The sequence below is a fragment of the Nocardia nepalensis genome (assembly GCF_048910785.1).
Taxonomy (GTDB): Bacteria; Actinomycetota; Actinomycetes; order Mycobacteriales; family Mycobacteriaceae; genus Nocardia; species Nocardia nepalensis.
The window spans coordinates 228785-286455 of record NZ_JBKBET010000022.1 but is presented as its reverse complement, the minus strand read 5'-3'; the positions used below and the strand labels follow the sequence as shown (position 1 = coordinate 286455).

The window sequence follows — 57671 nt, the reverse complement described above, 5'->3', positions numbered from 1 at the left end:
CGCGCCTTCGAGATCTCGCTGATTCTGTACGCGGAGCACAGTTTCAACGCGTCGACGTTCGCGGCGCGGGTGGTGACCTCCACCCGGTCGGATATGTACAGCGCGATCACCGCCGCGATCGGCGCGCTCAAGGGTCCGCTGCACGGTGGTGCCAATGAGGCCGTCATGCACACCATGCTGGAGATAGGCGAGCCGGAATTGGCCGCGGAGTGGTTGCGCGCCAAACTATCCGGCAAACAGAAGGTGATGGGGTTCGGGCATCGGGTGTACAACAACGGCGACTCCCGGGTGCCGACGATGCGCGAAGCCCTGAGGCAAGTCGCCGAGGTGACCGGCGGTCAGCACTGGCTGCGCATGTATACCGCACTGGAGCAGGCCATGGCCGACGCCACCGGCATCAAGCCCAACCTCGACTTTCCCGCAGGTCCCGCCTACTACCTGATGGGTTTCGACATCGAAATGTTCACCCCGATCTTCGTGATGAGTCGCATCACCGGGTGGACCGCGCACATCATCGAGCAGTCCGGCGACAATGCGCTCATCCGTCCGCTTTCGGAGTACGTCGGGGTGCCGCCGCGAGAATTGCTGGTGTCGGGCTCGGCCCGTTGACTCCCGGATGATCTCGTCGAAGCACTCCTCAACCAAGCGATTGTTTGGTGTAATCGGTGAGATCGAATCGACCGATGTGCCCCGGCGCATCGGCGCAAGGAAGCGAGCGAACCGAATGCCGAGCCCCGACGATATCGTCACCGCCATGTGCCGCAGCTGGGCCGATCCCGACCCGGACCAGATCAGCGCCTTCTTCGCCGAAGACGCCGTCTACCACAACATTCCGATGGAGCCCATCCACGGCCGCGCCGCCATCCGCGACTTCATCGCCGGTTTCCTCAGTACCTTCGAATCGATCGATTTCGACATCCACCACCAGGTCGTCACCGGCAATATCGTCATGAACGAGCGCACTGACACCCTGCGCGGCCTGGGCAAAGACACCCCGCTCCCGGTAATGGGCGTCTTCGAGGTCGCCGACGGCGCCATCACCGCCTGGCGCGACTATTTCGACATGGCCGCCATAAACCGCGCATTCGGCGCCGACCCCTCATCCGAATAACCCCGGGAAAGATCCCTGGGTAATCGGGGAACCGTATCGGTCGCCCGTGCGTCGAATAGGTCATCGGGGGTGATATCTGATGGCGACGTATGAGGAGGGGTTACGCATGGATCGTTGCTCGGGATGTCAGACCGGTTGGCGGCGCGGAGTGGGTGCTCGGTCGCGGATCCGGCCGATGGTGCGCAATGGCGAGGTCTGTGAGCGGTATACGCCTCGGCGTCGGTTGCGGCCCTTTCCCGGGGCCGAATCGCATTGATGCGCAGTTCGTTTCGTTGATGACGCGGTGTGGTCGAAGTCGACCACACCGCGTCGTCGAGGGGTTTTGTCAGCGGAGGAACGGCAGAAGGCTCAGCGCACGGCGGCCGCGGCAGCGACGAGATTGCGCAACGACGCCTCGACCTCGACCGGCCCGCGCGTCTTCAATCCGCAGTCCGGATTGACCCAGAGCCGTTCGGCGGGAACGGCTTTCAACGCGGCACGCAGTGCGGCGGTGATCTCCTCCACGCTCGGCACCCGAGGCGAGTGAATGTCGTAAACCCCGGGCCCGACCCCGAGATCGAAGCCACGGGCATTGAGGTCGTCCAGCACTTCCATATGCGACCGCGCCGCCTCGATCGAGGTCACATCGGCATCCAGCCCGGCGATCGCGTCGATGACCTCACCGAACTCCGAATAGCAGAGGTGGGTGTGGATCTGGGTGGCATCCGACACCCCCGAGGTCGCCAGCCGGAACGCCCCGACCGACCACTCCAGGTACGCGCCCTGGTCGGCCGCTCGCAGCGGCAGCAGTTCCCGCAGCGCTGGTTCGTCGACCTGGATGATCCGAATGCCCGCGGCCTGCAGATCGACCGTCTCGTCCCGGATCGCCAGCGCCACTTGACGTGCCGAATCCGCCAACGGCTGATCGTCGCGCACGAACGACCAGGCCAGAATCGTCACTGGACCGGTGAGCATGCCCTTGACCGGCTTATCGGTCAGCGATTGCGCATAGCTGATCCAGTCGACGGTCATCGGCGCCGGTCGGGCCACATCGCCGAACAGGATCGGCGGCCGCACGCAGCGGGTGCCGTAGGACTGCACCCAGCCCGCCTCGGTAACGGCGAATCCATCGAGCTGTTCGGCGAAGTACTGCACCATGTCATTGCGCTCCGGCTCGCCGTGCACCAGCACGTCGAGACCCAGTTTCTCCTGCAGCGCAATGACATCCGCGATCTCGGACCGCATCCGGCGCACATATTCGCACCTGTCGATCTCGCCCTTGCGCAGTGCCGCCCGTGCCAGCCGGATCGTCGGCGTCTGCGGATACGAACCTATCGTCGTGGTCGGCAATGACGGCAGCCGCAACCGTTCGGCCTGCAGCACCCGCCGACGCTCCGCAGGCGCCCGCCGGATGGCATCCGGACCGAGTGCCGCCAACCGCGCACGCACCTGCGGATTGTCCAGCCGGGGATCGGTGCGCCTGGCGGCCAGGGCCGAGCGGACCGTTGCCAATTCGGCGGTAATCGCCTGGGGCCCCGCGTTCAGTCCGGTTGCGAGCAACCGCACCTCGGCGACCTTCTCCGCACCGAATGCCAGCCACGAACGCAACTGCTCATCGAGGCCGGTTTCGGGAGCGAGGGCGTAGGGCACGTGCAGCAGCGAGCAGGAACTCGACACCGCAACGGATTTCGCGTAACCGCGCAGGGCGTCGAGTGTCGCCAAGGCTCGATCCAGATCGGCGCGCCAAACATTTCGCCCGTCGACCACGCCCGCGACCAGCAGTTTATTCGCCGACGCCGGCGTGTCGGCCAGATCGGCGAGATCGGCGGCGGTGAAATCCAGTGCGATGCCTTCGATTTCGGTCTCGGCCAGTGCGGTCATGGCGGGGCCCGGCCTGCCGAAGTAGGTGGCAACCAGCAGCGCCGGCCGATCCGTCGCGGCCGACAGCTCGGCGTAGGTGCGCCGCACCAGGTCGATCTCGTCGGCGGTCAGATCGGTGACCACGACCGGCTCGTCGAACTGCACCCATTCCGCACCCGCCACGGCCAGCAATCGCAACAGCTCACGGTAGAGCGGTACCAACTCGTCCAGGCGATCCAGCGCGGCACCGCCGGTCGCCTTCGCCAGTTTCAGAAAGGTGATCGGACCGACCACCACCGGCCGCGCGGGCACCCCGAGGGCGAGCGCCTCCCGCAACTCATCGAGCACCTTCGATGGATCAAGCGAGAACGACGTCTCCGGGCCGATTTCGGGCACCAGATAGTGGTAGTTGGTATCGAACCACTTGGTCATCTCCAGCGGTTCGACCGTATCGGTGCCGCGGGCCGCCGCGAAGTAGCGATCCAGCGGATCGGCGATATCGGCCACCCGGGGCGGCAGCGCGCCGAGCAGGACGGCGGTATCGAGCATCTGGTCGTAGTAGGAGAAGGTGCCGACCGGGATCGAATCCATTCCGGCCGAATGCAATTCGGTCAGCTGGTTGCGGCGCAAATCGCGGGCGATCGCGTGCAGTCGCTCGGCGTCGATGCGCCCGGCCCAGTAGGACTCGGTGGCGCGCTTGAGCTCACGGTGCGGCCCCACCCGCGGGAGACCGAGAACCGTAGCGGTGAACGGGCTATGTGTAACAGTCACGAATTTCTCCAGTGCTGAGATCGAAGACCATCGCCCTACGAGCTAGCGGAGACCGAGTGACGTGCCGGAAAATCCAAACGAGAGAGCCCGACAGGTCGCACTGGTGGTCCGCGCGCCCAATCCACGAGGCGGTGGCCGCCGGATACGGCGTATCCGACACGGCTGGCAGGTCTTCGGACTTGCGGGCACGGGCCTTCTGGCCGACCCCGTACGGGGCTCACCTACTGGCCGTCGCTTCCCGGGTGCTTGCCCAGTGCTGGTGACGGCGGTCGTTCCTGCATACCGCTGCGGGACAGTCCCGGATTCTCACCGGGTTCCCTCTCATCCGCGCACCGGATCTCCGGTACGCGAACTCGACTCCGTTAACGCGACGTCGGGGCTCCATCTCGTCTGCGCACGGCGAACCAGCTGCAAATCCAAGCATAGGCGGGTGCGCAAACGGGTTTCCACAGTGTCGGTGTGCCGTGTGTTTGCGAAGGCCTCCGTTTTGTCGTTGAGCCAACGGTGACACCCTTCCGCACCGGTCACGGCGACGGTCGGTGAAATGTGTCCGCAGGATGAACACAACTTCGCAACCCTGCTAGGACTCGTTGTGAAGATTCCTGCGAATGGGACTTCGCTGTCAGGGCGCGATTCCGGGCCGGGTACCTTAGTTCAATGTTCTCGAAAGTCTTGGTTGCCAATCGTGGTGAGATCGCTATTCGCGCTTTCCGCGCGGCCTACGAACTCGGCATCGGGACGGTCGCCGTCTTCCCGTACGAGGATCGCAACTCGGTCCACCGGTTGAAGGCCGCGGAGTCCTACCAGATCGGTGAACAGGGGCACCCGGTCCGGGCGTACCTGTCGATCGAGGCGATCATCGCGGCGGCCAAGTCCGCGGGTGCCGACGCCATCTACCCCGGCTACGGCTTCCTGTCCGAGAACCCGGACCTCGCGGCGGCCTGCGCACGCGAGGGCATCACCTTCATCGGCCCGTCGGCCGCGGTGCTCGAGCTCGCGGGTAATAAGGCCCGCGCGATCGAGGCGGCCAAGGCGGCCGGGCTGCCGGTACTGCGTTCGAGCGCGCCCTCGGCGGATGTCGAGGAATTGCTCGCCGCCGCGCAGGAGCTGGACTACCCGATCTTCGTCAAGGCCGTCGCGGGCGGCGGTGGGCGCGGTATGCGGCGGGTCGCCGATCCGGCCCAACTGCGCGAATCGATCGAGGCCGCGTCCCGCGAGGCGGAGTCGGCGTTCGGCGATCCGACGGTCTTCCTGGAACAGGCCGTGGTGAACCCGCGCCATATCGAGGTGCAGATCCTGGCCGACCAGCACGGCAATGTCATGCACCTGTTCGAGCGCGACTGTTCGGTGCAGCGCCGCCACCAGAAGGTGATCGAGCTCGCGCCCGCGCCGAATCTGGATCCCGCACTGCGTGAACGGATCTGCGACGACGCCGTCGCCTTCGCCCGCCAGATCGGCTACAGCTGCGCCGGTACCGTCGAATTCCTGCTCGACGAGCGCGGCAACCACGTCTTCATCGAGATGAACCCGCGCATCCAGGTCGAGCACACGGTGACCGAGGAGATCACCGATGTCGACCTGGTGCAGTCCCAGCTGCGCATCGCGGCGGGGGAAACCCTGGAAGACCTCGGCCTGAGCCAGGAGAAGGTCGCCATTCGCGGTGCGGCCCTGCAGTGCCGGATCACCACCGAGGATCCGGCCAACGGCTTCCGCCCCGACACCGGCCGGATCACCGCCTACCGCACCCCCGGCGGCGCGGGCATCCGGCTCGACGGCGGCGCCAACCTGGGCGCGGAGATCGGCGCCTACTTCGACTCGATGCTGGTGAAGCTCACCTGCCGCGGCCGCGATCTGCCCGCCGCGGTGGCCCGCGCCAGCCGCGCGCTCGCGGAGTTCCGCATCCGCGGCGTCACCACGAATATTCCGTTCCTGCTCGCGGTGCTCGACGATCCGGACTTCAAGGCGGGCCGGGTCACCACTTCGTTCATCGACGAGCGCCCGCAGCTGCTGACCCTGCGCGGTTCGGCCGACCGCGGCACCAAGATCCTGAACTATCTGGCCGATATCACCGTGAACAAGCCGCACGGTGAGCGGCCGACCACGGTGTACCCGCACGACAAGTTGCCCGCCATCGACCTGAGCGTGCCCCCGCCGGACGGTTCCCGTCAGCGGCTGCTTCGCCTCGGCCCGGAGGGTTTCGCGCAGGCGCTGCGTGAACAGAAGGCCGTCGGCGTCACCGACACCACCTTCCGCGACGCGCACCAGTCGCTGCTGGCCACCCGAGTACGCACCAACGGTCTGCTGGGCGTCGCCGGACATGTCGCGCGCCTGACACCGGAACTGCTCTCCATCGAGGCGTGGGGTGGCGCGACTTACGATGTGGCGCTGCGCTTCCTATTCGAGGATCCGTGGGAGCGGCTGGCCGCGCTGCGCGAGGCGGTCCCGAATATCTGCCTGCAGATGCTGCTGCGCGGACGCAACACCGTCGGCTACACGCCGTATCCGGAGAAGGTGACGCGCGCGTTCGTGCAGGAGGCAACCGACACCGGTATCGACATCTTCCGCATCTTCGACGCGCTCAACAATGTCGACCAGATGCGTCCGGCCATCGATGCGGTGCGCGAAACCGGTACGGCCATCGCGGAAGTCGCGATGAGCTACACCGGCGACCTGTCCAACCCGGACGAAAACCTCTACACCCTCGACTACTACCTCAAGCTCGCCGAGCAGATCGTCGACGCGGGCGCGCACGTGCTGGCCATCAAGGATATGGCGGGCCTGCTGCGCGCCCCCGCCGCCGCGACCCTGGTCACCGCGCTGCGCAGCAACTTCGACCTGCCGGTGCACGTGCACACCCACGACACCCCGGGCGGTCAGCTCGCCACCTATCTGGCGGCTTGGCAGGCGGGTGCCGACGCGGTCGACGGTGCGAGCGCGGCGATGGCCGGAACCACCAGTCAGCCAGCGCTTTCCGCGATCGTCGCGGCCGCGGCGCACAGCGAATTCGATACCGGCCTCAACCTGCAGAACGTCTGCGATCTGGAGCCGTACTGGGAGGCGCTGCGAAAGGTGTACGCGCCCTTCGAATCCGGGCTGCCCGCGCCGACCGGACGGGTGTACACCCACGAAATCCCGGGTGGTCAGCTGTCGAACCTGCGTCAGCAGGCCATCGCACTCGGCCTCGGTGACCGTTTCGAAGAGGTCGAGGCGAAATACGCTGCGGCGGACCGACTTCTGGGCCGTCTGGTGAAGGTGACGCCGTCCTCGAAGGTGGTCGGCGACCTCGCGCTCGCACTGGTCGGCACCGGTGTCGATATCGAGAGCTTCGCCGCTGATCCGGGCCGCTACGACATTCCGGATTCGGTGATCGGCTTCCTGCGCGGCGAGCTCGGCAATCCGGCCGGTGGCTGGCCGGAACCGTTCCGCAGTCGGGCACTGGCCGGGCGCGGTCCGGCCAAGCCGGAGACGCCGCTGACCGCCGAGGACGAGGCCGGACTCGCCGGCTCCTCTGAACTGCGCCGCGCCACGCTCAACCGGCTGCTCTTCCCCGGCCCCACCGCCGAATTCCTCGCGCACCGGGAGAAGTACGGCGACACCATGGGCCTGTCGGCCAACCAGTTCTTCTACGGCCTGCGCCGCGGCGAGGAACACCGCGTGCAACTGGAGAAGGGCGTCACCCTGCTCATCGGACTCGAGGCCATCTCCGAACCCGATGAGCGCGGTATGCGCACGGTCATGTGCATCATGAACGGCCAGCTGCGCCCGGTCGCGGTGCGCGACCGCTCCATCGCCAGCGAAATCCCGGTCGCGGAGAAGGCCGATAAGACCAACCCGGGCCATATCGCCGCCCCGTTCGCGGGCGTGGTGACACTCGCTGTGTCCGAAGGCGATTCGATCGCGGCGGGCGATATCGTCGGCACCATCGAGGCGATGAAGATGGAGGCCGCGATCACCGCACCGCGCGCCGGCATCGTCGGCCGGGTCGCGATCGGCAAGGTGCAGCAGGTCGAGGGCGGTGACCTGCTGGTGGAACTGGCAGTTCGGGAGTCCGCCGCCGAATGACCCGGATCGTCGCGGGCACCGCGGGCGGGCGGCGACTACGCGTCCCGCCCGCCGGTACCCGGCCCACCTCCGATCGGGTGCGCGAGGCGCTGTTCAGCGCACTCGACGCCCGGATCGATTTCGACGGCGTACGCGTCCTGGACCTCTACGCCGGATCCGGCGCACTGGGCCTGGAGGCCCTCTCGCGCGGCGCCACCCACGCACTGCTCATCGAATCCGATCGCAAGGCCGCCGCCATCGTGCGCGGCAATATCGCCGATCTCGGGCTGCCGGGCGCCGAACTCCGTATCGGATCGGTCGCCAGTGTTCTGGCGGGCGGCGGTGCGGGCGAGTACGACGTGGTCTTCTCCGATCCGCCCTACGACGTCGACACCGCGGCGGTCACCGCCGACCTGCGCGCGCTCGCCGAACGCGGCTGGCTGGCGCCCGACGCGCTCGTCGTCGTGGAGCGCTCCATCCGCTCACCCGAGATCGTCTGGCCCGCAGGCTATATCCCGGCCAAGGCCCGCAAATACGGCGAAACCCGCATCGAACTAGCCGAATTCGCCCCCGAGTAGCTCCGCCGTCCCGGCGTCCGAGGTGGCGATCCGGCCTCCTGATACCGTCTGGTCATGGCAGGAGCGTTGTGCCCGGGCTCGTTCGACCCGGTGACCAATGGACATATCGACGTCTTCGCTCGGGCTGCGGCTCAGTTCGACGAGGTCGTGGTGACCGTCAGCGTCAATCCCAAGAAGCAGGGCATGTTCAGCGTCGAGGAGCGCATGGAGATGCTGCGCGAGGCCACCGCGCACCTGCCCAATGTGCGCGTGGAGTCCTGGCAGGGCCTGCTGGTGGACTTCGCCAAGCGGGAGGGCATCAGCGCGATCGTCAAGGGTCTGCGCGACGCCACCGATTTCGGCTATGAGCTGCAGATGGCACAGATGAACAAGAAGCTCTCCGGCGTGGACACCTTCTTCATCGCCACCAACCCGGTCTTCAGCTACCTGTCCAGTTCGCTGGTCAAGGAGGTTGCGGCCTACGGCGGCGATGTCACCGATATGCTCCCGCCCGCCGTCCACAAGCGCCTGCTCGCTCGCCTCGCCGAACGCGCGGGGTAATTCGCACCGTCGACACGAATTCGCCTCGGCTCATCCGCCTCTCCGGGTATTCAGGCCACACCAGTTGGGTGCCACGGACGTCGCGCTCAGGTCCTGCGTCATGTGCATGGCGACTTTTGGGCGTACCCGGTGAGGTAACGATGTACTCACGAAACCAGTTGGCACCTACCAGGTATCGATGAACGCGAATCTGCCCCGGTTCTGAGGAACCGGGGCAGATTCGCGTGGTCTGTTACAGGCGTCTTCAGAAGACGAGGCCGCGCAGGGCGAGGAAGCGCATGCCGCCGACCGCGGCGGTAATGACGAGGATGGCCGCGGCCTGGAAGGCATCGCCCATGCCCGGGGTCCACACCTCGAGCGCGGCCAGCGCGGCGGTGGTGATGCCGAGCCCGACCAGCGCGAGTCCGCCGCCCTCCCACTGTGCGGTGAACCAGCCGACCCGGCCGGCCGCGTGGAAGGTGAGCTGACGGTGCAGCTCATTGGCGATCACGGTGCTCACGATCGAGCCGGCGATATTGGCGACCAGCGGACCGATGCCATGCATCGCGAAGAACAGCAGGACATAGGCGACATTGCTGGAACCGCCGACCAGGGCGAAGCGGATCAGCTGAGCCAGCGCCCGATCGCCGCGCAGGTACTGCATCAACTGGCCGAACCGAGCGGCCGTCGCCGCCTGCAGCACGGGGTACGGCCCCGCCCACGGCGTGTACAGGCTGCTTGTCGGCAGAACCGCCGTCCGCGGTAGTTCCAGTACGGTCATTGTCTTTCCGATCCCACACGAGCCTTCGGTACGGATGCACCGCGATGGTTATCGCGAAATCCGTCCGGTCGGCCTCCTCTATCCCCACAGTCCCGGTCGGGGCCTGCGATCTGCTTAAGAAGATCTTGTTTCGACCTACTGGATAAATGTAACACCAAGTGGAGACATATCCTCCACTTGTTTTTGTGGCGTGCGAGACACCTGCACGACACACCGGTGGGGGACTCGGCACGAGCCGTGACGAGGGGCACACTGGGCCTCGGCGGAAAGTTTCGCCGTAGGTCTGCAGGAGAGTGGGGTAAGAGCATGTATCGCGTATTCGAAGCACTCGACGAGCTGGTCGCCATCGTCGAGGAAGCGCGCGGCATCCCACCGACCCGCAGCTGCATCGTCCCGCGCGGTGACGTGCTCGAACTACTCGATGATGTGCGTGATGCGCTGCCTGGCGAACTCGACGACGCCCAGGACGTGCTCGATCATCGCGACAAGATCGTCTCCGACGCCCGTTCATCCGCCGAGACCACGGTGAGCACCGCCAATGAGCAGGCGCACCAGACCATCGGATCGGCCCGTGACGAGGCCGACCGGATCCTGGCCGAGGCCAAGGCGCACGCCGACCGGATGGTGGCCGAGGCCACCGCGCATGCCGATCATCTCGTCAGCACCGCCCAGGCCGAGGCCGACCGCATCGTCGCCGACGGCAATGCCGAATTCGAGGCCGTCACCGGCCGGGCGCGCGTCGAATCCGAGCGGATGATCGAGGCGGGCAAGGCCTCCTATGCCCGCTCGGTCGCCGAAGGCGAGGCCGAGCGCGATCGTCTGGCGGCGCAGACCGAGGTGGTGCGCGCCGCGCACGCCGAATCGGCCCGGCTGATCGACGGCGCAAATGAAGAGGTCGACCGGATGCGCGACGAATGCGACCACTATGTCGACGGCAGGCTCGCCGACCTCGAGGAAACCCTCAACGCCACCCTGCGAACCGTCGGACGAGGCCGCCACCAACTGCGCTCCGGTGCGGGCGCTCCGGACTACGCCGCCGAATACCGCCGATGACATAGCGCGCGCTAGTTCTACGGTTTGGGTCTGCGCTGCGCCCTCGCGTATTGTGGAGTGGTTGCCCATCTCCCCTCGACTGTGAAGTGAGTTCGTGATGTCCGCCGGTTCCGGTCCCGCTTCGCGTCCTCGTACGGCCTCGCGCCGCACCCCGGACGCGGGTTTTGTGCTGGATGTCATCAGCCTGGGCCGTCGCCCCGGCACGATGAAAGAGCTGCATCGCGTGGTCACCGCCGACGAGCGGATCGGGCTGGATCTGATCGCCATTCCGGCGGGCGCCGAGGTGGACCTCGATCTGCAGTTGCAGGCGGTGTCCGAGGGTGTGCTCGTCACCGGGACGGTCGCCGCGTCGACCGCCGGGGAGTGCTCGCGCTGCCTGGAACCGTTCACCGGCACGGTGCAGATCCGGCTCATGGAACTGTTCGCGTATCCGGACAGCACCACCGAGCAGACCACCGAGGACGACGAGATCTACCGCATTGTGGACGACACGATCGACCTGGAACCGGTGATCACCGATCAGATCGGCCTGGAGCTGCCACTGCAGCCGCTGTGCACTCCGGACTGCGCGGGCCTGTGCCCGGAATGCGGTGTCCGGATGGCGATTGCGGGTTCCGGCCACCGGCATGAGATACTTGACCCTCGCTGGGCCGGGTTGGCGAAGTTCGCCACCGAGTCGCCCGGCAACGGCAGCTCCGACGCGGGTGCCGACCCAGACGTTTAGACCCAGACCAGCAAGACCGTGCTGCCTAACTGGCGAGCAATAGGACAAGAGGAGAAGTAGTCGTGGCCGTTCCCAAGCGCCGGATGTCCCGTTCCAACACCAGGTCGCGGCGCAGCCAGTGGAAGGCCACCGCGCCGACCCTGATCACGTGCCCGAACCGCGCCTGCGGCGAGAAGACCCTGCCGCACATCGCCTGCCCGTCCTGCGGCACCTACAAGGGCCGCCAGGTCACCGCTGCCGTCTGATCGTTCGACCTGTCGTATCGACGTGACCGCCAGCAAGGACGAACCCGGCGCGTCCGGTGAACATGCGAGCCTACTCGCGGCGCTCGGCGTCGACGTGCGGGCCGATTTGCTGCGGCTGGCGCTGACGCACCGGTCGTACGCGTACGAGAACGGCGGGCTGCCGACCAACGAGCGCCTGGAATTCCTCGGCGACTCGGTCCTCGGCCTGAGCATCACCGAGCGGCTGTACCACGAGCATCCGGAGAAATCCGAGGGCGAACTGGCCAAGCTGCGGGCGAGCGTGGTGAATATGCACGCGCTCGCCGAGGTGGCGCGCGGGCTCGGCGAAGGCGGGCTCGGCGTGCACCTGTTGCTCGGCAAGGGCGAAGAGCTCACCGGCGGCCGGGACAAGCCGAGCATTCTCGCCGACGGCATGGAGTCGCTGCTCGGTGCGGTCCATCTCGAGCACGGCATCCATGTCGCTCGCGAGGTGGTGCTGCGGCTGTTCGCCGACCTGCTCGAGCGCGGCCCGAGGATGGGCGCCGGGCTCGACTGGAAGACCAGTCTGCAGGAGCTCACCGCCGAACGTGGTCTCGGCGTGCCCAGCTACGAGATCACCTCGACGGGTCCCGACCACGACAAGGAATTCACCGCGACCACCGTGATCGGCGGTCGTCCGTACGGTCAGGGCGTCGGCCGCTCCAAGAAGGAAGCCGAGCAGAAGGCCGCGGGCGCCGCCTATCAGGCGCTGACCGACGAAGCCTGACGTGCCCGAACTTCCCGAGGTCGAGGTCGTCCGGCGCGGACTCGCCGAACATGTCGTCGGACGGGTCGTCGAATCCGTCACGGTGAGCCACCCCAGGTCGGTGCGCCGCCACCTCGAGGGCGCCGACGATCTCACGGCCCGGATGAAGGGTCTGCGGGTCGCGGCCGCCGAGCGTCGCGGCAAATACCTGTGGCTCACCTTCGACGAACCCGATATCTCGCTGGTGGTTCATCTCGGGATGAGCGGGCAGATGCTGGTGCAGCCTGCCGACGCTCCCGTGGAGAAGCATGCGCATATTCTCGCGACCCTCGGCGACGGCAGCCAGCTGCGCTTCGTCGACCAGCGCACCTTCGGCGGCTGGGCGCTCGCGCCATTGGTCGAGGTAGACGGCACATTCGTGCCCGAGCCCGTCGCGCATATCGCGCGCGATCCGCTGGATCCGCGCTATGACCCCGAGGTTGTGGTGGCCGCGCTACGCGCCAAACAGACCGAGGTCAAGCGGGTGCTGCTGGACCAGACGGTGATCTCCGGGGTCGGCAATATCTACGCCGACGAATCCCTGTGGCGGGCGAAGATCCACGGCAACCGGCTCGCCTCCGGCCTGACCAGGCCCGCTGTGCGTATACTGCTCGCTGAGGTCGGCGCCGTGATGGGGGAGGCGCTCGCGGCCGGTGGCACCTCGTTCGACGCGCTATATGTCAACGTCAACGGTCAATCCGGCTACTTCGAACGTGCGCTCGCGGTCTACGGTCGCGAAGACGAACCCTGCCGTCGCTGCGGTGCGCCCATTCTGCGCGAGAAGTTCATGAATCGCTCTTCCTACTCCTGCCCTCGCTGCCAACCGAAGGCGCGCCACCGGTCACGTTAGCGAGCTACCGTTCTTCTAGGCGGATCGGGAAGTAGACCGGCCGTGGAGGAAGGACAAATGCGCAAACTCACCTACTACGTCGCTTCGACAATCGATGGGTTCATCGCCACCGAGGAGGGGTCGGTCGACTTCTTCCCGGTTGGTGGCGATCACGGCCCGGCGATCACCGCGCAGTACCCCGAGACCCTGCCGACGAAGGTGCGGGAGGCCCTCGGCATCGATAAGCGCAACCGATACTTCGATACCGTGCTGATGGGCCGCAAGACCCACGATTTCGGCGTGCGGACCGGAACCTCCAGCCCGTATTCGCATCTGCGGCAGTTCGTGGTGTCCACCACGCTGCCGGAGAGCCCGGATCCCTCGGTGGAGCTGATATCGGCCGATCCACTGGCGAAGGTGCGAGAGTTGAAGCGGGAAGACGGACTCGGGATCTGGCTGTGCGGCGGCGGGGAACTGGCGCAGGTGTTGCTGCCCGAGATCGATCAGATCTTCCTGAAGCTGTATCCGGTCGTACTCGGCCGTGGCCGTTCGCTGTTCGGTTCCGGTCCCCGGCTGCCGGAGGCGGCCAGGTTCCGGGTGATCACCAGCCGGGTGTTCGAGGACGGGGTGGCCTTCGTGAAGTACAGCCGGATTCACTAACCGCTGTGGCGCAAGACGATTCGGTCGTCATGCCGGATCCGGGCAATGGCCCGGGTCCGGTGGAGGCGCTGCGCGAGATCGGCTTCTGGCTGGAACGTGGACGGGCGCAGACCCATCGAGTGAAGGCATACCGGCGGGCCGCCGATATCGTGGCGCGGATGCCCGAGGACGAGCGGGCGACCCATCGCGCGGCGCGCAGCTGGCGCGACCTCGCGGGGATCGGGCCGAAGACCGCCGCCGTCATCGAACAGGCGTATTCGGGTGCGGTACCAGAATATTTGAGCGAATTGCGCAGGGCGGCGCAGCCGATCGGCACGCCGGGTAAGCCGCTGCGGGCCCAGCTGCGCGGTGATCTGCACACGCATTCCGATTGGTCCGACGGTGGTAGCCCCATCGAGGAGATGATGAGCGTGGCGGGCGCGCTCGGTCACGAATACTGTGCGCTGACCGATCATTCGCCGCGGCTGACCGTCGCGAACGGTCTCTCGGCCGACCGGTTGCGACGGCAGCTGGATGTGGTCGCGGAGCTCAACGAGCGGATCGCGCCGTTTCGGATTCTCACCGGAATCGAGGTGGACATCCTCGACGACGGCACCCTGGATCAGCAGGGTGATCTGCTCGCGGAGCTGGATATCGTTGTCGCCAGCGTGCATTCGCATCTGCGAGCCGACAGCGAGACGATGACCAAGCGAATGGTGCACGCGGTGGCGAATCCGAATGTGGATGTGCTCGGGCACTGCACCGGTCGATTGGTCGAGGGGGAGCGCGGTATTCGGCCGGAGTCGAGTTTCGATGCCGAGCTCGTCTTCGAGGCGTGCCGCAGTTACGGCACGGCCGTGGAGATCAACAGTCGTCCCGAGCGCCGTGATCCGCCGTCGCGGTTGCTGCAGTTGGCCATTGAGATCGGGTGCTACTTCTCGATCGATACCGATGCCCATGCCCCTGGCCAGTTGGACTGGCTGGGGTACGGCTGCGAGCGTGCTGTCGCGAATGGTGTTGCGGCGGAACGGGTTATCAATACCTGGCCGATGGAGAAGCTGCTGGAGTGGACGACCGGGGATGCGGTTTGAGCGCGGCTACCAACCCGGCGCCCGAGGCGTCGACTGCGCCAACACACTCCTGACCGCGCGGCCCGGTCGACAACCGGGTTAACTGTTGTCGAACACTCGTGCGGTTTCCGCGCTGATTCCGGATGACGCACGAAAATGGTTGGCACATAGATCTCTTGGGGGTGGCAGTACGGGTGGGCGGATTTCCGATCGAAATCGTGCTCGGGTTCATCGGTATCGCGGTGCCGATCGTCGCATTCCTGTGGGAGTTCGTGTTCGTCGGGCGTAAGGAGCTCGGCTATCGGGTGCAGATGGATACGCCGGTCACCGGTGAGATCGAATCGGTCTTTCCCGGTGTGCTGCCGCAGTTGCGTCCTGAGCACGACGGGGAGAGTCCGCCGCTGAAGGATCTTTCGGTGGTGCTGGTCCGCATCGAGAACAGCGGTGCGACACCGATCGATACGCACGATTACCAGGCGCCCGAGGCGGGTCGGGTCGGCCTGCATCTGAACTTTCCGCAGCGCCGGGTCATCGGTATGGCGGTGACCGAGTTGAGCGATCCCGGTCTGGCCGATTCGCTGGACCGCGATTCGGGCATCGCGGTCCGCGAGGATACGGCCGGGCATATCGGCGCGATCGATCTGCCGAGGGTGCCGCTCAATCGCGCCGATCACTACAAGATCCTGGCGATCCTGCAACGCTCGGAGGGTACGGGGGAGTATCCCGCGCCGGCGCTGCGCGGCGGCATCAAGGGTGGGCGGATCATCGAAACCCAGAGTCGCACCGGTATTTCGCGTGTGATGGCGGCACTCATCGCCTTTCTGGTCGTGGTGATCGTGGTCCAGCTCGTGGTATCCGCGCTGGAGCCCGATCCGACGCCATTGGACTGCGCCGCTGGCAGGCTCACGCTGGTCGGCTCGTCGGCCTTCGAGCCGGTCATTCGCGACGCCGCCGCGCAATACGGTAAGCGTTGCACCGGAGCGGAATTCGCCTACGGATTCGAGGGCACCGAACGCGGCCTGGACCGGCTCGCCGAGGAGGGCAAGGACGATCCCGATCTGCTGGCGATCAGCGACGGCCCGAAAGGCGACGGCTACCAACCGCTGCTGGATCGTCCACTGGCGCTGTCGCTGTTCACCATGATCGTGCACAAGGACGTCGGCATCACCGACCTGACCGTGGCGCAGATCCGGGACCTGTATCAGGGCCGGATCACCAACTGGCGCGAAGTCGGCGGTCCCGACCTGCCGGTCGTGCTGGTCAATCGGATACCGGGATCGGGTACCCGAAATACGTTGGAGCGCAGGGTGCTCGGTGGTCCGCAGCCCGATCGGCCGCACGTGAGCTGTGTCGCGATCAAGGACGCCGCGCCGTCGGCCAGACATTGCGATGTGCAGGTCACCAAGGATATGCAGAAGGCGGTGAGCGACATTCCGGGCGCCATCGGCTACAGCGAGTTCTCCGAGGCGGTGAAGGCGGGCGCCGCAACCCTCGCCATCAATGGCGTGCTCCCCGGCCGTGATGCGGCTGTCAACCGCAGCTATCCGTTCTGGGGCGTCGAATACGCCTACAGCTATGGCGAACTGCCCGGCGATTCGCTCGCCGCGAGCTTCCTGCACTTCCTGACCGATCTGACGGGCAAGGACGTGCTGCGCGCGCACGGCAACGAACCCTGCGGCGAGCTGCCGGATCGCGGTCGCTGCCTGCCGTCCTCGTGACCAATGCCGCCGCGCATGCGGGCCTCTTCAGTCGTCCGATGGCAGGATCGGTCGACTGAAGAAATCCTCGACCGGCGTCGGCCCCGTGTAGCGGCGGCAACCGCACTGCACCCACACCCGCACGCCGGCCGTCTTACGGCCCAACTCGGCGTGACAGACGCCCGCCTGGGGATCGTGCATTGCCAGGTCATGGCCGCACCCGCACTGGGCGACGGCACGATTCGCAGGCGAGCGCCGCCCGAACCGTCCAACTGCCCAGCCGACACCGGCGAGCCCCGCCCCGATAGCGAGGGTGATCGGATCAAACATGCCGAAATTATATGTATGCGTATACCGAGTTGGTAAGACGATTATCGATCGAGGACCGGATTAATTTACGAAATCAATACGGCTGCTGGCACGGCCGTACCTATCTGGCGGGCTTAGGCTGGCCCATCGTGGCTTCACCGATCGACCTCGTCAAACGTCTCGTTCTCGGACGACCGTTCCGCAGTGACAGGCTCGGTGAAACACTTTTGCCGAAGCGGCTCGCGCTGCCTATTTTCGCCAGTGACCCGCTGTCCTCGGTCGCATATGCGACGCAGGAGATCCTGCTCATTCTCACCCTCGGCGGGCTCGCCTATCTGCATTTGGCGCCCTGGGTCGCCGGTGCGGTGATCGTGCTGCTGGCCGTCGTCGTGTTGTCCTACCGGCAGGTGGTGCAGGCCTATCCATCCGGGGGTGGTTCCTATGAGGTCGTCGCCAAGAATCTGGGCCCGGTTCCGGGTCTGGTGGTCGCGGCGGCACTGCTCGTCGACTATGTGATGACGGTGGCGGTGTCGGTCGCCGCAGGCGTGGACAACATCATTTCCGCGGTGCCCGATCTGAACGCGCACCGGGTCGCGATCAATATCGGGTTCATCGCCTTCCTCACCGCGATGAATCTGCGCGGTGTCCGGGAATCCGGGCGCGCGTTCGCGGTCCCGACCTATGCCTTCGTGGTCGGTGTGCTGGGCATGGTCGTCGTCGGTCTCGGCCAGGCCGCGCTCGGACATACGCCGGTCGCCGAGAGCGCGCATTACGAAATCCACTCCGAACAAGTCGGGCTCGGCGCGGCCGGTTTGGCCTTCCTTGTCCTGCGTGCCTTTTCGTCCGGATGTACGGCGCTGACCGGAGCCGAAGCGATCTCCAATGGTGTGCCCGCGTTCCGTAAGCCCAAGGCGCTCAACGCGGCTCGCACGATGACCGCGATGGGCGTCATTTCGATCGCCATGTTCGCCGGTGTCACCGTTCTCGCGATGATCACCCACACCCGGGTTACCGAGAACACCTGTGATCTGATCGGTTTTCCGGGTGACTGCACTACCGATCCGCAGCGCACCGTGATAGCGCAGATCGCCGCGGCGGTATTCGGCGGCAACAGCATTCCGTTCTACTTCCTCATGGTGACGACCGCGCTGATCCTGATCCTCGCGGCGAACACCGCCTACAACGGCTTCCCATTGCTGAATTCGATTCTGGCCCAACATCGCTATATGCCGCGGCAGCTGCACACCCGCGGCGATCGACTGGCCTTCTCCAACGGAATCATTCTGCTGGCGATCGTCGCGGGCGTGCTCATCTACGCCTTCGACGGCTCGGCGACGCGCTTGATCCAGCTCTACATCGTCGGCGTCTTCACCTCGTTCACCCTGTGTCAGGCCGGTATGGTCCGGCATTGGAATCGCGAACTGGCCACCGCGACAACCTCATCGGAGAAGCTGCGCATTCATCGCGCCCGCCTGATCAACGCATTCGGCGCCTGCTTCACCGGGGTGGTCCTGGTCGTCGTCATGATCACCAAGTTCTCCCACGGCGCGTACCTGGTCGTATTCGCCATGCCGATCCTGGTGGTGTTGATGTATCTGATCCACCGCCACTACACCGCCGTGCGCGCCGAACTCGACGTCGGTGACGAATCGGAGACCCTGCCCGCCCGGGTGCACGCTCTGGTGCTGGTATCGGGCTGGCACAAGGCAACTCGGCGCGCCGTCCAGTTCGCCCGTGCCACCAGGCCGGATACGATCACGGCGATCACCGTCAATGTCGATGACGCCGATACCCGTCAGCTGCATCGGGATTGGGAACGCCACGATGTCGCCATACCGCTCAAGGTGATCGAATCTCCCTACCGCGAGATCACCCGTCCGGTCATCGACTACATCAAGCGGGAGCGCAAAGCCCAGCCGCGTGATGTGATCAGCATCTTCATTCCCGAGTACGTGGTCGGCCACTGGTGGGAGAATCTGCTGCACAACCAGAGCTCCCTGCGACTGAAGGCCCGCCTGCTGTTCGAGCCTGGGGTGATGGTGACCAGCGTGCCGTGGCAACTGCGCTCGTCCGCCGCGCGGGCCGTGCCGCGCGCCGTGCACACCCCGGGCGAGGTGCGGCGCGGCATCACGGATACGGTTTCGCATTGACCGATGCGTCGGGTTCGACTGCCTCGGCCCCGCCGCAACCTGCGTAAAGCCCCCTTGATGTCAAGGGCGGACAACCAGGTCTGAAATCCCACTGGTTGAGATTTCGGACCAACTGTCAGGTTTGAACGGGTCGCCATGAGGTACGACTTGTCTCGGCCCCCCTGTTCACGCCGATCGGCGCGACCAGGCCAACCAAGCCCTGATGGACGGCGGTGAAGCTTCGTCTCCACCTCCGCCGCGGCGGCCACCACGTTCGGCGCCCAGCGCACCGAGTGCTGGGTGGATGTGCACAAGGTTGTCCCTGGAAGGATGGTCATGAGCGCAGGTCTATTCGCGCCGATTTCGGCGCCCATTGCTTCTTCGGATTTACTGTCCACTGACCATGTCGGTGAACGATTTCGCATTGCCATGGTTGTTCCGCCCTATTTCGACGTGCCGCCGAAGGCCTATGGCGGCGTCGAGGCCGTCGTCGCGGATCTGGTCGATGCATTGGTAGCCCGAGGCCACGACGTGACATTGTTCGGGGCGGGTGAACCCGGCACCAAGGCCAAGTTCGTCCCGCTATGGGATCGCGCGTTGCCCGAACGTCTCGGCGAGCCGTTTCCGGAGGTCATGCACGCACTGAAGGTGCGCAGGGCGATCGAACAGGTCGCGGCCACCTCCGGGGTGGATCTGGTGCACGACCACACCTTCGCCGGACCGATGAACGCCCCGGCGTATATGGACCTGGGTCTGCCGACGGTGGTAACCGTGCACGGCCCGGTCTGCGAGGAAGATTCCTACCGGTACTACCGCGAATTGGGCAGGGAAGTGTCCCTGGTCGCCATCAGCGACCGACAGCGCGAATTGGCTCCGGACCTGAATTGGGTCGGTCGCGTACACAACGCGCTGCATGTCGACCAATGGCCGTACCAAACCGAGAAGGGCGACTATGCGCTGTTCCTCGGTCGCTTCACCGAGACCAAAGGGCCGCACCTCGCATTGGACGCCGCGCACAAGGCCGGCATTCCTCTGGTGCTCGCCGGCAAGTGCAGTGAAGCCATCGAGAAGGCGTATTTCGAGAAAGAGGTGCGCCCGCGGCTGACCGAGCGAGATCATCTCTTCGGCCTCGCGGACGCGACGGCCAAGCGTAAGCTGCTCGCAGGCGCGCGATGTCTGTTGTTCCCCATCAACTGGGAGGAACCGTTCGGCATGGTGATGATCGAGGCGATGGTCTGCGGTACGCCGGTAGTGGCGCTGCGCGGGGGCGCGGTCTCCGAGGTCGTCGTCGACGGTGTCACGGGCCGGATCTGCGATGATCCCGCCGAATTGCCCGCCGCCATCGCCGAAGTCCGCGATATGGATCCGGCCGCGTGCCGGGCGCATGTCGAGGCGAACTTCGGCGCGGGCCCGCTCGGCCGCGGCTACGAGCAGGTTTATCACCAGCTCCTGCGTGCGCGGCGGCAGGCTCGGGCCGCGCGGTTGCTCGAGAAGACGGTGCCGGTCCGGATTCCCGCGAGCGAGCGCGTATGACCGAAGACGTCGGCAGTGCGCCGAGTCCCACGCCGCTGAATTCCGGCGAGCCATCGGGACTCGGCGGCTGTGGCGGTTCGGTGACTCTTGTCGAGGGCGGTACCTTCTGCCTGTCGAACCGGCTCGGCGATGTCGAACCAGGGCGAACGCACGGGCTGTTCTTCCGGGATGCCCGGGTGCTCTCGCGCTGGGAGTTGTTGGTGGACGGCAGACCCGCCGAGTCCCTGGCGGTGGTGAGCCCGGAGGCATTCGCCGCGAGATTCGTGCTGCGCCGACCACCGCAGGCCGGATTGGCCGACAGCACACTGCTGGTGCTGCGCGAACGTCTCATCGCCGACGGCATGCACGAGGTGCTGACCCTGCAGAATATGGGCCGCGAGCCCACCGCGGTCAACTTGGAACTGCATGTCGACGCCGACTTCGTCGACCTGTTCGCGGTCAAGGAAGGCCGGGCCGGGCACGGACGGGCCGAGGTCACGGTGGCCGAAGGAGAAATGCTGCTGCACGACCGTGCCGATCGGATGCGCGGGCTCTCGGTTTCGGCGACCGTCGAGCCCGCCTTCCTGCCCGGCACACTGGTCTGGCGGGTTGTCGTGCTACCCGGCGAAACCTGGCAGACCGAGGTGGTGGCCCAGCCGACGGTCGGCAATCAACGGGTCCAGGCGCCGGTGGCGCCGGGAGAAAACCACGGGCTCAGCGCACCGAGCCGGAAGATGGCCGCGTGGCGGCATACCGCGACGAAGATCGTCGCGGCGGACCCGGTGCTCAGCCAGGTCCTGCGGCGTTCGGAAAGTGATCTGGGCGCCTTGCAGATTCACGACGAAGCCGGCGAGAGTCGTCCCTTCGTGGCGGCGGGTGCACCGTGGTACATGACCCTGTTCGGCCGCGACAGCCTGCTCACCGCGTGGATGGCGCTGCCATTGGAAGTGGATCTGGCACTCGGCACGCTGCAGCAGCTGGCCGAATTACAAGGGCAGAGCGTCGATCCGCTCACCGAGGAGGAGCCGGGGCGGATCATGCACGAGATGCGTCGCGGCCCGGCGAGCGGGCAGGTGCTCGGCGGCAATACCTATTACGGAACCGCGGACGCCACACCGCTTTTCGTAATGCTGCTGGCGGAATGTCATCGGTGGGGTGCGGATTCGGAGGTGATCAAGGCATTGCTGCCGGCCGCCGACGCCGCAGTGCAATGGATCACGAATTTCGGTGACCGCGACGGGGACGGCTTCGTCGAATACCGTCGCGCCACCGACCGCGGCCTGATCAATCAGGGCTGGAAGGACAGCTTCGACGGAATCAACGACGCCGCAGGGCATCTCGCGGAGGCGCCGATCGCGCTGTGTGAGGTGCAGGGTTACGCGTATGCCGCGTTCATGGCACGCGCGGAGTTGGCCGAGGCGTTCGACGATCTGCGTGCCGCGACCCGGTTGCGCGAGCGTGCCGCCGAACTGCGTGGCAAATTCGCCGAACAGTTCTGGCTGCCGGGCAAGGGTTGGTATGCGGTCGCGCTGGACGGTCGCAAACGGCATGTCGACGCACTGACCAGCAATGCGGCGCAATGTCTCTGGACCGGCATCGCCACCGACGAGCACGCCGCGGAACTGGTCGAGCGGCTCTCCAGCTCCGAGATGGATACCGGTTTCGGGCTGCGTACACTCGCCACGTCGATGGGCGCCTACAACCCGATGAGCTATCACTGTGGCTCGGTCTGGCCGCATGACACCGCGATAGCCGTCGCGGGCCTGCTGCGCTATCGGCATATACCGGGCGCGGTCGAGCTCGCGACCGGGCTCGCGTGCGGATTACTCGATGCGGCAGCGACTTTCGGTGGTCGGCTGCCCGAGCTGTTCTGCGGATTTTCGCGGGACCAGTTCGCGGTTCCGGTCCCCTATCCGACATCGTGCTCACCGCAGGCATGGGCGAGCGCGGCACCGCTGCTGCTGGTGCGCTCGTTCCTCGGCTTGGATCCGGACGCGCCCGGGCGGACGCTCACCGTGCATCCCCAGCTACCACCGGCGTGGGGCAAGATCGCGCTCAACGATCTGCGGCTGAATGCGGCGACCATCGATCTCGTCGCGGAGGGCGATCAGATCACCGCCGCGCGTGTGCCCGACGACTGGCAGTTGATCACCCGATGAGGATGAATCGTGCGGGATCGGGTATCCCCGCCATGTAGTTGGCCGTCTCTTCACTGATACTCGCAGGCTGGAGGTGCACGATGCAGACATCACTGGATATCAGGGATCTGTGGAGCACACAGCACCGTGATTGCAGCGCGGAGCCCACCATGGATCTCGATCTCGACCGGGCGCGGTTCATTTGCAGTACGCATGCGGGGCACGGCCCGGATTGCCATCAGTATCTCGCCGCGGCGGCGTTCTGCTTCGGTTGCGTCGAGGACAGCTGACGGAATAGGCAGAGCGCCCATTCCAGTGGTGATCCAATGGATTCCATTCGGAACGGGCGCTCGCGCCGCCGCCGAGTTACCCGCGGAATGGGTAGCGGCGGTCCAGGTCGAGGTTCAGCTCGACCACATTGACGCGCGGTTCACCGAGGAAGCCGAGCGTCCGGCCGTCGGTGTGGGCGTCGATGAGTGCGTGTACCTGGTCTTCGGAGATGTTGCGTGCCTTGGCGATTCGCGCCACCTGGATGGCCGCGTACGCCGGCGAGATATGCGGGTCCAGGCCACTGCCGCTGCCGGTGACCGCGTCGGTGGGCACTGGCGTATCGGTCGAGGCGTCACCGCGGATCGGGATGATCCGGCCGATCGAGTAGTCCTCGCCCGGCTTGGCGCACTGGACCCGGACACCCTGGTAGGTGGACAGGAACGGCGTCGCCGGGCACGCCTGGTTGACGCTGACGACCTGCACCGGATGCGAGACCTCGCCGTCCGCATCGCGCGGGCCGATCACCGAGAGCGCCGCGCCCACACCATCTTTGGTGCAGAATGAACGGCTACCGTCGACCCCCTCGCGGCCGCCGATCGCCTTGCTGCGCGCACAGACGGTCGTCAGCAGACTCCGCCTCACCTTCGCCGGATCGGCGTCCAAGGTGTCCACGATGCTCTCCGGGCCGAGGTTGCTCGCCCCGGAGGACATCGGGTCGTAGCCGTCGCCCGCCGCCGACGGTCGGCTCTGGAAGTACTGCACCAGCGCGTTGCCGTCCTTATCGGTGAACGACTGCCCGATCAGACTGGAGCCGACGACCTTGCCGTCGACCGTGATCAGCGACCCGTCCGCCCTAACGTGCAGGCCCGGAATCTGGGCGACCACGAAAACCGCTACGGGATAGACGATTCCGGTGATCGCGGTGAGCACCAGCAGCGCACGCAACGCGGCGAGATGCTGCCGGATCCAAGTCGACATACGCATATCAGGACATCCCGGGGAGGAGTTGGACGACGAGGTCGATCAGTTTGATGCCGATGAACGGCGCGACGATCCCGCCGAGGCCATAGATCGTCAGGTTGCGGGTCAACAGTTTCGACGCATTGGTCGGTGTGTAGTTCACCCCGCGCAGCGCCAGCGGGATCAACGCGACGATGACCAGCGCGTTGAAGATGACCGCCGACAGGATCGCCGACTGCGGGCTGGACAGCCGCATGACATTGAGCAGGTCGAGGCCGGGGAACAGCGCCACGAACAACGCGGGAATGATCGCGAAGTACTTGGCGATGTCGTTGGCGATCGAGAACGTGGTCAGCGCACCACGGGTGATGAGCAGCTGCTTGCCGATCTCCACGATCTCGATGAGCTTGGTCGGATCCGAATCCAGATCGACCATATTTCCGGCCTCTTTGGCCGCCGAGGTGCCGGTGTTCATCGCGACGCCGACATCGGCCTGGGCCAGTGCCGGAGCGTCATTGGTGCCGTCACCGGTCATGGCGACCAGCCGTCCGCCGTCCTGCTCCTTCTTGATCAGTGCCAGCTTGTCCTCAGGAGTGGCCTCCGCGAGGAAGTCGTCGACACCGGCCTCATCGGCGATCGCCTTGGCGGTCAACGGGTTATCGCCGGTGATCATCACCGTGCGGATACCCATCCTGCGCATCTCGTCGAAGCGCTCCCGCATGCCCTGCTTCACGACGTCTTTCAGGTGGATGACGCCGAGCAGCCGGGCCTTGCCGTCATTGACCTCACCGACGACCAGCGGGGTACCGCCCGAGGCCGAGATGCCGTCGACGATTACGCCGATATGGTTGGGTACGTCCCCGCCTTGTGCGCGAACCCATTCCGTCACGGCGCTGGCGGCACCCTTGCGCAACTGGTGTCCGTCGGCGAGGTCGACGCCCGACATGCGGGTCTGGGCGGTGAATTCCACCCAGGTCGCACCGGTCAGCTCGCCCGGTGTGCGCTCGCGCTTGTTGAACGCCTGCTTCGCGTACACGACGATGGAGCGGCCCTCGGGGGTCTCGTCGGCGAGGCTGGAAAGCTGTGCGGCATCGGCCAATTCGTCATCCGGAACGCCGGGCATCGGTACGAATTCCGAGGCCTGGCGGTTGCCGAGGGTGATGGTGCCGGTCTTGTCCAGCAGCAGGGTGTTCACGTCACCGGCGGCCTCGACCGCGCGACCGGACATGGCGAGCACGTTGCGCTGCACCAAGCGGTCCATACCGGCGATGCCGATGGCCGACAGCAGTGCGCCGATGGTGGTCGGGATCAGGCAGACCAGCAGCGAGACCATGACGATTCCGGTGACGCCATTGACATCCAGTGCCGAAGTATCGGGCACCCCAGGGTTGTTCGACTTCGAGAAGATCGCCATCGGCTGCAGCGTGACCACCGCGAAGACGAAGATGACGGTCAGCGCGGCGAGCAGGATATTCAGCGCGATCTCGTTCGGCGTCTTCTGCCGCGATGCGCCCTCGACCAGCGCGATCATCTTGTCGATGAAGCTCGCACCCGGCTCCTGGGTGATCTTGACGATGATCCGGTCGGACAACACCGTGGTACCGCCGGTGACCGCCGAGCGGTCGCCGCCGGATTCCCGGATGACCGGCGCGGATTCACCGGTGATGGCCGATTCGTCCACCGACGCGATGCCTTCCACGACATCGCCATCACCGGGAATGACCTGACCGGCCTCGATGATGACGTAGTCGCCGCGTCGCAGTGCCGGGGCTCCGACGCTCTCCTCGACCAACCGTGCACCGGGCGACCAGTTGACCAAACGCCGAGCCATGGTGTCGGTCTTGGCTTTACGCAGCGTATCGGCCTGCGCCTTGCCGCGTCCCTCGGCGACCGCCTCCGCCAGATTCGCGAAAATGACTGTGAGCCAGAGCCATACGACGATCGCCCAGGCGAAGAACGTCGGCTCGGCCAGCGCGAGCACGGTCGACCAGACCGCGCCGATCTCGACGATCAGCATCACCGGGTTGCGCCACATGATGCGCGGATCGAGCTTCTTGACCGCGTCCGGAATGGACGTCAGCAGCATCTTGGGATCGAGCACGCCCTTCTCGACGCCGCGTTTGTGCTCGCTCTTGTGGACCGGCGCTGCGGTCGATTCGGTTGTCGTAGTGGACATATCAGTGGATTCCTTCGGCGAGCGGCCCGAGTGCGAGTGCGGGCAGGAAGGTCAGCGCGACCAGGATCACGGTGACGCCGACGACCATGCCGACGAACTGCGGCCGGTGCGTCGGCAGCGTGCCGATCGATTCGGGGGTCTGACCCTGCTGGGCGAGCGAACCGGCAAGGGCCAGTACGAAAATGATCGGCAGGAACCGTCCGAATACCATGGCCAGGCCGAGCGCGGTGTTGTACCACTCGGTATTGCCGGATAGGCCCGCGAAGGCAGAACCATTATTGTTCGCCGCGGATGTGAAGGCGTACAGCACTTCCGAGAGCCCGTGCGGACCGGAGTTGAGCATTCCGGCGCGCTGCCCGGGCATGACCATGGCGGCCGCCGTACCCACCAGCACGATGAGCGGGCTGATCAGGAAATACGAGGCGGCCAGCTTGATTTCGCGCGGCGTGATCTTCTTGCCCAGGTATTCCGGTGTGCGACCGACCATCAGACCGGCGACGAAGACGGTGATCACCGCGAGGATGAGCATGCCGTACAGACCCGAACCGGTACCACCGGGCGCGACCTCGCCCAGCTGCATGTTGAACATCGTCATCATGCCGCCGAGGCTGGTGTAGGAGTCGTGGAACGAGTCCACCGCACCGGTGGAGGTCAGCGTGGTGGCCGTGGCGAATGTCGCCGAATCGGCTACGCCGAAACGGGTTTCGACGCCCTCCAAGGACGCGCCGATCGCGGTCGGCACGGTGCCGTGGTGCTGCAGTTGGAAGAGGTTCTGCAACGTCACGCTGATCAGCGCGATCGTGCCCATGACCGCGACGATCGCGTAACCCTGCTTCTTGCTGCCGACCATCCGGCCGAAGGTGCGCGGCAGCGAGAAGCTGATCACCAGCAGCAGGAAGATTTCGATCCAGTTGGTCCAGGTGGTCGGGTTCTCGAATGGATGCGCGGAGTTCGCGTTGTAGAAACCGCCGCCATTGGTGCCGAGCTCCTTGATGACCTCCTGGCTGGCCACCGGCCCGCCGGGCAGTGTCTGTTGGGTGCCGGTGAGCGTGTGTGCGACCTGGTCGTGCAGATGGAAGTTCTGGATCGCGCCACCGGCGACCAGCACGATGGCGAAGATGAAGGCGAGCGGCAGCAGGATGCGAATGGTGCCGCGCACCAGGTCCACCCAGAAGTTGCCGAGGTCGCCGGTATGCCTGCGTGCGAAGCCACGCACCAGCGCGACCGCCACCGCGATACCGACGGCCGCGGAGACGAAGTTCTGCACCGCGAGTCCGGCCATTTGCACGAGGTGGCCCTGCGTCGATTCGCCGGAGTAGTTCTGCCAGTTCGTGTTGGTCACGAAGCTGACCGCGGTATTCCAGGCCAGCGCCGGGGTCATCTCGGTGGCCGGATCGCGCAGGTGCAGCGGCAGCTTGCCTTGGATCAGCTGGAGGAAGAACAGGAACAGAATGCTGACCGCCGAGAACGCCAGCACGCTGCGGGCGTACACGGCCCAGGTCTGCTCGACCTCGGGCTGGACGCCGATGGCCCGGTAGATGACCCGCTCCGCACGGGAGTGTTTCTTCGCGTTGTAGACCCGGAACATGTAGTCGCCGAGCGGCACATGAACCAGGGCGAGCGCGATGATCAGGGATGCGACGAAGACGATCCCCGCGGTGGTCGTGGTCACCTAGAACCTCTCGGGGAAGAGCAGCGCCGCCACCATGTAGACGGCGATGAGCACGGCGAGAATCAAACCGATCAGGTTCGCGATCACAGCTTTTCCACCCCGCGCTGGACCAGGCCCAGTAGCGCGAAGATCGCCACGGTGAGCACCGTGAACACCACGACAGACATTTACGCAACCTCCATTGGCACTCCCGGTATGGAGCGCGACAAGGGTCAGTCAAGCGGTCATTCGAGCTGGTGCGGAACTTGTTTACGGGTCCTTAGCGGGCCGTAGATGAGCATTGACGCTTCGTTTACGCCGAACGGGTCGCCAACTGGTGAAAGGATGCCGTCAAGGTCGGCCGACAACCCGTCAACACACCGTAAAGATCCAGATGGGCGGCCCATTCGGGGGTAGAAATTCATCGACCGGCCGCGCGCAGGACTCCAGCGCAACCGGCTTCTCATCGGTTGTCGAAAGGAACGTCATGTCGGCTGTCACGGTTGCGGTGATCGTCGTATTCGTCTGTTGTGCGCTGGCCATTCGCGCGCTGTCGACGATGGAGAGCGGGCGCGCGGCCCGAGCGTGGCATTCCGACGCCGCGACAGACCGAATGCGGATGTCCGGCGACACGCCGTGGCGCGCGATGATGGACGAGTGAAACGCGGGCACCTGCGCATCTACCTCGGTGCGGCACCGGGAGTCGGCAAGACCTACGCCATGTTGGGCGAGGCCCATCGCCGACTCGAACGTGGCCGCGACGTGGTAGCTGCGGTAGTGGAGACATATGGTCGGGCCAAGACCGCGGAGCTGTTGGAGGGCATCGAGCGGATTCCGCCGCGCATGGTGGCCTACCGCGGTACCGCGCTGCCCGAACTCGATGTGGAGGCGGTGCTGCGCCGCCGGCCCGCGGTGGTGCTGGTCGACGAGCTCGCCCATACCAACGCGCCCGGCAGCAAACACGAGAAGCGCTGGCAGGACGTCGACGATTTGCTGGACGCTGGCATCGACGTGATCTCGACGGTCAATGTGCAGCATCTGGAGAGCCTCAATGACGTCGTCGAGCAGATCACCGGCATTCAGCAGCGGGAGACGGTGCCCGACGCGGTGGTGCGCAGCGCCGACCAGGTCGAACTGGTCGACATCACACCGGAGGCGTTGCGGCGCAGACTCTCCCACGGCAATGTCTACGCCGCCGACAAGGTCGACGCGGCGCTGCGCAACTACTTCCGGCCCGGAAACCTCACCGCCCTGCGCGAATTGGCGCTGCTGTGGCTGGCCGACCAGGTCGACGCGGCACTGGCGAAATACCGCGCCGACCACAAGATCACCGAGCTGTGGGAGGCGCGCGAACGCGTCGTCGTGGCGGTGACCGGCGGTCCGGAGTCGGAGACCGTGGTGCGCCGGGCCAGCCGGATCGCGACGAAATCCAGTGCCGAACTGGTGCTGGTCCATGTGGTGCGCGGCGATGGGCTGGCCGGGGTGTCGACCGAACGGCTGACGCGGTTGCGGGAACTGGCCGCCAGTCTGGACGCCTCGCTGCACACGGTCACCGGTGACAATGTGCCGAATACGCTGCTGGAGTTCGCCCGCGAGGTGAATGCGACCCAGCTGGTGCTCGGCACCTCGCGGCGCTCGCGCTGGGCGCGGATGCTCGACGAGGGCATCGGCTCGGCCGTGGTGCAGGCGTCGGGGAAGATCGACGTGCACATGGTGACCCATGAGGAGGCCAATCGTGGGTTGCGCCGCTACTCGCTGATGCCGCGTCAGCCGATCCGCGCCTGGTTCGCCGCGGTGCTGGTGCCGGTGCTGGTTTCGGCCATCTGCTCCGCCTTCTTGGACGGTTACCTGCAGCTGGGCGGCCTGAGCGCGGTGTTCTTCATCGGTGTCGTCGCGGTCGCGCTGCTCGGTGGCGTTGTGCCAGCGGCACTTTCGGCGTTGCTGTCGGGCATGCTGTTGAACTGGTTCTTCGTCGAGCCGCGCTACAGCCTGACCATTGCCGAACCGGACAGTTTCGTGACGGTGGTGGTGTTGCTGATCGTCGCGGTGGCGGTCGCGGCGCTGGTGGATGTGGCCGCCAAACAGACCCGCCAGGCGCGTCGGGCCTCCCAGCAGGCCGAGTTGCTGACCCTGTTCGCCGGTGCCGTGCTGCACGGTGCGGATCTGCCCAAGCTGCTGGACCATGTCCGCGAGACCTATGGTCTGCGCGCGGTCAGCATGCAATGCGGCGACGAGGTGATCGCCGCGGTGGGCACGAGTCCGCCGCTGCGCGCGTCCGAGGCCGATACCGCCATCCAGGCGGGCGATGCGACGAGCTGGTTGCTGCTCGCGGGACGGCCCTTGGCTGCGGCCGACCGACCGGTGCTCAACGCGGTCGCCAACCAGGCGGCCGGACTGGTCCGGCAATCCCGGCTCGCCGAGGAGGCCAGCGCCGCCGCGGCCCTGCTCGAGGCCGATCGGTTGCGCCGGGCGCTGTTGTCCGCGGTGAGTCACGATCTGCGCACGCCGCTGGCCGGGGCCAAGGCCGCGGTATCCAGTCTGCGCAGCGACGACATCGAGTTCTCACCCGAGGACACCGTCGAATTGCTGGAAACGATCGAGGAATCGGTGGATCAGCTGACCGCGCTGGTCGGCAATCTGCTCGACTCGTCGCGCCTGGCGGTCGGTGTCGTACAGCCGCAGTTCCGCCGCGTGTACATGGACGAGGTGGTGCACCAAGCCTTGGTGAGCGTCGGGATGGGCGCGCGCGGGCTGCGACGGGCGGCCATGGATCGGGTGAAGGTGGAGGTCGGCGAGGTCTCGGTGCGGGCCGACAGCGGTCTGCTCGAACGGGTACTCGCCAATCTGATCGATAACGCGCTCCGCCATTCGACGCGCGACACGCCCGTCAGGGTCACCGCGGAACGCGAGGAAGACCGCGTATCGATCGCCGTGGTGGATGTCGGTCCCGGTGTGCCGCCGGGAGTCGAGGAGCAACTATTCGAGCCGTTCCAGCGGCTCGGCGACCGTGACAACACCACCGGGGTTGGGCTCGGCCTATCGGTGGTGCGCGGATTCGTCGAAGCGATGGGCGGCACCGTGCACGCCGAACCGACACCGGGCGGAGGATTGACCATGATCGTGGACCTGCCTGCCGACGAAACCGAAGCGAGCGGCCGATGATGATCACAACGAATGTTGCAGCACCGTCGCCCCGGACCGCACAGGAAGTCGTGATGACCGACAAGAACCAGGAAGCAACGTCGACCAAGGTGCTGGTGGTCGATGACGAACCGCAGATCGTGCGCGCGTTGCGCATCAATTTGTCGGTGCGCGGCTATGAGGTGATCACCGCGGGCACCGGCGCGGCGGCCCTGCGCGCGGCCGCCGATAAGCATCCCGACGTGGTCATCTTGGATCTCGGTCTGCCGGATATGGACGGTATCGAGGTTTTGGCCGGACTGCGCGGCTGGTCCGCGGCGCCGGTGATCGTGCTCTCGGCGCGGACCGATTCGACCGACAAGGTGGAGGCGCTGGACGCGGGCGCGGACGACTATGTAACCAAACCGTTCGGTATGGACGAGTTGCTGGCGCGATTGCGTGCCGCGGTCCGGCGCGGGGCCACCGATACCGATGCCTCCGATCCGGTGGTGGTGACGTCCTCGTTCACCGTCGACCTCAGTGCGAAGAAGGTCACGAAGAATGGTGATGCGGTGCATCTGACCCCGACCGAGTGGGGAATGCTCGAGATGCTGGTGCGCAACCGGGGCAAGCTCGTCGGGCGGCGTGAGCTTTTGCGCGAGGTGTGGGGGCCGTCGTATGCCACCGAAACCCATTATCTGCGGGTTTATCTCGCGCAGTTGCGGCGCAAGCTCGAGGTCGACCCGTCGAATCCGAAGCATCTGCTGACCGAGGCGGGCATGGGGTATCGCTTCCAGGAATAGCACCGGGGGCGTCGTCGTTCGGCCGATATGTGCTGTCTCGGACGTCACCGTGTGGGCCGGGCCGTCCGCGGAATGGACCCCGGGGTGCCTGGCGTTCCCGGGGGTGAGCTGTTCCGTACCGAGATGGCAGGATCGAATCCATGGCTGACCAGACCACCGCGACCACGACCACGACCACCGCCGCCGCGACCGAGCCGACCACGCTGTGGGTCGAGCGCACCGGGACCAGGGCGTACACCGGCCGCAGCTCGCGCGGTGCCGAGGTATTGATCGCATCGCAGGGCGTACCGGGAGCCTTCACCCCGGGCGAATTGCTGAAGATCGCCCTGGCGGGCTGCTCCGGACTGAGCGCGGACTTCCCGCTCTCGCGCAAGCTGGGCGACACCTTCGACGCCACCATCCGCGTCTCCGGCGACGCCGACCGCGAGAACGAGGTGTACCCGCAGCTCGACGAGGTATTCGAGCTGGACCTCAGCGAGCTGGACGACCAGGCGCGCGAACGGTTGCTGGTCACCGTGCAGCGCGCCATCGACAAGGTCTGCACCGTCGGGCGGACGCTGAAGGCGGGTGCCAAGGTGACATTGACGTTCGATATCGAAGCATGACGGGGGCGCACCCGGAACCGGCCCGGCTGAGCGCGTGGGTGCACGGCTACGTGCAGGGCGTCGGCTTCCGCTGGTGGACTCGCTCGCGGTCGCTGGCGCTCGGTCTGGTCGGATATGCCGCCAATTCGCGCGACGGCCGGGTGCATGTGGTGGCCGAGGGCCCGCGACCCGCGTGCGAAAAGTTGCTGGATCTCTTGCGTTCGGGGGATACACCTGGTCGGGTTGACCTGGTTGTGGAAAGCTGGGAGCCCGCGCGCGGCGATTTGTCCGGATTCGAGGAGCGTTAGTGGTAGGTGCGACGACCGAGGGTCGTGATCGTTGAGTACGGGGGGTCCGGGTACGGGAGACGACGCGGAGCGGCCCGATTCGGCGGCGGGCGCTGATGCCGCCGGATCGCGGTCGGCCGCACCGGAATCCGCGCCGGGTGTCGTTCCTTCGGCGCCGGCCGCCGGGGCATCGCCAGCCGGTCCGGGACCAGCCGGGCCGGAATCAGCGCCGGGTCCGGGCGACTCGCCAGCTCCCGGTTCTGCGGGCGAGGAATCGGCGACGCCCCAACCGGTTCCGCCGGGTACCGGGCCCCGTCGGTTCGCAACACCGCCGCGCGCGGGCAGCATTCAGCGCCAAGAGCCCGGAGTAACGCAGCCTCGTCCGCCGACGGTGGCCGAGGCGCGGGCCCGGGACAAGGCCCGTAAGCGTGCCGAGGAGGCGCAGCGCGCCGCCGCGGCCGCTGCGGAGAGCAAGAAACGCACCCGTAAGCGAGTGCTCATCGGCGGTGTCGCCATTGTCGGCGTCGCCGGACTGGTCGGCGGCGGCTACCTCGCATATCGGGCGCTCACCAAGCCCGCCGACGTGACCGCGTACTGCACCATGATCGATCAGAACGGTCAGGAGGTCGTCACCCCGGACGACGACTGCGAGGTCGCCTCGACCGCGGTCAGCTCGGGAGCGACCGGCGCGTACACCGGCAGCAATGGGATCTTCATCTACAACGGACACCAGTACCGCTACTACTACGGCGGCACCAATACCGTCGGCAAGCCGCCGACGGGCGGAACCACGGTGCAGCCCAAGGGGGCGCAGATCACGACCAAGAGCGGCGGCACCGTCACCCGCGGTGGCCTCGGGACCAGCAGCAAGAGCGGCGGTGGTTCGTGATGCGGCGCGTGCGCAGTACGCCGCGGCCCGGGTGGCAGCAGATCATCGAAGGTCAGGGGCTCGTCTACGGTGCGCCGGGCCGGGATGCGAGCGGTCTGCCCCGGCCGTACTGGGACGAATCGGTGCACTACGAGTTCGAGATGTCGGAAATTCTCGCGCTGGAGGCCGATGTCGAATTGCTGCATTCGATGTGCCTGAATGCGGTCGAACATGTCGTGCTCACCGAGCGGTACAAGGATTTCGGTCTGCCCGAATGGAGTTGGGGACCGATCGCCGAATCGTGGCGGCGCAGTGACCCGCACGTCTACGGGCGCTTCGATCTGCGATACGACGCGCGCCGCCCGGCAAAATTGTTGGAGTACAACGCCGATACGCCGACCTCACTGCTCGAGGCCGCAATTGTGCAGTGGCACTGGCTGACCGCGCTCTTTCCCGACGGCGATCAGTGGAATTCGCTGCACGAGAAGCTGGTCGAGCGCTGGACCGAGCTGCGCGACATCCTGCCCTCGGCGCAATTGCACTTCACCTGGTCCGGCGCCGATGCCACCGGTGAGGACAATGTCACCACCGCGTATATGCAGGAGACCGCGGCCGAGGCCGGATTCGACACCATCGCGCTGCCGATCGAGGAGGTCGGATTCGATAGTGAGCTGGAACGTTTCGTCGATCTGGCGGAGGGCTCGATCGATGCGATCTTCAAGCTCTATCCGTGGGAGTGGGTGCTCGACGACGATTTCGGCAAGCGGGTGGTCGCGAGTCTGCCGCAGACCATGTGGGTCGAGCCGCTGTGGAAGACCTTGCTCAGCAATAAGGCGATCCTCGCGGTGCTGTGGGAGATGTACCCCGGACATCCGAATCTATTGCCCGCCTATCTCGATCAGCCCAATGAGCTCACCGAATACATTCGCAAGCCGAAACTCGGGCGCGAGGGCGCGAATATGACCATTGTCGGCGCGGGACTGGAGACGGCCACCGGCGGGGTCTACGGCGAAGAGGGTTTCGTCTACCAATTGCTGGACCCGCTACCGGAATTCGACGATATGCGTCCCGTGCTCGGTGCCTGGATCGTCGGCGACAACGCGGCCGGGCTCGGCATCCGCGAGACCGCCGGATTGATCACCGACGACAGCTCCGCCTTTGTCCCGCACCGCATTACGCAGTAAGCCACTACGCGACCTCACCTCGGAAGGATCACGATGACCGCAGTTGCCCTCGAATCGGGTTACTGGAACTCGCTCGGCACCGGCGTTGGAGCCATCGTCCTCTACGCCATTGTCGGCCTGGCCCTCATGCTCGTCGGCTTCTACGCCATCGATCTGACCACACCCGGCAAACTGCGCGCGCTGGTCGCCGAGGGCAAGCCCAACGCCGTCATCGTGGCCGCCGCGGGCATGGTCAGCATGGCCCTCATCGTGGTGCTGGCGACCTACGCCTCCGCGGGCAAACTCTCCGAGGGACTGATTGCCGCCAGCATCTACGGACTGGTCGGCATCGTCGCGCAGGTGATCTCGGTCCGGGTCATCGAGCGCGCACTCGGCATCGACATCGGCGCGGCGCTGGCATCCGAGGTCTACACCACCGAAGTCCTCGTAGTGGCCGCGGCACACTTCGCCCTCGGCCTGGTCGTCGCCTTCGCCATCCTGTAGTTCCGCTACGGAATACCACTGCCGCGGCGATGGATCCTCGCGGCCATCGAAGCCGCTGGCCGGCAGGCAGTTTCGGGTATCGGCCGTGCGGACAGGCCGACTCCCCGGCCAAGGCCGGAATCATCGGTTTTACCAAGGCGATCGCCAAGAATGGGGCTGAGGCAGCGTTCCATCCGACCTGGCCGCGCGCAGTCGAGTAACCTACCCCCGACATCGGTCGCACATGGGCGACATGGTTTTTGGGGAGGGATTCGTTGGTGGGTATTCGTCGTGGCCGCCAGGTCGATATGTTGCGCGCCGTGCTTTTGTGCTCGGTACTGTGGTTGGTTGGCTGTTCCCATGAAATCGCCGACCTGGAGTACCGATCTGGCTTCTCGTCGTTGCCCGCTACCTGTGCTGACGCCGTGAAACCGGTGGAGCAAGCCGTGCAGGCGTTTGCGGGCGATCTGTACAGTCCGGCGGTCGGATTCGAGCAGAGCCATACGAGTTCAGAGTATGCACAGGATCTGTACTGTGCCGCGAAGTATGACGATCCGGTCCCTCGGGAACCCATCAAGCCGTATCGGGTACCGATGTCGCGAAGCGTCACGATTAATTACGACATCGTCACTCTGCCTATTCTCGCCGGTGCGACCACTACCGGCCTCTTGGCGCAGGCCACCACAACCAGCAACAGCTCGCCGCCGATGTCGGTTCCCGGTGTCGGCGAAGACGCGATCACCTGGGTCGAGCAGCCCAAGGCGGCGGTGAGGATCGGTCTCCGGTTCCGAATTGGTAATCTGCAGGTGGAGGTCGTGACCTCGGGTGAGGATTGGTCCGGGATTCCCGAATCCTTTCCCGTGGGAGACTCGCCGGAACTGCGCAAAGATCTGCAGTCCGGTGCCGAATCAGTTGCCAAAGCTGTTGCCCAGCAAGCTAGGTCGGTATTGCCGACAACAGTGCTGCCCTGGCCATCGTCGGCCAGCACGACCAGCACGGCCGCACCAACGACGACGAAATCCCAGATACCCGTATGGGATCCCTGCACGATCCCGGATCGCGACCTCGCAGCGGCCGGTCTCGAACCGGGTTCGAAGCGGTCCGGCGCAGGTACGGTGAGCGACTATGCGTCGTGCATGTGGCACGGTGCGTGGTACAGCTTCTCGATCTATTCCACTAGTGTCCCGTTCGCGGCCGAAGTATATGACCGCGACAAATATGTCCGGCCGACGCCGCTGACAATCGGCGGTCGCCCCGCAGTCCAGCTGTACTGGGCGGACTCGGATTACTTCTGCGACATAGCATTCGACGTAGCACGGGATCCTCGGTCCGGCGTCGCATCGGGAACGGTCACGTTCGAAACTTCGGTGAGCGAGAACGGTAGGCGGCCCGAACTGTGTTCTGAGCTGAAACGTGTGACGAACACCTTGGTGGGAGCGGTCCCACCCGGTAGGTAAGACTGCGCTGCTCGCGTTGTGACGCTACCGGCGTCACCATTAGGCATGCGAGGCCACGACCGCGGTTATGGCCTCGACGATCCCTGGCGGGGCCGATCACCTCCGTCTGCGCGGCGGTCAGTTGTCGTAGGAGGCGACGCCTACGGGGCCTACGCCTACGCAGAGGTCGAGGGCTGGGGTGCGGGGGCTGATGCGGAGGGTTGTGCCGCTGCCGGTTACGCGGATGTAGACGGTGTTCAGGCCTTTTCGGACGGGGGCGGGGACGGGGGCGCCGTGTTCGAAGGAGATGGTGATGCGGCCGTCTTGGTTGGCGAGGTAATTGAGTTGGACGGTCCATTCGTGTTCGAGCATCGGGCCGTCGAGGGGGAGGTCGGTCGGTTGGGGGCCGTGGATTCGGTAGCCGCAGTCGGGGTCCGGGCCGGGGCGGATGCTGCGGTTCCACCAGACGGCTGCTTCGACTATCGCGCCGGTATCGGTGATCATGCGCAGGTGTGGGGTCGAGTCGGCGAAGGTGGTCGGGGTCGCGAGGGGTGCGAGCACGCGGCTGGTCAGATTTTGCGGATATGCCGTTGGGTTCAGGACATTCCACGGCACTTCCTGCTCGAGCAGCGGTGCGCTGTCGGAGTCGGCCAGCGCCGACTTCACGTTGGTGACATAGGTTCTGGTGGGGTTGATGCGCCATGAGCGCACGAAGGTCGCGGTGGACCAGAGGCTGCTCACCAGGAATATCACCGTCAGCGTGGCCACGGCACGTGGTCCGGGCAACCACGTGCGGGCACTTCCACGCGGGCCGGGACGTGACACGGTCGCCTGGTCGCGCGGACGCGCACGCAATATCAGCGCACCTGCCGCGGCGAGCACCACCGCGATATCGGCGAAGTAGCGCAGGGATTGCATCAGCTCGCCCGCGGTATTCGGTCCGCTGCGAGCCAACGCGACCGGCAACTGGGCAACCAGAACGTACGCCGCAGCGGTGAACCACACCGCCCCGATCCGAACCCTCGCACGCATCGACAGCGCCACCAGTGCGCCCAAACAGCCCCACGCCAACACCACCGCCCAGCCCGGCGGATCCGCCCACGGCGTCGAGGGCAGCCAGCGCTCCCAGCTCCAAGGCCCGCCGAACAGCGACGGCACGATGCCCGACGATGTTGCGCCGGGCAGTAGGTCGCGCAGTTCGGCCGGACTGCTGTGCAGCGCCGAAACATCCACCACCGTGAGGTATCCGCCCAGCCAACAGACGATCACCACGCAGGATCCGGCCCAGAGCGCCGCGCCGCGCCGCGCCACCACGCGGATCGCGGATCCGAGACCATCGATGTGGCGGGCGAGTATGGCAATGGCGAACGCGGCGAACGGGACGATCACCGACTTCTCGAAGAACAGCAGCGCCACCGCGAGCACGACGATCCCCGACACCGCGTACCGCCGCCGACCGCTGTCGACCAGCCGCATCGCATCGCCGATCACCCAGGCGAGCGCGAATTGCAGCGGCAGCGCATTGAGGGCGGCGGCCCACCACGCGTAGGCCGGAAGTGTCAACGGGCAGAACAGGTAGAACACCAGCGGGACCAGAATCGTCCATCGCACGCCGACCAGCACGATCAGCATCCGCAATACCGCCAGCGACGCCCCGAGCTGCAGGATGAGCAGCGATACCACCGGCCCGGCCCACGTCAGCGGCGCAACCGCGGTCACCACCCACGCCGTGGCGAATGCCAGTGGCATGAAATGTCCGTCGTGGTTGTAGAGCAGCAGATCCGTGGACCACAGCGGATACGTGCCCGCCCGGCCGACCAGAATCAGATCGTCCCAGTAGAAGTAACCGCTATCGGCCACCCAGTAGCGAATTGCCAACTGCAGCAGGATGAGACAGCCGGCCGCGACGACAACCCCCATCGTTCGCGAGGTCTGGGCAGGCGGGACGTCGCCGCACTCGGCTAGGGCGACGGTGTCCATGGCATCCCACCGTAGCCTCGCGGCTGGCGAATCTCGATCAAACGCCGAGCGCGCGGGCCAAGTGCGGCCAGGAGTCGTGCAGGTCGGTCTCGAACTGACCCCAGGTGTGCGAGCCCTCGGGGCGATTGACGTGGACGACCGGCAGCCCGAGCTCGCCGAGCCGGTCCGCGAACGCGTCGGTGCACGCGCTGGCGATCGCCTCGATCGGCGGGAAGCCCAACCCACCTTCATCGATCGCGCCCGGGGCGCCGGTGGCGGCCGAAAGGTAGATCGTCTTGCCCGCCAGCGCGGAAGCATTGGTGAATGCGTCGTGCACCCGCCAAATCCCTTGGCCCAGCTCGCCCCACATATTGACCGGATTGGCCCCGCCGCGGATCACCTGGGCGCTGACCATCGCCACCCCGAGCGCGTCCGAGGCCCACGGGCAGCCGCTGTAGGCCGCCACGGCGCTGTACACATCGGGTGCCTGAATCGCGAGGTCGACCGCGGATGCCGCACTCATCGAGACGCCAGCGATCGCGTTGCGTCCGGTGCTGCCGAGCCGGGTGTCGAGCGCCGCGGGGAGTTCCCGGGAGAGATAGGTCTGCCAGCGGTTGCGACCGACCACCGGGTCATCGGTGAGCCAGTCGGTGTACATGCTGTACGCGCCGCCGATCGGCATCACCACGTTGACGTGTTTATCCGCGAAGAATTGCCGGACATCCGTATCGTCCCACCACGAGATGCCGTCGGTGCCGCCACCGATACCGGTGAGCAGATACAGCGTCGGCGCCGGACCACCCGAGGCCCGAATCACCCTGTTGCTCACCACCCGATCCATCGCGGGCGAATAGACATCCACCCGCGATATCGCCCCATCCAGCGGTGCCTCGTCGACCACATGCGGAGCCGCGAGAGCAGGACGAACGGTTAGGACGGAAATCGCGAAACCGGCCACCAGCACACTCATGAACGAGGCCAAATACCTTGAAGCCCTCACGATTCCGGTATACCACTGCAGATCGAAACGCAAACCCGTTGCGCAGCAACATCATCCGCGTCGGGTCGGGTCGCGCGCGATGATACGCGCCCATACCTGCTCGACGCTGCCGCAGCGGCAAAATACGAGGCCACGGCCGTAAGAAACGCGTTAGGCTGATCTTGGGTGTGCCGGGAAGTCGGGTCGGCGGGTACTAGCCGTTCGACTGCGTGAAAGGACATCTCTTGTCTATCCAATGGGGGTCGAATCACCCGCTCGACCGGCGCCGAGCAGGAGTGTCGACCTCCGGAACCGCCGATGGCGGGTGCGGTCGGTGACCACCGTCGTCCCGTTCGCATCGGCCGTGCTGATCACCGCGCTGGTCGGGATCGCCGCCGTGCTGTCCAACCGCCTCGGCGAATGGCTCGCTCTTCCCGCGCCAGCATTGTTCCTGGTAGGCGCGGCGGTGGCCTCCGATATCTGGCCCGAACTGGGGACCGTGCCGATCTCGGCGGTGGAGCATGTGGCGACGGTGGCGCTGGCGATCATCCTGTTCGACGGCGGCATGCAGATCGGGTGGCGACGCTTCCGGTCCGCGGCGGGTGCGATCGTCTGGATCGGGGTGGCGGGCACCCTGGTGACGGCGGCGGCCCTCGCGCTCGCCGCGCATCTGATCTTCGGATTGGACTGGCGGATAGCGCTGCTGCTCGGCACCGCGCTGGCGCCCACCGATCCAGCGGTGGTGTTCTCGGTGCTCGGTCGCCGGGAAATCTCCGGTCGCAGTGGCGTCCTGCTGCAGGGCGAGTCGGGGGCGAACGACCCGGTCGGTATCGCATTGCTGATCGCACTGCTCGGCGCCACAACATTCAACGGAAGTGCCGTTCTGCACGCCACCACCGAATTCGGCCTGCAAATGCTCGTCGGCGGGGCGGTCGGTATCGCGGGCGGACTGGGTCTGCTGTGGTTCATGCGGAGCGTGCCGCTGCCCGCCGCGGGGCTGTATTCCTTGCGAGTCCTGATGTCCGCATTGGCGATCTACGGTGCGGCGACGCTGGCGCACGGCTCGGGATTTCTGGCGGTGCTGGTCGCGGGGATCGTCATCGGTGATCAGCGCGCGCCCTACAAGGCCGATATCGCACGGTTCCACTCCGCGTTGGCGAATCTGGCCGAGATCGTCGTGTTCGTCCTGCTCGGACTCACGATCCAGCTGAGCGGACCGCACGGCATCGGTGAGGGCGGCGCGTGGCTGATCGGTCTCGTGTTGGCGGTGCTGCTGACCTTGGTGATCCGGCCGCTGCTCGTTGGCGCATTGTTGTGGAAGGTGCGGCTCACTCGCGGCGAGCGCGGATTCGTGCTGTGGACCGGTCTCAAAGGTGCCGTGCCAATTCTGTTGGGCACCTTCATCGTGCATGCGGGTGTCGCCGACAGTCATCGTGCGTACGCGATCATCTTCATCGTCGTCGCGTTCTCGGTCATCGTGCAGGGCGGCCTGGTCCCGGTGCTGGCCGCGAGGCTGGGTGTGCCGCTGCGCGTCGTCGCTCCGGAACCGTGGGGTGTCGGCGTGCGTTTTCGGCACGAACCGCAGGAACTGCATCGCTACCGGATCGCCCCCGGCTCGGTCGCCGACGGCAGCACTCCGGCCGACCTGCACTCCGGTGAAATCTGGATCAGCCTCATCATCCGCGACGGTCGACTCGTCGCGGGGGCCGCCGACACCACCCTGCACGCGGGGGATGAGGTGCTCGTGATTCTTCCCGACTCCGAGGTTCCCGCGCATATCAGCGCGATCTTCACTGAGCGCAAACCCGAACCACCCACGGCCGCAACGACATAGCCGATGGTCGGCGCTCGGAGCGGGGAGATTGTCGACCATCTCAGTTGGTGTGGCGCCGGAATCGGCCGGATTCGAAACCGGCCAGCATCCGGAAGGCGAGCACCGCGCCCCACGGGCCGATGACCCAGATCGGCCACGGGTAGGTGAATTCGCCGACGCTGACCGAGATCGCGGCCCAGATGGCGAGGACCAGCACGCTGACTCCGAGCCATGAGGTGCCCTCGATCTGCTGCCAGATCGGGAAGCGGGCGGTCGAATTCTTCTGTACGGCAGATTCTTTCGGCAGTTTCGGCAGATCCGACAGCACCAGCTGCAGATCGTCGCGCACCCCGGTCTCGTAGACGCGGGCGATGCGCTGATCGTATTCGGCGAGGTCGATCCGGCCTTCGGCCATATGCCGCCCGAGCAGACGCACAACCTTCTCGCGCTCCGCGTCGGAGGCCCGAGTGCCAGGGGAGATTTCCATGTCCAGGTCCTAACGTCTAGATCTATATTCCACATTGGAAGGTGACATCAGAATGCACCCTCCAATGTGGAATGTCAAGGCCTGCTGAGACCTCGACTCGATCCGACTGTCAGCGGGAGGCCAGAACGCGCTCGATAGCTGCCCGGCCCAGGGGCGCCCAGGTCTGTTGGCCGCAGGGCAGACCGCGCTCCCATGCTCGGCCGATGTCGATGAGGGAAAGGCCGCGTAGCAGCGCCCACCCGCGTGCCCGCCGGATCGTGGCCCGGTCCGCGGTCGAGTAGGCGTCGAAGAATGGTTCGGCGGCGCCGTCCGGCAATAGCAGCCAGGCGGCCGCGAGATCTGTTGCCGGGTCACCGGCGCAGAGTTCGCCGAAGTCGATCACGCCCGCCGATGTCGCCTCCGCGACAACGACATTCGCAGGATGCAGGTCGCCATGCAGCCACACCGGAGGCCCCGCCCACTCGGGCGCGTCCACGGCTTCGTCCCAGGCGGCCCGGACCTCGGCAGACATGGCGGTGGTGATCGCGGGCAACTTGTTGTCGAATTCGCGCGCAAGGGTTCTGAGCGGGACCCCGCGGTTCGGATTGGTCCGGGCCGTGGGCGGCGCGTCGCGGTGCAGCGCACGAAGGAAGTCGGCGAGGGTCGCGGCGGCGTGGTGGCCCCGGTGGCCCAGGGTTGATTCTCATCTGTATCGAACCGCGCGGTTGCTGACGGTTGAGTCAGAGGCGAAAGGCACTGTCCGCGTGCGATAGTCGACGCCTACCATCGGCCGAAGGTGCTCGCGTCATCCGGCGATGGGAGAAGCTGATGCTGAATATCAAAGATCCGACTGCGACCGATCTCATTGCGGCGAAAGGGATTCCACAGCAAGACTTTTTGAAGGCCACCGAATTGCTCGTTCCTTTCGTCGAGCCGCAGCCCAAGTCTGGCACTTCCGCCTACAAACTGCTCGGCATCATCGCTATGAGTGCGATCGACGACAAGTCCGAGACCTTTACCGAAGTGGACGTCGCCTACGCCTACGACAAGCTGTACAAGCTGGCCCAGACCAGGAAGACTCGGGCCGAAGCCGATCGCGCCTACTTGCGTGAGCTCATGGACGGCAAGCAGAACAGGGAGCGCGCCGGGAAACTCGCTGGCGCGCAGCGTGATCAGTCGAAGAAGAATGGCGAAGAACTCGACAAGCTGGAGGCGGAGAAATACATCTTCATCGCGCGCGGCACCGATCCGGCTCAGGCGCGCGCGATCATGACCAATGAAACCTTCGGCGGGCTGGCGCCCAATCCCGGCCGCACCGGGGCGCCGACGGATAAGGATGCGGACAAACAAACCGGTTTCGGCGATAAGGGCACCGATGCGGGCGTGCTCGAGGAATGGTCACTGGGCCAGCTCGATGGTTTCGCAACCAGCGGCTTCATGCTGCTGGCCGCCACCGAGCCGAAATACGTGACGCTGCCGCCGAAGGGTAAGCGCAGCGCCGGTGAACGCGGCGTCTGCGGCTACGCCGATCGCAGCCTGGTGGGCGTCGCCATCGGCGGCGAGGGACGCGCGGGCGAAGGCATCGATCCCCTGGTCCGCGAGATCGACGGCATCATCAAGGCCGACCACCGCACCCACGCCACACTCGCGGTCCTGAAGGAGTCGACGGCCAGGCGAATCACCTACTGACCTCGCCCCGGCGATTTCCCATTCTGGGCAGGTCGGTAGCCGACGCCTCGCCGACGCGCGCGGTTGGCTGCCTACCTGCGACGGGTGTCGGGTGGCTCGTCCCATCGCTGGCTATCGGACGTGTGCGGCCAAGGGGATTCGGTGTGGTGGGCACCGGACAGCGCGTGCCGGTGTGCGCCGGAATTTCCGTCTCGGGGGCGGGGCGCGGGGTTGCGGTAGCGAGGGTCTGGTGCTTCGGGCCAGTGACCGCTCGGGGTTTCGGTGTTGCGGTGGCGTGATGAATCGTCGCGGCGTCGGGCCGGTGGGGTGTTCGGTGGTGCGTCCAATTCGTCGTTGAGCGGTTCGTTCCAGTGGTCGGTTGGTCGTGCGTTTCGGTGGTCGTCGGGTGGTGCGTCCCAGCGGTCGCTCGGTAGTTCGTGTCGGTGGGATTTCGGTGGCTGGTTGCGTCTTCGTGGCGCGGGTTCGCCGTGGCGTGCGGCTGGCTGTTCGTCGCGGGCGGAGACCGACGGTTCGGGGCGGCGTCGGTCGGCGGGGGAGCTGCGGCGGGTGTGCGCTGGTGCGGCCTGTTCGTGTGATGGTTCGCGGCGGCGGCCCGATCGTTCGGGCCGATTCGAGGCTGCGGGTTCGCGGGTGCGCGGGTGCGGTGATGGGTTGCGGTGCTCGCTTGCCCGCTGGTGTGCTCCAGTGGATTCGCGGTCGTCACTGTCCGGATCATGTTGGGCGAGTGAGGGTTCGATGACCGGGAGGACGCGGGTGACGCGGTTGGACGAGTCACCGCGTTCGCGGAAGGCGGCGGGGATGCCCTGGTTGTGCAGCCAAGCGCCCGGGTCGTAGCGATCGTGCCGGTCCAAGTCGGGGACCGTGCGTTCCAGAAGTTCGAGCAGGTCGCCCTTGCCGCCGAGGGCGGCGCGGATGGCGGGGAAGGTGGCGGCGCGGAAGGCCCAGTCCCATTCGTAGGCGGGGTGGGTGCCGCCGGAGTCGTGGCCGTGAAAGACGAGATCGCCGGAGCGGGTGATGCGGGCCCGCACCGATATCCCTTCGGATTCGATGAGGAAGCCACGGATGTCGGTGCGCGCGCGGGTCGCGGCATGGTCGGCGGCTTTCACCTCGAACCAGGCGGTTGTCAGGCCGGTGAGGGCGAGTCCGCCGGCGATGGCGAGCTGGGTCCACACATCGGACAGGTCACCCTTGCGGCTGACCTCGCACGCGTAGAGAAAGACCAGGCTGCCCACGACCAGCGTGGCGATGCGGGTCAGCCGCAGCGTCGTCGCATGACGGACCAGACCGAGCACGGTGCTGGTCTTGGCCGATGGCATGCTCTGCACTCCCGGACGAACGGTTCCCTGGCGAATCAGACTGGATCGTATGCGCCGAGTGGGTTCGGCGATAGCGCAAGCGAGAACCGATTGATCCAGCGGAGTGAGAGTGCCCTCGAGGTTGAGAAAACCAGTAGGTGGTGCCACGCACCGCACCGAGAAGAATACCCGGCAGCAGTTCATCCGCCGATGCGGCTGAGGTCATGCCGGATAACCCGCCGCCGACGGATCTGGTGCCACCCAGCCGAGCGAAGGACATGGTCCGGCCGTCCTCGTCGAACCCGAGCTGGAAGCGCTATATCGCCGAACTCAGCGGTAGAGCGGTGTCCTGGTCTCGGAAATCTGTTGCCGCTCACCGGGATAGCGCCGATACTGCGTCACCGACCGCGCCGGGCGGGCAGATCGCCCGCCGCCGAAGCGAGATATCGACTGCGGACGACCTCGGCGGGTATCCGCCCAACCGCCTGGCCAGGCAGAACACCGACCGCACCGCCGAACAGCGCATCGACGAGCGAATCATCCTGGAAGCCAGGCGGTTGCTCACCACGCATCGGATTCAGTGGCCGAGTTCGCCGAACACCGGCTTCGACGACCCCTCCAACTTCTCGAAGTACTCCATCGGCGCGCGGGGCCGAACCTCGCCGCCCGCCCCGGACCGAGCAAACTCGGGGCACACCAAAACATGAGATATCGGCAGGGGAGTCGATACCCTACGAGTGTCCAGGGCCGGGCATCGCGCATTCGGTCACCGTCGGTGTCCGCCCGCTTTCGGGGTAACCGATACCAGACGGATACGATGGCTGGCTGCTAGCGACTGCTTGCAGGTCGCTCGAAAAGGCCAGCTCTGAAAGGACGACGAATGTCCGACCACCGCGCAGGGAAGGGGCGTCGAATTTGCACCTGAAGAGTCTGACGTTGAAGGGTTTCAAGTCCTTCGCGTCCGCGACGACCTTGCGCTTCGAGCCGGGCATCACCTGTGTGGTCGGCCCGAACGGCTCGGGTAAATCCAATGTCGTCGACGCGCTCACCTGGGTGATGGGCGAACAGGGTGCGAAGGCGCTGCGCGGCGGCAAGATGCAGGACGTCATCTTCGCCGGTACCTCCGGCCGGGCCCCGCTCGGGCGCGCCGAGGTCACGCTGACCATCGACAACTCCGACGGTGCGCTGCCGATCGACTACGCCGAGGTCTCGATCACCCGGCGCATGTTCCGCGACGGCGCGGGCGAATACGAGATCAACGGAAGCTCCTGCCGTCTGATGGATGTGCAGGAACTGCTCAGCGACTCCGGTATCGGCCGGGAAATGCACGTCATCGTCGGACAGGGCCAGCTCTCGGCAATCCTGGAATCGCGGCCCGAGGACCGCCGGGCCTTCGTCGAGGAGGCCGCCGGTGTGCTCAAGCACCGCAAGCGCAAGGAGAAGGCGGTCCGCAAACTGGAGGCGATGCAGGCCAACCTCGCCCGCCTCACCGACCTGACCACCGAACTGCGCCGCCAGCTCAAACCGCTCGGTAGACAGGCCGAGGTGGCCCGCCGCGCGCAGACCGTGCAGGCCGACCTGCGCGACGCACGCCTGCGCTTGGCCGCCGACGATCTGGTCACCCGGCGCAACGAGTTGGAGAGCCAGCAGAGCAAAGAGGCCTACGCCCGCGAGCAGCAGATCACGGTGCAGACCGAACTCGACGCCGCGAATGCCGCACTGGCACAGCAGGAATTCCAGCTGTCCCGGCTCACGCCGAGCGCCGAGGCGGCCGCGCAGATCTGGTTCCAACTGTCCGCGCTGGCCGAGCGCGTCAATGCCACCATCCGTATCGCGGGCGATCGCGCCCGCAACCTGCACACCGACCTGCCGGTCGGCAGCGGCCGCGATCCCGAACAGCTCGAGGCCGAGGCCGAACGCGTGGAGGCCGAGGAGGCCGAACTGCGCGAGGCCGTCGAGATCGCGGCCGAAACCCTGGAGGCGGCGCGCGATGCACTCGCCGAGCGCGAGCAGGCCGCGAAGGCCGCCGAACAGGCACATCTGGCCGCGGTGCGGGCCATCGCCGACCGGCGCGAGGGTCTGGCCCGGCTTTCAGGCCAGGTGGAGACGCTGCGCACCAGGTCGCAGTCGGTCGATGCGGAGATCACCCGGCTGACCGTCGCGATCGGCGAGGCCCGCCAGCGTGGCGAGGCGGCCCAGGCCGAATTCGATACCGTCCAGGGCGAACTCGCTGAACTCGAGGCCGGTGAGACCGGCCTGGACGCCCAGCACGAGCACGCGGTGCAGGCCCTCGCACTGGCCGACCAGCGCGTCACCGAACTGCGTGAACAGGACCGCGACGCCAGCAAGCGCGTCGCCTCGTTGAGCGCGCGCATCGAAGCGTTGAGCATGGGCTTGGCGCGCAAGGACGGCGCGGCCTGGCTGGTCGAAAATCGCGCGCAAGGACTGCTCGGTCCGCTTTCCGGGCTGATCCGGGTGCACGGTGGTTTCGAGGCCGCGGTCGCCGCGACCTTCGGTCCGCTCGCCGACGCCGTGGCCGCCGACACCGGTGACTGCGCGCATGCCGCGGTGCGAGCGCTGAAGGAGGCCGATGGCGGTCGCGCCGCGCTGGTGTTCGGCACCGATGGGACTGCACCAACGCACAACGGCGCATTGCCCGGCACGGCCCGCTGGCTCGCCGACGTGGTGGACGGCCCGGACAACGTGCGCGGCGCCATTGCCGCACTGACCGCCGGTGTCGCCGTGGTCGACGATCTCGCCGCCGCCGCCGAACTCGTTCGGGCCCGGCCGGAACTGCGGGTTGTCACCCGCGACGGCGATCTGACCGGAACCGGTTGGGTGCTCGGCGGATCCGATCGGGCACCGAGTCTGCTGGAGATCCAGGCCGATATCGATGCCGCCAAGGCCGATCTGGTCGCCGCCCAACGCCGGGCCGAAGAACTCGAGGCCGCACTCTCCGGTGCGCTTGCCGAACAGGCCGACCGCAAGGACGCCGTCGACCAGGCGCTGCTCGCACTGCACGAATCCGATCAGGCCCTGGTGGTGATGTACGACCGGCTCGGCAGGCTCGGCGAGGTCGCGCGTACCGCGCAGGCCGACGTCGACCGACTGACCGGTCAGCGCGCGGACACCGAGTCGGGCCGGGAGGAGGCGCTGGCGGCGCTGGCCGATCTCGAAGAACGGCTGCGCCGCACCGAACTCGAATCCGATGACGACGACGGCATGGGCGCGGCGGGGACCGAATCGGCGGGCCGCGACCGGGAGGAGGCCGCGGCCGCACTGGCCGAGGCCCGATCCATGGAGGTCGAGGCTCGCCTGGCCGTGCGCACCTCCGAGGAGCGCGCGGAATCGGTTCGCGGCAAGGCGGATTCGCTGCGCCGCGCGGCCCGCGCCGAACGCGAGACCAGGGCCCGCGCCGAACGCGCCCAAGCCGCACGCAGGCAGGCCGCCGAAGTCGCTGCCGCCGTTGCCGAATCCGGCGCGAAGGTCGCCGCCGAACTGGAATCCGTTGTGGCCAAAGCGGGTGGGCGTCGGGACGAACTGGTGCGCCGCCGCACCGAATGCGCTACCCAGGTCGAGCAGGTCAAGGAGCGGGTCCGGACGCTGACCACTCAGCTGGCCCAGCTCACCGACGCCGTGCACCGCGACGAGGTCGCCAAAGCCCAAGCGGCACTGCGCATCGAACAGATCGAGGCGACCATCGCCGAACAGTTCGGCATCGCGCTGGCCGACCTGATCGCCGAATACGGTCCGGACGTGCCGATGCCGCCATCGGATCTGGAATTGCAGGAGTACGAGCAGGCCAAGGAGCGCGGCGAACAGGTCACCGCGCCCGCGCCGATGCCCTATGACCGCAAGACCCAGGAGCGCCGCGCCAAACGCGCCGAGAAGGATCTGACCACCCTCGGCAAGGTGAATCCGCTTGCGCTGGAAGAGTTCGCGGCGCTCGAGGAGCGCTACAACTTCCTCGCCACCCAGCTCGAGGACGTCAAGAGCGCACGCAAGGACCTGCTCGACGTGGTCGCCGAGGTGGACGCCCGCATCCTGCAGGTGTTCACCGAGGCCTATGAGGATGTCGAGCGCGAATTCGTCGGCGTCTTCGCCAAGCTGTTTCCGGGCGGCGAGGGCAGGCTGGTGCTCACCGATCCGTCGGACATGCTGACCACCGGCATCGAGGTTGAGGCGCGTCCGCCCGGCAAGAAGGTCAAGCGGCTGTCACTGCTCTCGGGTGGCGAGAAGTCGTTGACCGCGGTCGCTTTGCTGGTGGCCATCTTCCGCGCCCGCCCCTCGCCGTTCTACGTGATGGACGAGGTCGAGGCAGCGCTGGACGACACCAACCTGCGCCGCCTGATCGGCCTGTTCGAGCAGCTGCGCGAGAAGAGCCAGCTGATCGTCATCACCCACCAGAAGCCGACCATGGAGATCGCCGACGCCCTCTACGGCGTCAGCATGCGCGGCGATGGCATCACCCAGGTGATCTCGCAGCGGCTGCGCGGCGAGAACCTGGCTCCGGTCGGCGCGGCGGCGGGCTGAGTTGATCACAAAGCCGTTGTGATCGTGCCCTTTTCGATTTCACGTTGTTGCCCAGGGGCGGGCGCGGGCGGGGTAGGTTGCGGAATATGGGCGGGAGGGTGGCACTCGTAGTCGGCTCGGAGTGCGCCGCGCTGCCCAGACTGGGTTTCACCGGCGACCTCGCCACCGGCCTCTACACCGAGCTGCGGGAGCTCGGGGGCTGGCAGTCGGCCACCCGGACCGGTGGGCCGCTCTTGGACCCGACGATCGACGAATTGGCCCGCGCCGCAGACGATGCCTTCGAGATCGCCTCGAATCGACAAGCGACGCTGCTGATCAGCTTCATCGGCCACGGCATGACGACCGCCTCGGAGAATTTCTATCTCCTCGCACACGATTCCCCACCGCTGCCCAAGCTGCGCAACGCTTTTCATCTGACCCAGGAAATCCAGGAACGACTGAACAGCGCCCCCGCGCTGGACGGGTTGATCGTGCTGGTCGACGCCTGCGAGACCGGGGAGGGCGTGCGCGGCGCGGCCAGGCGCTGGCCGGAGGCGTCCGGCCCGAACGGGCGGGTGGAACTGCTGGTCGCCACCGGCAATGGCCCCGCCTATTTCGGATGCTTCACGCGAACGATCATCACCACATTCGGCAAGGGCGTGCCGCGCGGCGGTGAAAGCCTGTTGCCTTCGGATCTGGTGCTGCCGCTGCGCCAATGTCCCGCGCTCGAGCCGCAGTCGTTCTCCTTCACTTCCGGAATCCGCACGGCCAGTAGCGATCCCGGTCTGTGGCTGGTCCCCAATGTCGCGCGACGCGAGGATGCCGTGAGCGGCAGCGCGGCAGCGGGTTTCATCGATCAGCTGATCAACGGTCTGGTGGTCTCGGAGCCGCTGCGGGAGCGGCTGACCCAGGTGGTCGAGGCTGGTGCGGAACGGCTGCGCGGTGTGGTCGGGCCCGCGGGCTGTGGGAAATCCACCCTGCTCGCCACGCTCATCCGACCCGGATGGGTGGATACGCTGCCGATCAAGGCCGAATACATCACGGCCGCGGTGATTCTCGACGTGACCAGCTCGATGGAATCGTTCACCGCCGAATTGGCGCAGCAGCTGGGCAGGCGGCTCGATGGCTTCAAGACCGCGACGCGCATGGTCGAATTCGACCTCGCCGAGCAGGACAACAGCAGACTCGACCAGTTCGACATCAAGATCCTGCGGCCACTGGCCCGGCTCGACCGGTCGAAACCGGTGCATATTCTGATCGACGGACTCGATCACCCCAAGCGGGGCAGTCGCGCGCTGCTCTCCTACGCGATCGCCGAACTGACCCAACGCCCCGAACTCGCGCACGTCCATCTCATCGTCGGAATCCGCGCGGGAACCGGTGTCGAGGACTCGTCGCTGCTCGCCCATATGCGCCGAATCGAACTGCCGGCGCCGACAACCGCGGATATCGTCGGCACCGTCGCGGCGGCTCGCGGCCACTCCCAGCATACGAATTGGCGCGAATGGATCGACGGTCTGCTGCAGCAGACTCCGACAGGTGGTTGGCTGTTGGCCCGGCTGCTGATCGAAATCCATTCCGATATCAGCTCTTCGGATCTGGACCGGGGGATCGGCCTCGATACGCTGGTCTGGCGGCGCGTCCGCGACGTGGTCGATAGCGCGGATTCCACGACAGCGCACGCCGTTTCGGCGTTGCTCGGAATCCTGGTCGCGGCGGGGGCGGGGCCGGTGCTGCCGTTGGAACTGCTCGAGCGCGCCTTGGATTCCCTCGGTATCGGGTTGAGCACCAATCGGATTCGAGACCTGGTCGTCCGGCTGGGTGTCCTCGTCAGCCGTGGCCGCCCCGGCACTCCGGGGGAGACACTTGGCATGGCGCACAATGCATTTCGGCGTTCGCTTATGATCGAGGGACGTACTGTGGCGCGCCGCCGGGACGCGCATCGGGCGCTGGCGATGGCGCTCGAGCAGAACGCGCGCTCGACCGAACCGGCGCCGCAGATCACCGATTACGCGCGCCGATCCGCCGTACGCCACTATCTCGGTTACGGCGATTCGGCCGCCGCGGTGACATTCCTCGACCGGCTGAATACGCCACGTGCGACGGACAATCGCGATCTGTGGGCCGCCTGGATCCCCACCTTCGAGCAATCGGTCGGTCCGGATCACCCCGACACCCTCACCGCCCGCAACAATCTCGCGTTCTGGCGCGGCGAGAGCGGTGACCTGGCGGGCGCCACCGCCGAACATCAGAACCTGCTCGCCGAGAGCATTCGGGTGCTCGGTGCCGACGCGCCCGGCACTCTCACGATCCGCACCAATCTGGCCCGCTGGCACGGGGAAAGCGGTGACTTCCCCACGGCCGTAGCTGAATTCGAGCAACTGGTCGCGGATCGAACCCGGCTGCTCGGCGCCGACGATCCGGCTACCCTGCGCACCCGAGGCGACCTCGCGCACTTCCGCGGCGAGAAGGGCGAGACGGCCGAGGCCATCGCCGAATTCCAGCGACTGTTCGCCGATCGGCTGCGGATCCTCGGGCCGGATCATCCCGATACCCTCACCGCCCGTTACGAACTCGCGTACTGGCGCAGCGAAAGCGGCGATATCGACGCCGCCATTATCGAGCTGCATCAACTGCTCGTCGATCAGCAGCGCATCTCCGCCACCGCCGATCCGGCCTTCTTCAAGACCCGCCACCATGTCACCCAATTGCACGCCGAGAGTGGCGATCACGTGCGGGCCATCGCCGAGTTCCAGCAGTTGCTCGCCGAGCAGGACCGCGTGCTCGGTCCCGATCACCCGCACACGCTGATCACCCGAAACGACATCGCCCGCTGGCGCGGCGTCAGCGGTGACCACGCCACCGCCATCGCGGAGTTCCAGCTGCTGCTCACCGATCGGACCCGCATTCTCGGACCCGAGCACCCGCGGACTTTGCGCACTCGCAACAACATTGCCTACTGGCGCGGGGAAAGCGGCGATCACCGCAGCGCCATCGAGGAGTTCCGGCAGTTGATCGAGGACGAGCAGCGCATTCTCGGCCACGATCATCCGATTACCCTGCTCTCCCGCCACAACCTGGCGCACCTGTACGGCGAAATCGGCCACTACCTCACGGCGGTGGCCGAATTCGAACAGATACTGCCCGCCCGGATCCGCCTCCTGGGACCCGACAATCCCCATACGCTGCGCACCCGCCACGAACTCGCCTGCTGGCGCGGGGAGAGCGGCAATCCGGTCACCGCGGTGCAGGAGTACCAGCAACTGCTCGCCGATCGCCAGCGGGTGTTGCCGATCGACCATCCCGATACCCTGCGCACCCGTTACGCGGTGACCTACTGGCGCGGCGAGAGCGGCGACCCCGCCACCGCGGTCGCGGAATACGAGCACCTGCTCCGCGATGAACTGGCGGTTCTCGGGCCGCACCATCCCGAAACCTTCAGTACCCGTCATAGTCTGGCGTTCTTCCGCGGTCAGAGCGGCCAGATCGGCGCCGCCGTCGCCGAATACGAGCAGCTGCTCGATGACGAACGCACGATCCTCGGGCCCGACCACCCCGAGACCCTGCACACCTGGCACCGCCTGGCGCTCTGGCGCGGGGAGAGCGGCAATATCGCGGCCGCGCTCGCCGAACTCGAACAGCTGCTTCCGGTCCGGCTGCGGGTGCTCGGCCCCGACCATCCCGACACCCTGCGTACCCGGCACAACCTGGCCAGATGGCGTGGTGAGGCGGGCCAATACGCCACGGCCATCGCCGAATACGAGGTACTGCTGAACGACCGGCGGCGGATCCTCGGATCCGACCATCACGACACGCTGACCTCCCTGCACAACCTCGCCTATTGGCGCGGCGAGAGCGGCGACCCCGCCGCGGCCGTTGTCGAATTCGAGCAGCTGCTCACGGCGCGCGAGCGGGTCCTGGGTCCCGACCATCCCGACACCCTGCGCACCCGAGCCAATCTCGCGCACTACCGCGCCGAGAGCGGCGATATCGCCACGGCCCTGCCGGAATTCGAGCAGGTGCTGGCCAACCGTATCCGAGTGCACGGACCCGAGCATCCCAACACCTTCCGCACCCGCCACGACCTCGCGTGCTGGCGTGGCGCACAAGGTGATCCGGCCGGGGCCGTCGCGGAGCTGGAGCTATTGCTCGTCGACCGCGTCCGGGTCCTCGGCGCCGATCACCCCGATACCCTGCTGAATCGCAACGAATTGGCCCGTTGGCGTTGTGCATCCGGCGATCCCCGCGCCGCGGTCGCCGATCTCGAGCGATTGCTCGCCGACGAACAGCGGATATTAGACGTTGATCATCCGCGCATCCTCGCCACCCGCTACTACCTGGCCCACGCCCGCCACCGCGCGGGCGATACCGCCACCGCCACCGCCGAATACGAAGAACTCCTCGACGAACAACAACGCGTCCTCGGCCCGGATCACCCCGACACTCGCCGCACCCGCGCGGCCTACCAGAACGGAGTCGCCGACAACGCGGACAGACTCGGCGTGCTGACCCGGATCCGTCGTGCGCTCGGCCGCGCCAACGGCGGTCCCGATCCGCACTATTGAGCTGATCGCCCTGCCCGCGGCCGCAGTTCGGCGACGCCGGAGTCGAGGTCGACGAGCGGGTCGTCGCCGGATTCGCGGTCATCCGACTTGGCCACCGCGGACGCGGCGATCGGCTGTGTGGTCAGTGCACGGCGGTGCGGCGGTCGTTGTCGAATTGGGCCTTGATCAGGTCGGCTCCGGTTGTGCCGAGCCAGGATTCGAGGGTGTTCAAGGTGGGGTGGATGTCGCGGAGTGACGGAATGTCGGCGTGCCAGCCGCCGGTTTGCCGGATCAGGCGCCAGGTATTGCCGATCTGCTCGCCGATGGCATCGGCCTCGGCCTCGGTGACCTCGTGGTAGCGCACCGGATATCCGGTGGTCCGGGTGATCGCCGCCAGGGCCGCGACGGGAGTTATTGCGTCACCGGCCAATTCGAGGGTTTGCCCGTGGAAGCGCTCCGGGTCGGCGAAGGCCAGTGCGGCGAAGGCGGCGATATCGTCGATCGCGATCATCTGCAGCGGCCGGTCCGCCGGGAACAGATGTTTGTGCACGCCGTCGATGATGCCGTCGAGCGGACCGCCACGCATGATGTAGTTCTCCATGAAACGCACCGGACGCAACAGGGTGTACCGCAATCCACTGGCCGCGGTGGCATCCTCGATGTCTTTCTTTCCGGCCTGGCCCCAGGCGGCGTCATCGGTAATCGAAGCGACACCGGTGAAGACGATCTGTTCGACTCCCGCACGCTTGGCCGCATCGATCACCGCGATGCCGCGGGTGCCCTCCAAGTCGGCCTGCCAACCGTTGGGTCCGAAAGCGGCCGGGGGAATGAGGAATACGCCGCGCGCTCCGGCCAGGGCGGCGTCCAGCGTTGCGGGAGTGTCGAAGTCGCCGGTCACCAGTTCGGCGCCCGCGTCGGCCAGAGCGCGCGCGGCGGGCGCCTCGGGATCGCGGACCAGCGCACGCACCGCGACACCGTCGGCCAGCAATCGGCGTGCGGTGGCGCCGCCCTGCTTGCCGGTGGCGCCGGTGATCAGGATGGGGTTCTGCTGAAGGGACATGCTCGCCTTCTCTATTCGATCGGACTCTGCTCGATACAATCGGGTCGGATAACCCGCATTCGAACGATATGGGTGCGATCACCCGCTTGGCCAGGTCCAGGAACGGAAGGCCGTAACGAAATGTCTGCTCCGCTGCCCCTGCCCGCGCAGCCCGGCGCCGCGGCGCGGGCCGACGCCCGCCGCAATCGCGCGCTGGTGCTGGCCGCCGCGCAACGCGCCTTCGCCGAACACGGGACCTCGGTCTCCCTCGCCGAGGTCGCGCGCCGAGCCGGGGTGGGCGCGGGCACCGTCTACCGGCATTTCCCCACGAAAACCGATCTGCTGGAAGCGGTTATGCAACAGCGCATCGACCGGCTCGCCACCCTGGCGGCCGATCATCTCGACGCGCCGGATCCGGGCGCCGCATTCTTCGCGGTCTGCACCGAGGTGGTCGTCTCCACCCCGCGCAACAAGGAGCTATGCGATATCGTCCAGTCCGACGACGGCTGGCCGAAGGCACTGCTACGCAGCGCGGGCGCCCGCTTCCACCAGGCGCTCGGCGCCCTGTTGACGGCCGCGCAGCGCCAGGGCGCGGTCCGCCCCGATATCGAAATCGCCGACGTACTGGACATCTTCACCGGATGTGTCGCGATCCAACGACGTCAGCGCCCCAATGGTCCGATGATCCATGCCGCCGCACTCATGCTCGACGCGATGCGCGCGAACCCGGGAATCGGTACCGTAACGAAACCTCATGTCGAGCCCAACGTTCGTAACGGAACAGCCTCACGTAACGAAACGAACGGCGCACACTGCCCGATCTGCGGCGCCGTGATCCGTCTCACAGGCACCGGCCGCCCAGCCCGTTACTGCTCCGCCGCCTGCCGCCAAAAGGCACACCGCCAACGAACCTCCCGCGCTGCCCTGAATGGGGCAGTCACCAGAGGTTGACGATCAAGCCTGGGGAGTCCGCGCTAGAGCAGGTCGCTCACGTCATCTGGCACGTCGACGGCGTATTTGCGCAAAATATCCATCGAGATCACTTCCAGGGCGTTTTCGTGGGTGGCCGCCAGCACCACCGGTGCGGCGACACCGTCCTCGTGGGCGTGCAGCCAGCGCACGGCCACCACGCACCACCGGTCTCCCGGTTGCAGGCCCGGGAAGTTGTTCTCCGGGCGCGGCGTACTCAGATCGTTGCCGATGGACGCCTGGTGTTCGAGAAACTCAGCCGTGACGACGGTGCACACGGTATGGCTGCCGAGATCCTCCGGCCCGGTGCTACAGCAGCCGTCGCGGTAGAACCCGGTGAGAGGATCGGCGCCGCACTCTTCCAGCGGCCCCCCAAGCACGTTTCGATCGGTCACGTCGCCGATCCTATTGTCCCTTCGCGAGAAGTTCCGCAGGACAAGAAATCTCGGGGGCTGTGTGTCGTAGCCGGGACGGCGTGGTAAGGCAAAGGACCTGGTTCTGCAAGGATGGTCGGCGTGAGTTCCGAAGCCTGGATCCTGATTGCCGCTGTCGCCGCCGTGCTGGTGGTGGCGTTTGTCGCCGGATTCCTCCTGTACAAACGCCGTCGCGTGACGCTGGCGCCGCCCACCGCGGAGAAAGAACTGACCGACCGGTCGGGCGGATACGCGGCCTCGGGCGGCTTCAACTTCAGTCAGCGCGGCACGGCCACCGCGACACGCCCGGAACCCGCACCGATCGAGCGGACCGACACCGAGGGGCAGCCGCATGTCGGCGACGACGCGGCGATTCCGCGCGACGCGCCGAAGCGCGGCATCACCAACGTGCCGCTGCCCGAGGGCGATGTCGACACCGCTGAGTCCGCGCAGGTCGAAACCGATGGCGAGGTCGCGACCGCGGGTGAATCCGCAACGGCCACGGCCGATTCCGACACCGCGGTCGAACCGGGAACTGCGGTCGAATCGGACGCGGTAACTACCCAACCCGAAGCCGCCGCACCTGCGGATACCGAAACCCCCGCACCCCCGATTTCGGGACCGAGCCCCGAAACCGCCTCGGTCGAAACCGTCCCCGAGCCCACCGCCGAGGACGCCGCGACCGCCCCCGCCCTCGAGGAAATCGCGCCAACGGCGGGCCGCCTGGTCCGCCTGCGCGGCCGCCTGTCCCGCTCGCAGAATGCCGTCGGCAAGAGCCTGCTCGGCCTGCTCGGCGGCGGTGACCTGGACGACGACTCCTGGGAAGAGGTCGAGGACACCCTGGTCCTCGCCGATCTCGGCACCGCGAGCACCGCGGCGGTCGTGGATCGCCTGCGCGAGGAGATGGCGACCCGCAGCGTCCGCAATACCGAACAGGCCCGCGCCGTCTTGCGCGACGTGCTGATCGAGGCGCTGCGCCCCGAACTCGACCGCTCGGTGCGCGCACTTCCGCACGCCGATCATCCGTCGATTCTGCTGGTCGTCGGTGTCAACGGCACCGGGAAGACCACCACGACCGGCAAACTCGCCCGCGTCCTCGTCGCCGACGGCCGTCGGGTGCTGCTCGGCGCGGCCGACACCTTCCGCGCCGCGGCCGCGGATCAGCTGCAGACCTGGGGTGAGCGGGTCGGCGCGGACACCGTGCGCGGCAAGGAGGGCGCGGATCCCGCGGCCGTCGCCTTCGACGCGGTCAGCGCGGGCATCGAGCAAGGCGTCGACGTCGTCATGATCGATACCGCGGGCCGTCTGCACACCAAGACCGGTCTGATGGACGAACTCGGCAAGGTCAAGCGCGTCGTGCAGAAGAAGGCCGAGGTCGACGAGGTCCTGTTGGTCCTGGACGCCACCGTCGGACAGAACGGCCTCATGCAGGCGCGGGTCTTCG

General features: G+C 66.5%; 47 protein-coding genes and 1 riboswitch (2 of these 48 running past the window's edge). Of the genes, 33 read left to right on the top strand and 14 right to left on the bottom strand.

All coding sequences use genetic code 11. The annotated features are described in order from the left end of the window. On the top strand, positions 1–609 hold the 3' portion of the coding sequence (locus ACHQ4I_RS20085) for a bifunctional 2-methylcitrate synthase/citrate synthase (RefSeq protein WP_420773316.1). 519 nt of this gene lie to the left of the window's left edge; 609 of the gene's 1128 nt are visible here — the last part of the coding sequence; the start codon falls outside the window, past its left edge; the stop codon is at positions 607–609. Positions 610–724: 115 nt separating this feature from the next. After that, entirely contained in the window at positions 725–1111 is a 387-nt protein-coding gene (locus ACHQ4I_RS20080; protein ID WP_420773315.1) for a nuclear transport factor 2 family protein, read from the top strand. Between the two features lie 348 nt (positions 1112–1459). On the opposite strand, the gene metE is transcribed toward ACHQ4I_RS20080, so the two are convergent. Beyond that, on the bottom strand, positions 1460–3721 hold the full coding sequence (gene metE, locus ACHQ4I_RS20075) for a 5-methyltetrahydropteroyltriglutamate--homocysteine S-methyltransferase (protein WP_420773314.1): 2262 nt from the start codon (positions 3719–3721) through the stop codon (positions 1460–1462). 147 nt (positions 3722–3868) lie between these two features. Further along, positions 3869–4094, bottom strand: a riboswitch (cobalamin riboswitch). A gap of 284 nt (positions 4095–4378) precedes the next feature. Here metE and ACHQ4I_RS20070 point away from each other — a divergent pair. From ACHQ4I_RS20070 to coaD, 3 genes are read left to right on the top strand one after another with little or no spacing between them, the layout of a single operon-like run. Continuing rightward, on the top strand, positions 4379–7783 hold the full coding sequence (locus ACHQ4I_RS20070; RefSeq protein ID WP_420773313.1) for a pyruvate carboxylase: 3405 nt from the start codon (positions 4379–4381) through the stop codon (positions 7781–7783). After that, positions 7780–8340 carry a 16S rRNA (guanine(966)-N(2))-methyltransferase RsmD gene (gene rsmD, locus ACHQ4I_RS20065; RefSeq protein WP_420773312.1) on the top strand — a complete coding sequence of 187 codons (561 nt, stop codon included), beginning with the start codon at positions 7780–7782 and terminating at the stop codon, positions 8338–8340. The genes ACHQ4I_RS20070 and rsmD overlap by 4 nt, the downstream gene beginning before the upstream one ends. Before the next feature lie 54 nt (positions 8341–8394). Then, on the top strand, positions 8395–8880 hold the full coding sequence (coaD, locus tag ACHQ4I_RS20060) for a pantetheine-phosphate adenylyltransferase (RefSeq protein WP_420773311.1): 486 nt from the start codon (positions 8395–8397) through the stop codon (positions 8878–8880). Positions 8881–9124: 244 nt separating this feature from the next. Here the strand turns inward: coaD and ACHQ4I_RS20055 are convergent, their stop codons facing one another. After that, positions 9125–9640: a GtrA family protein gene (locus ACHQ4I_RS20055; protein WP_420773310.1), complete on the bottom strand. Its 516-nt coding sequence runs from the start codon at positions 9638–9640 to the stop codon at positions 9125–9127. Positions 9641–9946: 306 nt separating this feature from the next. Here ACHQ4I_RS20055 and ACHQ4I_RS20050 point away from each other — a divergent pair, with 306 nt between their 5' ends. From ACHQ4I_RS20050 to ACHQ4I_RS20015, 8 genes are all read left to right on the top strand, one after another. After that, positions 9947–10693, top strand: coding sequence for a DivIVA domain-containing protein (locus tag ACHQ4I_RS20050; protein WP_420773309.1), 747 nt, complete (start codon positions 9947–9949; stop codon positions 10691–10693). 97 nt (positions 10694–10790) lie between these two features. Then, complete coding sequence (locus ACHQ4I_RS20045; protein WP_420773308.1) at positions 10791–11417, top strand: YceD family protein; 627 nt, start codon at positions 10791–10793, stop codon at positions 11415–11417. Positions 11418–11479: 62 nt separating this feature from the next. Next, a complete protein-coding gene (rpmF, locus tag ACHQ4I_RS20040) occupies positions 11480–11662 on the top strand; it encodes a 50S ribosomal protein L32 (protein ID WP_014987105.1) in 183 nt (60 codons plus the stop codon). Between the two features lie 22 nt (positions 11663–11684). Continuing rightward, positions 11685–12407: a ribonuclease III gene (rnc, locus tag ACHQ4I_RS20035; RefSeq protein ID WP_420773307.1), complete on the top strand. Its 723-nt coding sequence runs from the start codon at positions 11685–11687 to the stop codon at positions 12405–12407. Between the two features lies 1 nt (position 12408). After that, entirely contained in the window at positions 12409–13275 is an 867-nt protein-coding gene (mutM, locus tag ACHQ4I_RS20030) for a bifunctional DNA-formamidopyrimidine glycosylase/DNA-(apurinic or apyrimidinic site) lyase (protein ID WP_420773306.1), read from the top strand. Between the two features lie 57 nt (positions 13276–13332). After that, on the top strand, positions 13333–13914 hold the full coding sequence (locus ACHQ4I_RS20025) for a dihydrofolate reductase family protein (RefSeq protein WP_420773305.1): 582 nt from the start codon (positions 13333–13335) through the stop codon (positions 13912–13914). A 29-nt stretch (positions 13915–13943) separates the two neighbouring features. Further along, positions 13944–14984 (top strand): PHP domain-containing protein, encoded by a 1041-nt coding sequence (locus ACHQ4I_RS20020; protein WP_420773379.1) that lies wholly within the window; start codon positions 13944–13946, stop codon positions 14982–14984. A gap of 173 nt (positions 14985–15157) precedes the next feature. Beyond that, positions 15158–16681 carry a PstS family phosphate ABC transporter substrate-binding protein gene (locus tag ACHQ4I_RS20015; RefSeq protein WP_420773304.1) on the top strand — a complete coding sequence of 508 codons (1524 nt, stop codon included), beginning with the start codon at positions 15158–15160 and terminating at the stop codon, positions 16679–16681. Between the two features lie 27 nt (positions 16682–16708). On the opposite strand, the gene ACHQ4I_RS20010 is transcribed toward ACHQ4I_RS20015, so the two are convergent. Beyond that, positions 16709–16990 (bottom strand): hypothetical protein, encoded by a 282-nt coding sequence (locus ACHQ4I_RS20010; RefSeq protein ID WP_420773303.1) that lies wholly within the window; start codon positions 16988–16990, stop codon positions 16709–16711. A 128-nt stretch (positions 16991–17118) separates the two neighbouring features. Here ACHQ4I_RS20010 and ACHQ4I_RS20005 point away from each other — a divergent pair, with 128 nt between their 5' ends. The 4 genes from ACHQ4I_RS20005 (at position 17119) to ACHQ4I_RS19990 (ending at position 23038) form a co-directional block, all read left to right on the top strand. Further along, positions 17119–19119 (top strand): APC family permease, encoded by a 2001-nt coding sequence (locus tag ACHQ4I_RS20005; RefSeq protein ID WP_420773302.1) that lies wholly within the window; start codon positions 17119–17121, stop codon positions 19117–19119. A gap of 315 nt (positions 19120–19434) precedes the next feature. Then, positions 19435–20631 carry a glycosyltransferase family 4 protein gene (locus ACHQ4I_RS20000; RefSeq protein WP_420773301.1) on the top strand — a complete coding sequence of 399 codons (1197 nt, stop codon included), beginning with the start codon at positions 19435–19437 and terminating at the stop codon, positions 20629–20631. Continuing rightward, positions 20628–22769 carry an amylo-alpha-1,6-glucosidase gene (locus ACHQ4I_RS19995; protein WP_420773300.1) on the top strand — a complete coding sequence of 714 codons (2142 nt, stop codon included), beginning with the start codon at positions 20628–20630 and terminating at the stop codon, positions 22767–22769. Before ACHQ4I_RS20000 ends, ACHQ4I_RS19995 begins: the two co-directional genes overlap by 4 nt. A gap of 80 nt (positions 22770–22849) precedes the next feature. Next, positions 22850–23038, top strand: a complete 189-nt coding sequence (locus ACHQ4I_RS19990) for a hypothetical protein (protein WP_420773299.1) — start codon at positions 22850–22852, stop codon at positions 23036–23038. Positions 23039–23114: 76 nt separating this feature from the next. On the opposite strand, the gene ACHQ4I_RS19985 is transcribed toward ACHQ4I_RS19990, so the two are convergent. From ACHQ4I_RS19985 to ACHQ4I_RS19970, 4 genes are read right to left on the bottom strand one after another with little or no spacing between them, the layout of a single operon-like run. Further along, positions 23115–24002 (bottom strand): potassium-transporting ATPase subunit C, encoded by an 888-nt coding sequence (locus tag ACHQ4I_RS19985; RefSeq protein WP_420773298.1) that lies wholly within the window; start codon positions 24000–24002, stop codon positions 23115–23117. Between the two features lies 1 nt (position 24003). Further along, a complete protein-coding gene (kdpB, locus tag ACHQ4I_RS19980) occupies positions 24004–26154 on the bottom strand; it encodes a potassium-transporting ATPase subunit KdpB (RefSeq protein ID WP_420773297.1) in 2151 nt (716 codons plus the stop codon). Position 26155: 1 nt separating this feature from the next. Next, the gene (gene kdpA, locus ACHQ4I_RS19975; RefSeq protein WP_420773296.1) at positions 26156–27826 is read right to left on the bottom strand and encodes a potassium-transporting ATPase subunit KdpA; all 1671 of its coding nucleotides are present in this window, start codon (positions 27824–27826) and stop codon (positions 26156–26158) included. After that, complete coding sequence (locus ACHQ4I_RS19970) at positions 27827–27913, bottom strand: potassium-transporting ATPase subunit F (protein ID WP_420773378.1); 87 nt, start codon at positions 27911–27913, stop codon at positions 27827–27829. It lies immediately after the preceding gene. Positions 27914–28292: 379 nt separating this feature from the next. Here ACHQ4I_RS19970 and ACHQ4I_RS19965 point away from each other — a divergent pair, with 379 nt between their 5' ends. From ACHQ4I_RS19965 to ACHQ4I_RS19925, 9 genes are all read left to right on the top strand, one after another. After that, positions 28293–28466, top strand: coding sequence for a hypothetical protein (locus tag ACHQ4I_RS19965; RefSeq protein WP_420773295.1), 174 nt, complete (start codon positions 28293–28295; stop codon positions 28464–28466). After that, positions 28463–30967, top strand: coding sequence for an ATP-binding protein (locus ACHQ4I_RS19960; RefSeq protein WP_420773294.1), 2505 nt, complete (start codon positions 28463–28465; stop codon positions 30965–30967). The genes ACHQ4I_RS19965 and ACHQ4I_RS19960 overlap by 4 nt, the downstream gene beginning before the upstream one ends. A gap of 53 nt (positions 30968–31020) precedes the next feature. Further along, a complete protein-coding gene (locus ACHQ4I_RS19955) occupies positions 31021–31728 on the top strand; it encodes a response regulator (protein ID WP_420773293.1) in 708 nt (235 codons plus the stop codon). Positions 31729–31868: 140 nt separating this feature from the next. Further along, positions 31869–32333 (top strand): OsmC family protein, encoded by a 465-nt coding sequence (locus ACHQ4I_RS19950; protein ID WP_420773292.1) that lies wholly within the window; start codon positions 31869–31871, stop codon positions 32331–32333. Beyond that, positions 32330–32620, top strand: a complete 291-nt coding sequence (locus tag ACHQ4I_RS19945; RefSeq protein WP_420773291.1) for an acylphosphatase — start codon at positions 32330–32332, stop codon at positions 32618–32620. The genes ACHQ4I_RS19950 and ACHQ4I_RS19945 overlap by 4 nt, the downstream gene beginning before the upstream one ends. Before the next feature lie 370 nt (positions 32621–32990). Continuing rightward, positions 32991–33488, top strand: a complete 498-nt coding sequence (locus ACHQ4I_RS19940; protein WP_420773290.1) for a hypothetical protein — start codon at positions 32991–32993, stop codon at positions 33486–33488. After that, entirely contained in the window at positions 33488–34651 is a 1164-nt protein-coding gene (locus tag ACHQ4I_RS19935; RefSeq protein ID WP_420773289.1) for a glutathionylspermidine synthase family protein, read from the top strand. The genes ACHQ4I_RS19940 and ACHQ4I_RS19935 overlap by 1 nt, the downstream gene beginning before the upstream one ends. Positions 34652–34684: 33 nt before the next feature. Beyond that, positions 34685–35134 (top strand): DUF350 domain-containing protein, encoded by a 450-nt coding sequence (locus tag ACHQ4I_RS19930; protein WP_420773288.1) that lies wholly within the window; start codon positions 34685–34687, stop codon positions 35132–35134. Between the two features lie 257 nt (positions 35135–35391). Next, positions 35392–36570 carry a DUF3558 domain-containing protein gene (locus ACHQ4I_RS19925; RefSeq protein WP_420773287.1) on the top strand — a complete coding sequence of 393 codons (1179 nt, stop codon included), beginning with the start codon at positions 35392–35394 and terminating at the stop codon, positions 36568–36570. A 117-nt stretch (positions 36571–36687) separates the two neighbouring features. Here ACHQ4I_RS19925 and ACHQ4I_RS19920 read toward each other — a convergent pair whose 3' ends face one another. Both ACHQ4I_RS19920 and ACHQ4I_RS19915 read right to left on the bottom strand, forming a co-directional pair. After that, the gene (locus ACHQ4I_RS19920) at positions 36688–38529 is read right to left on the bottom strand and encodes a hypothetical protein (RefSeq protein ID WP_420773286.1); all 1842 of its coding nucleotides are present in this window, start codon (positions 38527–38529) and stop codon (positions 36688–36690) included. Between the two features lie 37 nt (positions 38530–38566). Beyond that, entirely contained in the window at positions 38567–39478 is a 912-nt protein-coding gene (locus ACHQ4I_RS19915) for an alpha/beta hydrolase (RefSeq protein ID WP_420773285.1), read from the bottom strand. Between the two features lie 343 nt (positions 39479–39821). Here ACHQ4I_RS19915 and ACHQ4I_RS19910 point away from each other — a divergent pair, with 343 nt between their 5' ends. Next, positions 39822–41321 carry a cation:proton antiporter domain-containing protein gene (locus tag ACHQ4I_RS19910; RefSeq protein ID WP_420773284.1) on the top strand — a complete coding sequence of 500 codons (1500 nt, stop codon included), beginning with the start codon at positions 39822–39824 and terminating at the stop codon, positions 41319–41321. Between the two features lie 40 nt (positions 41322–41361). Here ACHQ4I_RS19910 and ACHQ4I_RS19905 read toward each other — a convergent pair whose 3' ends face one another. Together ACHQ4I_RS19905 and ACHQ4I_RS19900 are read right to left on the bottom strand one after the other, a co-directional pair. Then, positions 41362–41787 (bottom strand): DUF1707 SHOCT-like domain-containing protein, encoded by a 426-nt coding sequence (locus tag ACHQ4I_RS19905; protein WP_420773283.1) that lies wholly within the window; start codon positions 41785–41787, stop codon positions 41362–41364. Between the two features lie 109 nt (positions 41788–41896). Further along, complete coding sequence (locus ACHQ4I_RS19900) at positions 41897–42460, bottom strand: phosphotransferase (protein ID WP_420773377.1); 564 nt, start codon at positions 42458–42460, stop codon at positions 41897–41899. Positions 42461–42594: 134 nt separating this feature from the next. On the opposite strand from ACHQ4I_RS19900, the gene ACHQ4I_RS19895 reads away from it, so the two are divergent. Continuing rightward, positions 42595–43455, top strand: coding sequence for a hypothetical protein (locus tag ACHQ4I_RS19895; RefSeq protein ID WP_420773282.1), 861 nt, complete (start codon positions 42595–42597; stop codon positions 43453–43455). A 71-nt stretch (positions 43456–43526) separates the two neighbouring features. Here ACHQ4I_RS19895 and ACHQ4I_RS19890 read toward each other — a convergent pair whose 3' ends face one another. Then, positions 43527–44771, bottom strand: coding sequence for a chromosomal replication initiator protein DnaA (locus tag ACHQ4I_RS19890; protein ID WP_420773281.1), 1245 nt, complete (start codon positions 44769–44771; stop codon positions 43527–43529). A gap of 203 nt (positions 44772–44974) precedes the next feature. Here ACHQ4I_RS19890 and ACHQ4I_RS19885 point away from each other — a divergent pair, with 203 nt between their 5' ends. The 3 genes from ACHQ4I_RS19885 to ACHQ4I_RS19875 all read left to right on the top strand — a co-directional run bounded on the left by ACHQ4I_RS19885 (position 44975) and on the right by ACHQ4I_RS19875 (position 53827). Further along, on the top strand, positions 44975–45457 hold the full coding sequence (locus tag ACHQ4I_RS19885) for a hypothetical protein (protein ID WP_420773280.1): 483 nt from the start codon (positions 44975–44977) through the stop codon (positions 45455–45457). A 208-nt stretch (positions 45458–45665) separates the two neighbouring features. Continuing rightward, entirely contained in the window at positions 45666–49283 is a 3618-nt protein-coding gene (gene smc, locus ACHQ4I_RS19880) for a chromosome segregation protein SMC (protein WP_420773279.1), read from the top strand. Positions 49284–49369: 86 nt separating this feature from the next. Then, positions 49370–53827 (top strand): tetratricopeptide repeat protein, encoded by a 4458-nt coding sequence (locus ACHQ4I_RS19875; protein ID WP_420773278.1) that lies wholly within the window; start codon positions 49370–49372, stop codon positions 53825–53827. 121 nt (positions 53828–53948) lie between these two features. Here ACHQ4I_RS19875 and ACHQ4I_RS19870 read toward each other — a convergent pair whose 3' ends face one another. Continuing rightward, positions 53949–54866 (bottom strand): NmrA family NAD(P)-binding protein, encoded by a 918-nt coding sequence (locus ACHQ4I_RS19870; RefSeq protein ID WP_420773277.1) that lies wholly within the window; start codon positions 54864–54866, stop codon positions 53949–53951. Between the two features lie 120 nt (positions 54867–54986). Between ACHQ4I_RS19870 and ACHQ4I_RS19865 the strand changes: the two genes are divergently transcribed. After that, positions 54987–55796, top strand: a complete 810-nt coding sequence (locus ACHQ4I_RS19865; RefSeq protein WP_420773276.1) for a TetR/AcrR family transcriptional regulator — start codon at positions 54987–54989, stop codon at positions 55794–55796. A 23-nt stretch (positions 55797–55819) separates the two neighbouring features. Here the strand turns inward: ACHQ4I_RS19865 and ACHQ4I_RS19860 are convergent, their stop codons facing one another. Further along, entirely contained in the window at positions 55820–56209 is a 390-nt protein-coding gene (locus ACHQ4I_RS19860) for a DUF2237 family protein (RefSeq protein WP_014987060.1), read from the bottom strand. 111 nt (positions 56210–56320) lie between these two features. Between ACHQ4I_RS19860 and ftsY the strand changes: the two genes are divergently transcribed. Beyond that, a protein-coding gene (ftsY, locus tag ACHQ4I_RS19855; protein WP_420773275.1) for a signal recognition particle-docking protein FtsY crosses the window boundary here: on the top strand, positions 56321–57671 show its 5' portion. The gene runs 182 nt beyond the window's last position; only the first 1351 of its 1533 coding nucleotides appear in the window; its start codon is at positions 56321–56323; its stop codon lies off the right edge, out of view.

Bases quoted from the DNA above. Each gene is read 5' to 3' on its own strand.
- ACHQ4I_RS19915 (WP_420773285.1), bottom strand. From the start codon at position 39,478: ATGAGTGTGCTGGTGGCCGGTTTCGCGATTTCCGTCCTAACCGTTCGT.
- ACHQ4I_RS19875 (WP_420773278.1), top strand. From the start codon at position 49,370: ATGGGCGGGAGGGTGGCACTCGTAGTCGGCTCGGAGTGCGCCGCGCTG.
- ACHQ4I_RS19930 (WP_420773288.1), top strand. From the start codon at position 34,685: ATGACCGCAGTTGCCCTCGAATCGGGTTACTGGAACTCGCTCGGCACC.
- ACHQ4I_RS19965 (WP_420773295.1), top strand. From the start codon at position 28,293: ATGTCGGCTGTCACGGTTGCGGTGATCGTCGTATTCGTCTGTTGTGCG.
- ACHQ4I_RS19995 (WP_420773300.1), top strand. From the start codon at position 20,628: ATGACCGAAGACGTCGGCAGTGCGCCGAGTCCCACGCCGCTGAATTCC.
- ACHQ4I_RS20070 (WP_420773313.1), top strand. From the start codon at position 4,379: ATGTTCTCGAAAGTCTTGGTTGCCAATCGTGGTGAGATCGCTATTCGC.
- ACHQ4I_RS19895 (WP_420773282.1), top strand. From the start codon at position 42,595: ATGCTGAATATCAAAGATCCGACTGCGACCGATCTCATTGCGGCGAAA.
- ACHQ4I_RS19950 (WP_420773292.1), top strand. From the start codon at position 31,869: ATGGCTGACCAGACCACCGCGACCACGACCACGACCACCGCCGCCGCG.
- ACHQ4I_RS19905 (WP_420773283.1), bottom strand. From the start codon at position 41,787: ATGGAAATCTCCCCTGGCACTCGGGCCTCCGACGCGGAGCGCGAGAAG.
- ACHQ4I_RS20020 (WP_420773379.1), top strand. From the start codon at position 13,944: ATGCCGGATCCGGGCAATGGCCCGGGTCCGGTGGAGGCGCTGCGCGAG.
- ACHQ4I_RS19920 (WP_420773286.1), bottom strand. From the start codon at position 38,529: ATGGACACCGTCGCCCTAGCCGAGTGCGGCGACGTCCCGCCTGCCCAG.
- ACHQ4I_RS20025 (WP_420773305.1), top strand. From the start codon at position 13,333: ATGCGCAAACTCACCTACTACGTCGCTTCGACAATCGATGGGTTCATC.
- ACHQ4I_RS20080 (WP_420773315.1), top strand. From the start codon at position 725: ATGCCGAGCCCCGACGATATCGTCACCGCCATGTGCCGCAGCTGGGCC.
- ACHQ4I_RS20055 (WP_420773310.1), bottom strand. From the start codon at position 9,640: ATGACCGTACTGGAACTACCGCGGACGGCGGTTCTGCCGACAAGCAGC.
- ACHQ4I_RS19935 (WP_420773289.1), top strand. From the start codon at position 33,488: ATGCGGCGCGTGCGCAGTACGCCGCGGCCCGGGTGGCAGCAGATCATC.
- ACHQ4I_RS19870 (WP_420773277.1), bottom strand. From the start codon at position 54,866: ATGTCCCTTCAGCAGAACCCCATCCTGATCACCGGCGCCACCGGCAAG.
- ACHQ4I_RS19885 (WP_420773280.1), top strand. From the start codon at position 44,975: ATGCCGGATAACCCGCCGCCGACGGATCTGGTGCCACCCAGCCGAGCG.
- ACHQ4I_RS20010 (WP_420773303.1), bottom strand. From the start codon at position 16,990: ATGTTTGATCCGATCACCCTCGCTATCGGGGCGGGGCTCGCCGGTGTC.
- ACHQ4I_RS20045 (WP_420773308.1), top strand. From the start codon at position 10,791: ATGTCCGCCGGTTCCGGTCCCGCTTCGCGTCCTCGTACGGCCTCGCGC.
- ACHQ4I_RS19945 (WP_420773291.1), top strand. From the start codon at position 32,330: ATGACGGGGGCGCACCCGGAACCGGCCCGGCTGAGCGCGTGGGTGCAC.
- ACHQ4I_RS19990 (WP_420773299.1), top strand. From the start codon at position 22,850: ATGCAGACATCACTGGATATCAGGGATCTGTGGAGCACACAGCACCGT.
- kdpB (WP_420773297.1), bottom strand. From the start codon at position 26,154: ATGTCCACTACGACAACCGAATCGACCGCAGCGCCGGTCCACAAGAGC.
- ACHQ4I_RS20000 (WP_420773301.1), top strand. From the start codon at position 19,435: ATGAGCGCAGGTCTATTCGCGCCGATTTCGGCGCCCATTGCTTCTTCG.
- coaD (WP_420773311.1), top strand. From the start codon at position 8,395: ATGGCAGGAGCGTTGTGCCCGGGCTCGTTCGACCCGGTGACCAATGGA.
- ACHQ4I_RS19955 (WP_420773293.1), top strand. From the start codon at position 31,021: ATGACCGACAAGAACCAGGAAGCAACGTCGACCAAGGTGCTGGTGGTC.
- ACHQ4I_RS19865 (WP_420773276.1), top strand. From the start codon at position 54,987: ATGTCTGCTCCGCTGCCCCTGCCCGCGCAGCCCGGCGCCGCGGCGCGG.
- rsmD (WP_420773312.1), top strand. From the start codon at position 7,780: ATGACCCGGATCGTCGCGGGCACCGCGGGCGGGCGGCGACTACGCGTC.
- ACHQ4I_RS19985 (WP_420773298.1), bottom strand. From the start codon at position 24,002: ATGCGTATGTCGACTTGGATCCGGCAGCATCTCGCCGCGTTGCGTGCG.
- ACHQ4I_RS20050 (WP_420773309.1), top strand. From the start codon at position 9,947: ATGTATCGCGTATTCGAAGCACTCGACGAGCTGGTCGCCATCGTCGAG.
- ACHQ4I_RS19890 (WP_420773281.1), bottom strand. From the start codon at position 44,771: ATGCCATCGGCCAAGACCAGCACCGTGCTCGGTCTGGTCCGTCATGCG.